Origin of the sequence: Paeniglutamicibacter gangotriensis Lz1y, assembly GCF_000348945.1 — a bacterium.
Classification (GTDB): Bacteria; Actinomycetota; Actinomycetes; order Actinomycetales; family Micrococcaceae; genus Paeniglutamicibacter; species Paeniglutamicibacter gangotriensis.
Genome location: NZ_AOCK01000003.1, coordinates 173015 through 229719, shown reverse-complemented (window position 1 = coordinate 229719; position 56705 = coordinate 173015). Strand labels below are relative to the sequence as shown.

At 64.1% G+C, this 56705-nt stretch carries 55 protein-coding genes, 1 pseudogene and 1 riboswitch (2 of these 57 running past the window's edge); of the genes and pseudogenes, 29 read left to right on the top strand and 27 right to left on the bottom strand.

Annotated elements, in window-relative coordinates; translation table 11 throughout:
- Positions 1-1517 carry the 5' portion of a hydantoinase B/oxoprolinase family protein gene (locus ADIAG_RS06350; RefSeq protein WP_007270509.1) on the bottom strand. 481 nt of this gene lie to the left of the window's left edge, so 1517 of the gene's 1998 nt are visible here — the first part of the coding sequence; its start codon is at positions 1515-1517; the stop codon falls past the left edge of the window.
- Positions 1518-1519: 2 nt separating this feature from the next.
- Positions 1520-3574: a hydantoinase/oxoprolinase family protein gene (locus ADIAG_RS06345; RefSeq protein WP_007270508.1), complete on the bottom strand. Its 2055-nt coding sequence runs from the start codon at positions 3572-3574 to the stop codon at positions 1520-1522.
- Between the two features lie 188 nt (positions 3575-3762).
- On the opposite strand from ADIAG_RS06345, the gene ADIAG_RS06340 reads away from it, so the two are divergent.
- Positions 3763-5325, top strand: a complete 1563-nt coding sequence (locus ADIAG_RS06340) for a PucR family transcriptional regulator (protein WP_007270507.1) — start codon at positions 3763-3765, stop codon at positions 5323-5325.
- A gap of 20 nt (positions 5326-5345) precedes the next feature.
- On the opposite strand, the gene ADIAG_RS06335 is transcribed toward ADIAG_RS06340, so the two are convergent.
- Positions 5346-6008, bottom strand: coding sequence for a GntR family transcriptional regulator (locus ADIAG_RS06335; RefSeq protein ID WP_007270506.1), 663 nt, complete (start codon positions 6006-6008; stop codon positions 5346-5348).
- 168 nt (positions 6009-6176) lie between these two features.
- On the opposite strand from ADIAG_RS06335, the gene ADIAG_RS06330 reads away from it, so the two are divergent.
- The 9 genes from ADIAG_RS06330 (at position 6177) to ADIAG_RS06290 (ending at position 13902) form a co-directional block, all read left to right on the top strand.
- Positions 6177-7217, top strand: coding sequence for an aromatic ring-hydroxylating dioxygenase subunit alpha (locus ADIAG_RS06330; RefSeq protein WP_007270505.1), 1041 nt, complete (start codon positions 6177-6179; stop codon positions 7215-7217).
- Positions 7218-7228: 11 nt separating this feature from the next.
- Entirely contained in the window at positions 7229-7672 is a 444-nt protein-coding gene (locus ADIAG_RS06325) for a hypothetical protein (RefSeq protein ID WP_235045848.1), read from the top strand.
- Positions 7669-8721, top strand: a complete 1053-nt coding sequence (locus ADIAG_RS06320; protein ID WP_235045847.1) for a M14 family metallopeptidase — start codon at positions 7669-7671, stop codon at positions 8719-8721. Before ADIAG_RS06325 ends, ADIAG_RS06320 begins: the two co-directional genes overlap by 4 nt.
- A 67-nt stretch (positions 8722-8788) precedes the next feature.
- The gene (locus ADIAG_RS06315) at positions 8789-9730 is read left to right on the top strand and encodes an ABC transporter substrate-binding protein (protein ID WP_007270502.1); all 942 of its coding nucleotides are present in this window, start codon (positions 8789-8791) and stop codon (positions 9728-9730) included.
- A 16-nt stretch (positions 9731-9746) separates the two neighbouring features.
- A complete protein-coding gene (locus ADIAG_RS06310; protein ID WP_007270501.1) occupies positions 9747-10682 on the top strand; it encodes an amino acid ABC transporter permease in 936 nt (311 codons plus the stop codon).
- On the top strand, positions 10679-11482 hold the full coding sequence (locus tag ADIAG_RS06305; protein ID WP_007270500.1) for an amino acid ABC transporter ATP-binding protein: 804 nt from the start codon (positions 10679-10681) through the stop codon (positions 11480-11482). The genes ADIAG_RS06310 and ADIAG_RS06305 overlap by 4 nt, the downstream gene beginning before the upstream one ends.
- A 37-nt stretch (positions 11483-11519) precedes the next feature.
- Positions 11520-12491, top strand: a complete 972-nt coding sequence (locus ADIAG_RS06300) for a PDR/VanB family oxidoreductase (protein ID WP_007270499.1) — start codon at positions 11520-11522, stop codon at positions 12489-12491.
- A gap of 314 nt (positions 12492-12805) precedes the next feature.
- Complete coding sequence (locus ADIAG_RS06295) at positions 12806-13345, top strand: ferritin (RefSeq protein ID WP_007270498.1); 540 nt, start codon at positions 12806-12808, stop codon at positions 13343-13345.
- 89 nt (positions 13346-13434) lie between these two features.
- Positions 13435-13902, top strand: a complete 468-nt coding sequence (locus ADIAG_RS06290; protein ID WP_043473836.1) for a universal stress protein — start codon at positions 13435-13437, stop codon at positions 13900-13902.
- 71 nt (positions 13903-13973) lie between these two features.
- Here ADIAG_RS06290 and ADIAG_RS06285 read toward each other — a convergent pair whose 3' ends face one another.
- The 11 genes and pseudogenes from ADIAG_RS06285 to ADIAG_RS06255 all read right to left on the bottom strand — a co-directional run bounded on the left by ADIAG_RS06285 (position 13974) and on the right by ADIAG_RS06255 (position 26651).
- Positions 13974-16703, bottom strand: a complete 2730-nt coding sequence (locus tag ADIAG_RS06285; RefSeq protein WP_007270496.1) for an aminotransferase class I/II-fold pyridoxal phosphate-dependent enzyme — start codon at positions 16701-16703, stop codon at positions 13974-13976.
- 148 nt (positions 16704-16851) lie between these two features.
- On the bottom strand, positions 16852-18036 hold the full coding sequence (locus ADIAG_RS06280; RefSeq protein WP_007270495.1) for a serine hydrolase domain-containing protein: 1185 nt from the start codon (positions 18034-18036) through the stop codon (positions 16852-16854).
- A gap of 66 nt (positions 18037-18102) precedes the next feature.
- The gene (locus ADIAG_RS22060) at positions 18103-18687 is read right to left on the bottom strand and encodes a hypothetical protein (RefSeq protein WP_235045846.1); all 585 of its coding nucleotides are present in this window, start codon (positions 18685-18687) and stop codon (positions 18103-18105) included.
- Entirely contained in the window at positions 18648-20018 is a 1371-nt protein-coding gene (locus ADIAG_RS22055; RefSeq protein ID WP_007270493.1) for a hypothetical protein, read from the bottom strand. The genes ADIAG_RS22060 and ADIAG_RS22055 overlap by 40 nt, the downstream gene beginning before the upstream one ends.
- Before the next feature lie 709 nt (positions 20019-20727).
- A pseudogene (locus ADIAG_RS06270) lies at positions 20728-21672 on the bottom strand (serine hydrolase domain-containing protein).
- A 74-nt stretch (positions 21673-21746) separates the two neighbouring features.
- Positions 21747-22004 carry a hypothetical protein gene (locus ADIAG_RS22050; protein ID WP_007270490.1) on the bottom strand — a complete coding sequence of 86 codons (258 nt, stop codon included), beginning with the start codon at positions 22002-22004 and terminating at the stop codon, positions 21747-21749.
- A gap of 74 nt (positions 22005-22078) precedes the next feature.
- The gene (locus ADIAG_RS20010; protein ID WP_007270489.1) at positions 22079-22549 is read right to left on the bottom strand and encodes a hypothetical protein; all 471 of its coding nucleotides are present in this window, start codon (positions 22547-22549) and stop codon (positions 22079-22081) included.
- Positions 22453-22848: a hypothetical protein gene (locus ADIAG_RS21825; protein WP_200859373.1), complete on the bottom strand. Its 396-nt coding sequence runs from the start codon at positions 22846-22848 to the stop codon at positions 22453-22455. The genes ADIAG_RS20010 and ADIAG_RS21825 overlap by 97 nt, the downstream gene beginning before the upstream one ends.
- A 42-nt stretch (positions 22849-22890) precedes the next feature.
- Positions 22891-23034 carry a hypothetical protein gene (locus tag ADIAG_RS21820; RefSeq protein ID WP_200859372.1) on the bottom strand — a complete coding sequence of 48 codons (144 nt, stop codon included), beginning with the start codon at positions 23032-23034 and terminating at the stop codon, positions 22891-22893.
- Positions 23035-23152: 118 nt separating this feature from the next.
- Positions 23153-23536 (bottom strand): hypothetical protein, encoded by a 384-nt coding sequence (locus ADIAG_RS06260; RefSeq protein ID WP_007270487.1) that lies wholly within the window; start codon positions 23534-23536, stop codon positions 23153-23155.
- Between the two features lie 85 nt (positions 23537-23621).
- The gene (locus tag ADIAG_RS06255) at positions 23622-26651 is read right to left on the bottom strand and encodes an alpha-mannosidase (protein WP_007270486.1); all 3030 of its coding nucleotides are present in this window, start codon (positions 26649-26651) and stop codon (positions 23622-23624) included.
- Between the two features lie 363 nt (positions 26652-27014).
- Here ADIAG_RS06255 and ADIAG_RS06250 point away from each other — a divergent pair, with 363 nt between their 5' ends.
- The 4 genes from ADIAG_RS06250 to ADIAG_RS06235 all read left to right on the top strand — a co-directional run bounded on the left by ADIAG_RS06250 (position 27015) and on the right by ADIAG_RS06235 (position 28898).
- A complete protein-coding gene (locus ADIAG_RS06250; protein ID WP_007270485.1) occupies positions 27015-27917 on the top strand; it encodes an N-acetylglucosamine kinase in 903 nt (300 codons plus the stop codon).
- 99 nt (positions 27918-28016) lie between these two features.
- Positions 28017-28280, top strand: coding sequence for a ribbon-helix-helix protein, CopG family (locus tag ADIAG_RS06245; protein ID WP_007270484.1), 264 nt, complete (start codon positions 28017-28019; stop codon positions 28278-28280).
- Entirely contained in the window at positions 28277-28516 is a 240-nt protein-coding gene (locus ADIAG_RS06240) for a hypothetical protein (RefSeq protein WP_043473705.1), read from the top strand. The genes ADIAG_RS06245 and ADIAG_RS06240 overlap by 4 nt, the downstream gene beginning before the upstream one ends.
- 118 nt (positions 28517-28634) lie before the next feature.
- Complete coding sequence (locus tag ADIAG_RS06235; protein ID WP_007270482.1) at positions 28635-28898, top strand: hypothetical protein; 264 nt, start codon at positions 28635-28637, stop codon at positions 28896-28898.
- Positions 28899-28990: 92 nt separating this feature from the next.
- Here ADIAG_RS06235 and ADIAG_RS06230 read toward each other — a convergent pair whose 3' ends face one another.
- The 4 genes from ADIAG_RS06230 to hutH all read right to left on the bottom strand — a co-directional run bounded on the left by ADIAG_RS06230 (position 28991) and on the right by hutH (position 32942).
- Positions 28991-29287, bottom strand: a complete 297-nt coding sequence (locus ADIAG_RS06230; protein ID WP_007270481.1) for a helix-turn-helix domain-containing protein — start codon at positions 29285-29287, stop codon at positions 28991-28993.
- A gap of 712 nt (positions 29288-29999) precedes the next feature.
- Entirely contained in the window at positions 30000-30605 is a 606-nt protein-coding gene (locus tag ADIAG_RS06225) for a HutD/Ves family protein (RefSeq protein ID WP_007270480.1), read from the bottom strand.
- A 20-nt stretch (positions 30606-30625) separates the two neighbouring features.
- The gene (locus ADIAG_RS06220) at positions 30626-31291 is read right to left on the bottom strand and encodes a LysE family translocator (RefSeq protein ID WP_007270479.1); all 666 of its coding nucleotides are present in this window, start codon (positions 31289-31291) and stop codon (positions 30626-30628) included.
- Positions 31292-31379: 88 nt separating this feature from the next.
- The gene (gene hutH, locus ADIAG_RS06215) at positions 31380-32942 is read right to left on the bottom strand and encodes a histidine ammonia-lyase (protein ID WP_007270478.1); all 1563 of its coding nucleotides are present in this window, start codon (positions 32940-32942) and stop codon (positions 31380-31382) included.
- Positions 32943-33159: 217 nt separating this feature from the next.
- Here hutH and ADIAG_RS06210 point away from each other — a divergent pair, with 217 nt between their 5' ends.
- The 7 genes from ADIAG_RS06210 to ADIAG_RS21595 all read left to right on the top strand — a co-directional run bounded on the left by ADIAG_RS06210 (position 33160) and on the right by ADIAG_RS21595 (position 40973).
- Positions 33160-33846: an IclR family transcriptional regulator gene (locus ADIAG_RS06210; RefSeq protein WP_007270477.1), complete on the top strand. Its 687-nt coding sequence runs from the start codon at positions 33160-33162 to the stop codon at positions 33844-33846.
- A gap of 42 nt (positions 33847-33888) precedes the next feature.
- The gene (hutU, locus tag ADIAG_RS06205) at positions 33889-35568 is read left to right on the top strand and encodes a urocanate hydratase (RefSeq protein ID WP_007270476.1); all 1680 of its coding nucleotides are present in this window, start codon (positions 33889-33891) and stop codon (positions 35566-35568) included.
- 8 nt (positions 35569-35576) lie between these two features.
- A complete protein-coding gene (locus ADIAG_RS06200) occupies positions 35577-36926 on the top strand; it encodes a YjiH family protein (RefSeq protein ID WP_007270475.1) in 1350 nt (449 codons plus the stop codon).
- A 5-nt stretch (positions 36927-36931) separates the two neighbouring features.
- Positions 36932-38218: an allantoate amidohydrolase gene (locus ADIAG_RS06195; protein ID WP_007270474.1), complete on the top strand. Its 1287-nt coding sequence runs from the start codon at positions 36932-36934 to the stop codon at positions 38216-38218.
- On the top strand, positions 38215-39462 hold the full coding sequence (locus ADIAG_RS06190) for a formimidoylglutamate deiminase (RefSeq protein ID WP_007270473.1): 1248 nt from the start codon (positions 38215-38217) through the stop codon (positions 39460-39462). The genes ADIAG_RS06195 and ADIAG_RS06190 overlap by 4 nt, the downstream gene beginning before the upstream one ends.
- A complete protein-coding gene (gene hutI, locus ADIAG_RS06185) occupies positions 39459-40658 on the top strand; it encodes an imidazolonepropionase (RefSeq protein ID WP_007270472.1) in 1200 nt (399 codons plus the stop codon). The genes ADIAG_RS06190 and hutI overlap by 4 nt, the downstream gene beginning before the upstream one ends.
- A gap of 147 nt (positions 40659-40805) precedes the next feature.
- Positions 40806-40973 carry a hypothetical protein gene (locus ADIAG_RS21595; protein WP_161623941.1) on the top strand — a complete coding sequence of 56 codons (168 nt, stop codon included), beginning with the start codon at positions 40806-40808 and terminating at the stop codon, positions 40971-40973.
- A gap of 247 nt (positions 40974-41220) precedes the next feature.
- Here the strand turns inward: ADIAG_RS21595 and ADIAG_RS06180 are convergent, their stop codons facing one another.
- The 4 genes from ADIAG_RS06180 to ADIAG_RS06165 form a co-directional block, all read right to left on the bottom strand.
- Positions 41221-42120, bottom strand: coding sequence for a sulfite exporter TauE/SafE family protein (locus ADIAG_RS06180; protein WP_007270471.1), 900 nt, complete (start codon positions 42118-42120; stop codon positions 41221-41223).
- Between the two features lie 69 nt (positions 42121-42189).
- The gene (locus tag ADIAG_RS06175; protein WP_007270470.1) at positions 42190-42486 is read right to left on the bottom strand and encodes a rhodanese-like domain-containing protein; all 297 of its coding nucleotides are present in this window, start codon (positions 42484-42486) and stop codon (positions 42190-42192) included.
- A 101-nt stretch (positions 42487-42587) separates the two neighbouring features.
- On the bottom strand, positions 42588-43172 hold the full coding sequence (locus ADIAG_RS06170) for a rhodanese-like domain-containing protein (RefSeq protein WP_043473702.1): 585 nt from the start codon (positions 43170-43172) through the stop codon (positions 42588-42590).
- Positions 43173-43276: 104 nt separating this feature from the next.
- Positions 43277-44674 (bottom strand): MBL fold metallo-hydrolase, encoded by a 1398-nt coding sequence (locus ADIAG_RS06165; RefSeq protein WP_007270468.1) that lies wholly within the window; start codon positions 44672-44674, stop codon positions 43277-43279.
- 549 nt (positions 44675-45223) lie between these two features.
- Between ADIAG_RS06165 and ADIAG_RS06160 the strand changes: the two genes are divergently transcribed.
- Both ADIAG_RS06160 and tpx read left to right on the top strand, forming a co-directional pair.
- Entirely contained in the window at positions 45224-45460 is a 237-nt protein-coding gene (locus ADIAG_RS06160; protein WP_394366964.1) for a metal-sensitive transcriptional regulator, read from the top strand.
- A 592-nt stretch (positions 45461-46052) separates the two neighbouring features.
- On the top strand, positions 46053-46553 hold the full coding sequence (gene tpx, locus ADIAG_RS06155; protein WP_007270465.1) for a thiol peroxidase: 501 nt from the start codon (positions 46053-46055) through the stop codon (positions 46551-46553).
- Positions 46554-46727: 174 nt separating this feature from the next.
- Here tpx and ADIAG_RS06150 read toward each other — a convergent pair whose 3' ends face one another.
- Positions 46728-47570, bottom strand: a complete 843-nt coding sequence (locus tag ADIAG_RS06150; protein ID WP_007270464.1) for a phosphotransferase family protein — start codon at positions 47568-47570, stop codon at positions 46728-46730.
- A gap of 63 nt (positions 47571-47633) precedes the next feature.
- Between ADIAG_RS06150 and ADIAG_RS06145 the strand changes: the two genes are divergently transcribed.
- Positions 47634-48446, top strand: a complete 813-nt coding sequence (locus tag ADIAG_RS06145) for a CPBP family intramembrane glutamic endopeptidase (RefSeq protein ID WP_007270463.1) — start codon at positions 47634-47636, stop codon at positions 48444-48446.
- 197 nt (positions 48447-48643) lie between these two features.
- Here ADIAG_RS06145 and ADIAG_RS06140 read toward each other — a convergent pair whose 3' ends face one another.
- Complete coding sequence (locus ADIAG_RS06140; RefSeq protein WP_007270462.1) at positions 48644-49288, bottom strand: VOC family protein; 645 nt, start codon at positions 49286-49288, stop codon at positions 48644-48646.
- 170 nt (positions 49289-49458) lie between these two features.
- Positions 49459-49574: riboswitch (SAM riboswitch) on the top strand.
- Positions 49575-49648: 74 nt separating this feature from the next.
- Between ADIAG_RS06140 and ADIAG_RS06135 the strand changes: the two genes are divergently transcribed.
- Together ADIAG_RS06135 and metX are read left to right on the top strand one after the other, a co-directional pair.
- On the top strand, positions 49649-50992 hold the full coding sequence (locus tag ADIAG_RS06135; protein ID WP_007270460.1) for a bifunctional o-acetylhomoserine/o-acetylserine sulfhydrylase: 1344 nt from the start codon (positions 49649-49651) through the stop codon (positions 50990-50992).
- A 2-nt stretch (positions 50993-50994) separates the two neighbouring features.
- Complete coding sequence (gene metX / locus ADIAG_RS06130) at positions 50995-52134, top strand: homoserine O-acetyltransferase MetX (protein WP_235045853.1); 1140 nt, start codon at positions 50995-50997, stop codon at positions 52132-52134.
- An 88-nt stretch (positions 52135-52222) separates the two neighbouring features.
- Here metX and ADIAG_RS06125 read toward each other — a convergent pair whose 3' ends face one another.
- Positions 52223-52600 (bottom strand): SHOCT domain-containing protein, encoded by a 378-nt coding sequence (locus tag ADIAG_RS06125; protein ID WP_007270458.1) that lies wholly within the window; start codon positions 52598-52600, stop codon positions 52223-52225.
- 178 nt (positions 52601-52778) lie between these two features.
- A complete protein-coding gene (locus ADIAG_RS06120) occupies positions 52779-53639 on the bottom strand; it encodes an SGNH/GDSL hydrolase family protein (RefSeq protein ID WP_007270457.1) in 861 nt (286 codons plus the stop codon).
- Between the two features lie 92 nt (positions 53640-53731).
- On the opposite strand from ADIAG_RS06120, the gene ADIAG_RS06115 reads away from it, so the two are divergent.
- Positions 53732-54388 carry an alpha/beta hydrolase gene (locus tag ADIAG_RS06115; RefSeq protein WP_007270456.1) on the top strand — a complete coding sequence of 219 codons (657 nt, stop codon included), beginning with the start codon at positions 53732-53734 and terminating at the stop codon, positions 54386-54388.
- 205 nt (positions 54389-54593) lie between these two features.
- Here the strand turns inward: ADIAG_RS06115 and ADIAG_RS06110 are convergent, their stop codons facing one another.
- Complete coding sequence (locus tag ADIAG_RS06110) at positions 54594-54821, bottom strand: RNA-binding S4 domain-containing protein (RefSeq protein ID WP_043473700.1); 228 nt, start codon at positions 54819-54821, stop codon at positions 54594-54596.
- Between the two features lie 145 nt (positions 54822-54966).
- On the opposite strand from ADIAG_RS06110, the gene ADIAG_RS06105 reads away from it, so the two are divergent.
- The gene (locus ADIAG_RS06105) at positions 54967-55947 is read left to right on the top strand and encodes a DMT family transporter (protein ID WP_007270454.1); all 981 of its coding nucleotides are present in this window, start codon (positions 54967-54969) and stop codon (positions 55945-55947) included.
- Positions 55944-56705: the 5' portion of a DMT family transporter gene (locus tag ADIAG_RS06100; protein WP_007270453.1), read on the top strand. The gene runs 228 nt beyond the window's last position; only the first 762 of its 990 coding nucleotides appear in the window; it begins with the start codon at positions 55944-55946; its stop codon lies off the right edge, out of view. Before ADIAG_RS06105 ends, ADIAG_RS06100 begins: the two co-directional genes overlap by 4 nt.

Sequence of the window (56705 nt, the reverse complement as noted above, 5' to 3'; positions counted from 1 at the left end):
ACCCCGTGCGGGATGGAGGGCAGGCCGCCCTCGATGCCCCAGGTGATGGAGCGGGCCCGGTCGCAGCAGTAGCTCATCACGGTGTCGAAGGCATCGGTGAGCACCCCGCCCTTTTCGATCCCCAGTCCGCCGCGGTAGCGACCCGGACCGGCGGAGTCCATGGCGATCTCGTGCCGGGTGGTCAGCACGGGCGAGAGCCGTTCCTGGCCCTCGACCGGCTGCACGGCCAGGCCCGGGCCGAAGACCGGAGCCGTGGCCGAGGATCCGTCCTTGCTGGCCCGTCCGCCCCAACCGCCGGCCATCCAGTCGTACCACATGAAGTACTCGTTGTTCGGGGTCCGGGCGTCCTTGCCGCCAACCAGCAGGTACTCGAGGTTGAACGCGCACGCCATGGCGCGTTCGGGCATGATCTGGCTCCACAGTTCGAAGATCCCGTTCATGATCTTCTCGTACGGGCCGGAACAGAACCCGGTGACGGCGTAGGGCCATCCGGCGTTGACCACGGTGCCTTCCGGGCCGATCTCGGCGCGGACCGCGGCGTAGAAACCCGAGTTCAGCGGGACCTCCGGGAAGAAGGTCTTGGTGCCGGCGTAGATGGCCGAGTGCGTGGTTCCGTACCCGGAATTCAGGAATGTGGCCACGGCGGGAGCCGACCCGGTCAGGTCGTAGTGGATGCCGTTCCCGTCGAGGGTGAGCTTGATCTTGATCGGCACCAGGCCCTCGCCCTTGCCCGGGTCCACGTCGATGTAGTCGGTGGTTTCCCATTCGCCGCGGGGCAGGGACTCCAGCTGCCGCAACACCGTGCGCTCCACATAGTCCTGGGTTTCCTGCATGGCCGCCAGCACGGTGCCCTTGGTGTATTTGCCGACCAGCCGGTGCACCTCGCGCTCGCAGACCGCGGTGGCCTCGGACTGGGCGTGGAGGTCGCCCATGGCCTGGCGCGGGGCGCGGGTGTTGGACACCAGCAGCTGGGCGACGTCGTGCAGGAAGACGCCCTTGGACCAAATCCGCACCGGGGTGATGCGCAGTCCTTCGCCGAAGTGGTCCTTGGCGTTGACGTCGAAGGATCCCGGGACATTGCCGCCGATGTCTGCCCAGTGGCCCTTGTTCTGGGCGAAGGCGATGACCTCTCCGTCGGCGAAAACCGGCCGGATGAAGGACACGTCGTTGAAGTGCGTCCCGCCGCGGTAGGGGTCGTTGATCGCGAAGACATCGCCGGGGTGGATATCCGTGCCGAACTCCTCGAGCACGGCCTTGCACTGGAAGTGCAGCGTGCCCACGTGCACCGCGATGTCGCCGGAGCCCTGCATCACGGTGTTGCCCTGGGCATCGCACAATGCCGAGGAGAAGTCGCGGGAGTAGATGACGAAGGAGTAGCAGGTGCGCAGGATCTGTTCGCTCATCAGGTCGACCGAGGTCGCGAACGCGTTCTTGAGCACCTCGAAGGTGACGGGGTCCAGTGATGGATGTTTTGCCGTGTTGGCCAGGGTATCTGGGGCAACGAGTGTATCGGTCATGACTAGGACTCCTTGCTTGAGGAAAGGTCGTGGAGGTGGATGCGGATGTTGCCCCAGCCGTCGATTTCGGCGGTCGTGCGCGGTGGCACGACGGTGGTGGAATCGAGCTGGTCGATGATGGCCGGTCCGGGGAACGTGGCACCGGCGGGAAGCCGGCTCCGGTCGTAGACAGGAGTGTCCAGCCATCCGGCATCCCCGAAGTAGACTTCCCGCGTGGAGGCCGGGGGACCCGGGGCTGCGTTGAGCTCGGTGGCCGGAAGAAAGGCCGGCTTCGGGGTCTTGCCGACGGCGCTGAGCAGTAGCTGGTAGATCTCGACCGGTTGGTCGTCTTGGCGGAAGGCGAATTCCCGCTCGTGTTCCTGGTGGAAGGTCTCAATGGCGGTGTCCAGGGAACCGCGTCCGGACCCGATGGGGACCGAGAGCGAGCGCCACTGTCCCGCGTAGCGCATGGAGATCTCGCGTTGCAGGACGGCATTATCGTCGCTGACGCCCTCGTGCCGCAGGCGCGAGGAGGCTTCCCTTTCCAGGGTCGTGAACCGGGCTTCGATTTCGGCCGGATCGGTCTCGGAGGCCAGGCCCGTGAACATGGCCGAGAGATCGTGGCGGATGTCGACCAGCAGGCAGCCCAGTGCGGAGGTGACCCCGGGGTTCGCCGGGACCACGACGGTGGGGATGCTCAGCTCGCGTGCCACCTCGGCGCCATGCAGCGCACCGGCCCCGCCAAAGGCGATGAGCGCGAAATCGCGCGGGTCGTAGCCGCGGCGGATGGAGATTAGGCGGACCGCGTCGGCCATGTTGGCGTTGGCGACCTGCAGGACGGCGTGGGCGGCCTCGGCCTCTTCCATGCCCAGCGGCACGGCGATGACGCGCTTGATGGCCTCCAGGGACAGGGCACGGTCCAGGGACTTGGCGCCGCCAGCCAAGTTGGTTCCCAAGCGGTTCAAGGCCACGTTGGCGTCGCAGTTGGTGGGCTCTTCGCCGCCGGTGTTGTAGCAGGCCGGGCCCGGTGCCGCGCCCGCGGACTGGGGGCCGTTGCGCAGGGACCCGGCGATGTCGATATGTGCCAGGGAACCGCCGCCGGCACCGATGGTCATGACCTCGATGGAGGGGAAGACGATGGGGTGGCCGTATTCGACCTGCCATTCCTTGGTGATGCGCAATTCGCCGCCCGAGACCAGACAGATGTCCGTGGAGGTGCCGCCCATGTCCAACCCGACGGCGTTCTCGAAGCCGCATTGCTGGGCGACATGCTTGGCGGCGATGGCGCCTGCGGCAATGCCGGAGGCGGCGAGTCTCACCGGGTATCGCTTGACCATTCGCGGGGTCATCGATCCGCCGCCGGAGTGAAGCAGCAACAGGTCCCCGGAATATCCGCCGTCTTTGAGTTGTGTGGCCAGACGGTCCACGTATCCGGTCACCAGCGGGGCCAGCACGGCGTTGGAGACCGCGGTGTTGAAACGGTCGTGCTCGAAGATCTCGGGAAGGATCTCGGCGGATGCCGAGACTGTGGCCTCGGGAAGTTCCTCCTGGAGGATCTCGCGCATCCGGATCTCGTTGGCCGGGTTGGCGTAGGAGTTGATGAAGCACACGGCAATCGTGGTGGTTCCGCGCTTGCGCAGCAAGGCGGCGAGCCGCCGGGCCCCGACCTCATCCAAGGCGGTGACGACCTTGCCGGAGAAGTCGATTCGCTCGGTGACCTCGAAGCGGTCGCGTCGTCGGATGTAGGGACCCGAGACGTCGTTGTAGGCATCCCAAAGATCGTCCTTGGTTCCGTCGCGGATTTCGATCACATCGCGGAACCCGCGGGTGGTGATCATGGCCGAAGCCGGGAACTTGCGAGTGATAAGGGCGTTTGTCGCCACGGTCGTTCCATGTGAGAACAATGAGACGTCGGCAAGATTGATGTTGGCCCTTTCTACGCCCCCCATGACGGCCACCATGGGGTCGTGCGGCGTGGAAGGAACCTTGGTGACCCGCATTTCCTGGGTCTCCTCGTCGAAAATGCAGACGTCGGTGAATGTGCCTCCGACGTCCACGGCAACTCGTAAATTCGCCATTGTGTGCTCCTTGGTGGTTCGGATTCTGCTTCAACCAACCATGCAATGTGACGCGTGTCGCTGTCATTAGCGGAATTCAAAGATCGCGGTCCTATGATTGTAATTTCTACAAATTCCGGCCGGGCTCGGGATGATTCTAGGCTTCACGGCCCGGAAAACCGCGAGCGCATCGAGCAAGAGGAACCGCAGTGCTGCACTTGAGCGACGTTCTGAAGGACAAAACCCTGGGCCTGGAGCTCGTAGTGGTCGGTTCGTTCGACCCCCAGGTCAGCGGGGCGCACAGCTCGGAGATACATGATCCGGCCCGGTGGTTTGAACCGGGAAACATCATGCTGACCACGGGCATGCGCTTCCTCAACGAGGGGCAGCCGGGGACTGCGGCTCGGGAGCTGGTGGAGGGACTGCACCGGGCGAAGGTCGCCGCGTTGTTCTTCGGCATCGGCGTGTATTTTGCATCGATACCCGACCAGTTGCGTCAGTGCTGCCTCGAGTTTGGGCTGCCATTGGTGGCGGTTGCCCCGGAGGTGCCCTTCCAGCACATCGAAAGCTACGTCAACCAGAACGCACCCGCTCCGGGTGGCTACGGGCTCAAGCGTATGCTCTGGCTGACCAACGACCTGTTGGACAGCATCTCCTCGGATACACCCATCAAGTCGTTGATCGCCAGGTTGGGAACCGTCTGCCGTGGCACTGCGGTGCTCTACGAGGATTCCGGCGCGATTGTTGAATCGACGGGGGAAGGGCCCACGAACCTTATCTTCGCGGCCATCGGCAACGGGGGCTCGCCCCAGGACAGGATTTCGATCGGTCGCTGGGAGGTCATGTACCGTTCCGTGGTACTGCGCCGCCGCGGCTACCATCTGGCGATTGCCACACGGAACGGGGCCATGCTCGATGAACTAGGCGATGTTCTGCTTGAAACCACGCAGCGCATGCTCGGAGCCATCGAGGGCATCAGCCACTTGGACACCTCACGCCAGCGACATGAGAATGCCCGGCTGCTCACCTCCCTGCAGGACGGGATCGAGGTCTCCCGTGAACTGCGCTACTGGGAGTTGCTCAAGCCCTTGGGGTTCAAGGCCTTCGAACCGATCCGCTCGTTGGTGGCCACCACGTTGGGCGACGAGTTGTTGACCCCGGCCAGGGTCGAGACCTTGATTGATTCCGCCGAGCGCATGGGCGTCCCCCTACTCTTTGCGGAAAATGGCAGGACGCCAGAAGTGCCGCCAGGGTTTCACGCCTTGCTGCCAGACACCAGGGCAAGCGAGCAGTGGTTGGCGGCAGGCGGACAGGGTTTGGCGATCGGATTGAGCGAGACCACCGGATCATTGGCACAAGTCCCCCAACAATTCCTGGATGCCGAACTCGCCGTGAGCATAGCTCGGCGGCGCACCGTCGGTGGGGCGGAGTCAGGCGGTAGCCTGATCCGGATGGATGACGTCGATCCGGCAAGCTGGTTCTTGGCCGGACTCCGGGGCCCCGCGGATCGCAAGCGGCTGACGAAATTCACACAGCCGCTGCGGCTTGAGAAGGAACTGGTGGAAACCATCCAGGGGTACCTGGCCATGGACCAGGACGTCGCCAGAGTGGCGGCCTGGCTCTACGTCCATCCGAACACGGTGCGCTATCGAGTCAAGAGGGTCGGTGAGATTCTGGGCGGGAACTTGAATGAGACAGGCTTGATCGCCAACTTGTACCTCGCCTACCAGGAGGAGATCCTGCGGATCAGAGCGAAATTCACCGGATCATAGCCGTACCCGGTAATCCGGCTTCACTCCCGGGAGGGGAGGTCCTGCGGGTTGATGTCGCCGGCGTCGTGGCAGTGGCCCAGGACCCGGATGATCGTTTCCAGGTCGCCTGCGGGGAGCGCCTCTAGGATATCGCGGTGCGCCTGCGCAATGGATGCCTGGTGTTCCGGACCCAGCTGGTAGACACGGGTGATCCGCCGCTGGATCGGGTGTCCCCAGATGCTTCCCAGGGTCTCGCGTAGGTACTGGTTGGGGCAGGGGTCGATGAGCCTGAGATGGAATTCCTTGCCGAGGCGGAACTGTTCCTCCGCGTCGGTGGGTTCCAGCGTCTCGAATTCGTCGATGAGCGCCCGCAGTCGTACCAGTTGCGCAGGGGAGTGCCTGCCGATGGCCTGTGCCATCGCCAGCTGCTCCAGGTGGTATCGCACCTCGAAGACGTTGTACACGTCCTGAGCCGTGAGGTTGTTGACCACGTACCCGCTCCCGGGCACCAGCGTGGCTAGGCCTTCCATGGCGACCAGAGCCAGCGCGTCGCGCACCGGGGTCCGCGAAACTCCGTATTGCGCAGCAACCTGTTCTTGGACCAGGGCGGTTCCCGGCTTCAGCGCGCCACTGACGATTTCGGAGGCGATTTGTTCGTGGACGCGTACCGCCAGTGGCCTTGCGTCGTGGACTCCCGTAGCCATGCGTCTCCCTGAAAATGTTTCGTCGCGGTTCCCAGCAGTCTAGCGTGCGGCTTTTGTTCCCCGACACGGCGCTGGTGGCGTACGTCACAAAAAAGCCTTGACCTATCTGTATCCACTGTATACGGTGAATACAATTCATAGCGTTCCCTCTCCCGACAAAGGAAAAACATGTATGTCCTGAACACTTGGTATGTGGCGGCCTGGAGCAACGAGGTCGACCGCAAGCCGGTCAAACGCGTGATCTGCGAGCAGCCGATTGTGCTCTTCCGCACCCAGAACGGCACGCCCGTGGCCCTGGCCGATCGCTGCGCCCACCGCGCCTTCCCGCTCTCGAAAGGCCGCACCATCGGAGATTCCATCGAGTGCGGTTACCACGGCTTCACCTACGGCGAAGACGGGATGTGTACCAAGGTCCCCGCGCAGAGCACCATCCCGGAGCGTGCCAAGGTCCGCAAGTACCCGCTGGTGGAAAAGGACGGCTGGATTTGGGCCTGGATGGGCGATGTCGATTTGGCCGACCCCGCGGACGTGCCGGACACGCACTGGATGACCGACCCCGAATGGGCGACGGTCACCCACTCGTTCCACTTCAAGTGCCGCGCCGGGCTGATCCACGACAACCTGCTGGATCTGACCCACGAGTCGTTCCTGCACCAGACCACCGTGGGCGACGACTACATCTACGAGCACGGCATCACCGTGGAAGTCGAGGGCTCGGTGGTCAGCGTCGATAGGCTGATGCCTTCGGTGGCCGCCCCGCCGCTGTACGCCGACACCATGGATGCCCGCGGTTTGTTCGACCGTTTCCACTGCACCGAGTTCTTCGTCCCCAACCTGCACGTGCTGCACTCGGGAATCACCGGGGAAGGCCGTCCCCGCGAGGAGGGCTATCTGATCAAGGTGCTCAACGGCATCACCCCCATCGACGAGCACAACTCCTGGTACTACTACGCCTTCAGCCGCAACTTCGCCCTCGACGATACGCAGGCCACCGAGGACCTGCGCGTGGGCCTGAACACCGTGCTGCAGGAAGATGCCGAGGCCTTGGAAGCCCAGGAAATCGGCATGCAATCCCGCCCGGCCGGCGAGTTCGATGTGCTCATCGCCCAGGACGGCGGCGTGGCCAAGGCCCGACGTATCCTCTCCACGCTGCTCAAGCGCGAGCAGGCAGCCGCCGCGGACCGGCCCGTCGCCGGGGCAAGGGCCTAGCCGCCATGTGGATGCTGGTACGAGCCGATTCGCTGGACGACTACTGGGAAGCCGGGGCCGGACAACGCACCCTGGCCGCCTGCCCGGACACCGACGAACGCGGAGACCCCTGGCGCTGGACGGCGCGGCTGGCCGAGCATGAGTCCGGCTCCGAGGTGCTCATCGACGCGGACCCCGAATACATCGGGGTTCAGACGACCGTCTACGCCGATGGGCACACCGGTGTCGTCGAACGCCCCTCCGGGCAGCAGATGGTGGTGACCTCGCTGCACGGCCAGGTGCTGATCTCGGCGGTCAATGGGCCGTGGGAACGCTGGCTGAACCCCGGGGACGTGTTCATCGTGGAGGGGGAGGAAGACGAATCGCTGCGCGTCTCACTCACCGCCGACGACGCCCGGGTCTCCGTCACACTGCTGGCCCCGCGTCGCGGCGCGGCACTGCGGTGGGTCCCGTGAGCGCCGGGACGGCGGCGATGCGCCCACGCACCAAGGCCGCCGCATCCTTCACCGGGATCGATTTCTCCCTCACCGGGAAACAGCTGGGCTACGGGCACGTCGTGCATTCGGACAACGTGCATGACGGCTCGGTCATACCGGTGCCGCTGGCAGTGATTTCCTCGGGCCCCGGGCCGGTGGCTCTGTTGGTCGCCGGCACCCACGGGGACGAATACGAGGGGCAGGTCCTGGCTCACGAACTGATCCGCGAGCTGGACCCGGAACGGCTCACGGGCACCGTGATCGTCGTCCCGGCAGCCAATTCCCCGGCCGTGCGCGGCGCCGCACGGGTCTCGCCGATCGATGGCGGAAACCTCAACCGCAGCTATCCGGGCAACGCCGGCGGCGGACCCACCGGGCAGGTGGCGGCGATGATTTCCGGGGACCTGCTGCCGCGCGCCGACTTCGTGATCGACATGCATTCGGGCGGATCCAACTCGACCTACCTGCCCTGTGCGTTCATATACCGCGGCCCCGATGAAAAGTTGTGGACGGCGAAGCTGCGCGCGGCAAAGCTGCTGGGCCTGCCCTATGTCATGGTGGTCGCCCCGCTGCTGGAGCCTGGGTCGTTGTCCAGCGCCGGGGACCTGGCCGGGATCCTGACGATTTCCACCGAGCTTTCCGGGTCCGGGACCGTGGACCGGCACGCGCTGGGGGCCATGCGCCAGGGCCTGCCGCGGATTCTGACCGATCTGGGGATCATGCGGGAGGAATCCGACGCGGGGACAACAACGCAGATCGCAGAACCGCAGTTCCTGGAACTGGTGCCCGAGTCCCCGGTGACCTCAACCGCCGCCGGGCTCTTCGAACCGCTCGTCGACCTGGGGGAAACGGTGCGCTCCGGGCAGCCGGTGGCCCGGGTGCACTTCATCGATGAACTGGACCGTGCACCGCGTGAATACCAGGCCCGGATCAACGGGGTGGTCGCGATCATGCGCCGCCCCACGCTGGTGGCCCCCGGCTCACACTTGCTGTACATCGCACCGCTGCTTGATTCCGACTCACTCTAGTTTCTCCGACTTTCCCACCGTGCCCGGTGCCGCTCGCGGCCCGGACACCACTGATAAAGGACAGAACATGATCTCGCACCGCACCGCCCGTTTCCTGGCCGCCGGCATGCTCCTTGCCCTTGCCACGACCGGCTGCACCACCGTCTCGGAAGCCGAGACGGCCCAAGGCTCCGACACCCAAGGCTCCGACACCCCGGCAGCCGAATCGGCGGCCACCTTGGGCATCAACGAGGCCGCCCGCGCACTGCTCCCGGCGGAGGTCCGGGACCGGGGCGTCCTGACGATTGCCTCGGACCCCACCTACCCGCCGTTCGAGTACTACGACACCGACAACAAAACCATCATCGGGTGGGACGCCGACATGGGAGACGCCCTCGGCGCGGTGCTGGGCGTGAAGGTCAAGCACGTCCCGGCAACCTTCGACACCATCCTGCCCGGCCTGCAATCGGGCAAGTACGACCTGGGCATGTCCACCTTCAGCGTCACGCCCGAGCGCCGCAAGGCAGTGGACTTCGTCCCGTATCTGCAAGGCGGCACCGCAGTGGCCGTGGCGCCGGGGAATCCGGAAAAGCTGAGTGTGGCCTCGGAAACCTTGTGCGGCAAGGCGATCGCTGCGCAGAAGGGCTCGATCCAGTCCCTGGACATCCTGCCGGAGTTCTCCAAGGAGTGCACCGAGGCCGGGAGCGCCGCGATCGACATGCAGTTCTTCCCCACGCAGAACGATGCGAACCTTGCCCTGACCTCCGGCCGCGTTCAGGGAGTCATGGCCGATTCGGTGTCCCTGGCCTACCAGGGCGAGCTGGCCGACGGGAAGTTCGAGGTCGCTGACGGCCCGGACTACGAGCCGGAGCTGACCGGCACGGCATTGGGCAAGGGCAGCGAGCTGCTGCCGGCCATCCAGGCCGCGACGGTCGCGGTGATTGAATCCCCTGCCTACCAGGAGATCAACACCAAGTGGGCGCTGCCGGCCAGCACCGAGATCACTCCGGCCGACGTCGTGCTCAAGTAAGCGTGGAGACCAGCTGATGACTATCATGACCGAACCCAAGAAGACCGCGTCTGCGGTCGATGAGTACAGCATCGTCAACGCGCGTCATCCGGGGCGGTGGATTTCCGCGGCGGTGATTGTGTTCCTGGGGTTGTTGCTGCTGCGTTCGGTGGTCACCAACCCGAATTTCGGGTGGTCGACCGTCGGGATGTACATCCGCGACGTGTCGATCGTTCGCGGCATCGGGGTGACCCTGCAGCTGACGGTGATCTGCATGGCCATCGGCATCGTGCTGGGGGTGGTCCTGGCCGTGATGCGGATCGCCGCGAACCCGGTGGTGCGCAGCGCGGCCTATGCCTATGTGAGTTTCTTCCGTGGCACCCCGGTGTTGGTCCAGCTGCTCTTTTGGTACAACCTGGCCGCGCTCTATCCTTCGATCACCTTCGGGATCCCCGGAGTCGACTTGGACGCCAACGCAATCATCACGCCGATGACCGCAGCGATCCTGGGGCTGGGGTTGAACCAGGCCGCGTACATGTCCGAGATCGTGCGCGCCGGGATTCTGTCGGTGGAGAACGGCCAGTCCGAGGCCGCCGGAGCGCTGGGCATCAACCGGCTGCAGACCATGCGGCGGATCGTCCTGCCCCAAGCCATGCGGGTGATCATCCCGCCCACGGGCAACGAGGCCATCGGGATGCTCAAGGCCACCGCCCTGGTCTCGGTGATTTCGGTCCCGGAACTGCTGTATTCGGCGCAGATCATCTACGCACGGACCTTCGAGACGATTCCGCTGCTGATGGTGGCGAGCCTCTGGTACATCGTGGTCACCTCGATCCTGAGCGTCGGGCAGTACTACGTCGAACGCCACTACGCCAAGGGCGGGCAGCGCAGCCTGCCGGCCACCCCGTGGCAACAACTCAAACGGTTCGTGCGGGTGCACGATCCCCTAGCCCTCAAGGGAGCCAAGAAATGAGTGCGACCATCAGGGAAAGCGCTGCCGCCGCCACGGGGCCCGGGCCGATGATCAAGGCAGCTGCCGTCCGCAAAAGCTACGGCCGGCTGGAGGTCCTCAAGGGCATCGACCTGCAGGTGGACCGCGGGGAAGTGGTGTGCCTGATCGGCCCCTCGGGGTCGGGGAAGTCGACGTTGCTGCGCTGCATCAACCACCTGGAAACGATTGAGGGCGGACGGATGTGGGTGGACGGGGCGGTGATGGGCTACGACCTCAAAGGCACCAAGTTGCACGAGCAGCCGCACGCCAAGATCTGCCGCAGCCGGGTGGAGATCGGGATGGTGTTCCAGCACTTCAACCTGTTTCCCCATATGAACGTGCTGGAGAACCTGATCGAGGCCCCGCGCCTGGTGCTGAAGGAGAAGCGCCCGAGCGCGACCGCGCGGGCGCTGGCCCTGCTGGACTCGGTGGGGCTGGCGGACAAGGCCAAGGCCTACCCGCGCCAGCTCTCCGGCGGGCAGCAGCAACGCGTGGCCATCGCCCGGGCGCTGTGCATGCGCCCGAAGGTCATGCTCTTTGACGAGCCCACCAGCGCGCTGGATCCCGAGCTGGTCGGCGAGGTGCTGAAGGTTATGAAGGATCTGGCGGCCTCCGGCATGACCATGGTCGTGGTGACCCACGAGATGAAGTTCGCCCGGGACGTTGCTGACCGGGTGGTGTTCATGGACGACGGATACGTGGTGGAGCAGGGTACGGCCCAGGACGTCATCGGTGATCCGCAGCACGAACGCACCAAGGCCTTCCTGGCCTCGGTGCTCTGATTCATCCACACACGCAATCTTGAAAGGGCGCAGACCGATGTCGAGTCTGGAATTCTTTGAAACCGAAGTCCACCGCATCACCAGCGAGTCCGAGGGAGTGCTTTCCCTGGAATTGCGTCATCCGCTGCGGCAGGATCTGCCCGACTGGAGCGCCGGGGCCCACCTTGACGTGCTGCTGCCCAACGGGTTGATCCGGCAGTACTCGCTCTGCTCGGATCCCGGGGTGCGGAAATCATGGCGCCTGGCGGTGCTGCGCGAACCTGCCGGGCGTGGCGGTTCGGCCTATGTGCATGACGAATTGCGTCCCGGCACCAAGATCCAGGTGCGCGGGCCGAAGAATAACTTCGTCCTGGCACCAGCCGCCGAATACGTGTTCCTGGCCGGCGGGATCGGCATCACCCCGATCATGCCCATGGTGCGCGCCGCCGCCGCGGCGGGCGTGCCGTGGAAACTGATCTATCTGGGCCGCAGCCGGCGGAACATGGCCTTCCTTGAGGAGTTGGCCATCCACGGGGACAAGGTCCACATCCATGCCGACGATGAGAGCGGCTTCTATCCGCTGGCCGAGTTGCTGGCCGATCCGAACGCGGCTTTCCAGCTGTACACCTGCGGTCCAGGTCCGCTGCTGAACGTGATCGAATCCATGACCGAGTCCTGGGACGATCCCTCCCGGCTGCACTTCGAGCGCTTTGCCGCGGATCCCGAGGCTGCGGGCGCGGCCGTCGCTCCGCATGAGGGAGACCACGAGTTCACGGTGCAGGGGACCGATGGCACGGAGATCAATGTCCCCGTGGGGGTGAGCATCCTGCAGGCCCTGGAGGATGCCGGGATGAGCCCGCTGAATTCTTGCCGCGAGGGGATCTGCGGCACCTGCGAGACTTCGGTGGTTTCCGGGGAGATCGATCACCGCGATTCCCTGCTGTCGGACGAGGAACGCGAGGCCGGGGACACCATGATGATTTGCGTGTCGCGGTGCCGAGGCCTGCGCCTGGTGCTCGAGCTGGATTAGTCGGGGTTGCGTTCAGAAAATCAACCCTTATCAGGCGCGATTCGTTGCACGAGTTGAGTGGTCGTGGATTTGAACTTACCTTTCCAGCGATTTCCTGGGGTCGGGTGACGTGGTGGGGGAATGGCCGGCGGGCACGACAGAGCGTCACGCAAGGAATCTGCTGATCTCGTCGGTGACCGCATTGCCGGGGCGCCTGCCCTTGACTCGGGCAGCGGAGGCGGGCAATCTCGAATCAGGCACCCGGTCGGTTTGGGGCCCGGCGGGCCTGTGGCCGGCAGCGCCTCATTCGTGCACATCCAGCCAAGGAGAGCATCATGAGTCCGAAGTTCAACGACATGCTGACCCGCCAGCTCGGCAACGAGTTCACCGCCTCCCAGCAGTACATCGCCGTGGCCGTCTGGTGCGACGGGCAGGATCTTCCGCAGCTAGCCAGACACTTCTACCGTCAATCGCTCGAAGAGCGGAACCACGCCATGATGATGGTCCAGTACATGTTGGACCGCGGCATCAGGACCGAAATCCCCGGGGTGGGTACGGTGCGCAACGATTTTGGTTCCGTGGAGGAAGCACTGGTGATGGGCCTCGAACAAGAAATTGAGGTCACCGAGCGGATCAAGGAGCTCTTTGCCGTGGCTCGGGCCCAGGATGATCCGCTCGGTGAGCAATTCATGTTGTGGTTCCTCAAGGAACAGGTCGAAGAAGTGGCATCGATGTCGACGCTGCTGAACGTTGCGCGCAGAGCCAAGAGCCTCTTTGAGGTCGAGACTTTCCTGGCCCGAGAATCGGTGGGCGATGCGGGACAGGGATCCGGCGGAGGCTCGGGAAACCCGGAAGCCGCCGGCGGCGAACTCTAAAGTCAGGGAACCCGGGCCGCAGAAACCCCTGCGGCAGGATTCAGCAGTAGGAAGGCATGGCGATGGACACCGAAGAATCTTTGGACCGTATGGCTGAAGAATCCGAACCCGCACCCGCAACGCCCGGAAGCATCGTCGTGGGGCACGACGGATCTGCCGATGCACAGGCGGCATTGGAAATGGCCATGGAGATGGCCGGGAAATTAGGGCGGCCGGTGCTGATGGTCAGGGCGTGGTCCATCGTCACGGCACCGCGCCCGGCCGCCTGGAGCGCCGGATACGTTCCGCCGTTTGACGAGTTTGCTGCAGCGGTCAAGGAGGAAATGCTCCGTCATGCGGGCCCGGTTGCCCAAAAGTTTCCCGACGTGGAGATCAGCTACCTCCCGGTTCATGCCGCCCCGCTCAAGGCCCTGGTGGCTATCTCGCGGGACGCATACCTGCTGGTGTTGGGGACCCGCGGGCGCGGGGGACTACAGGGCATGCGGCTGGGCTCGGTCAGCGGACAATGTATGCGCCATGGCCAGTGCCCGGTGCTGGTGGTGCGGCCGCAGACTTGAGGCCGGCATAAAAACAGCGTTGGCCGGGGTGCGGGATGGCTCCTGCACCCCGGCCAACGCCGGCTGATCCTTTAGCCCTTGCGAACGGGCAACTCGTTGATGACCCGGTAGCCTAGATCCGGGTCGTAGCCGTGGATCTCGCGGGTATCGAGGGCCGCCATGAAGGAAAGGATCTCGGCGGTGAAGACCTGCCCCGGCACCAGGATCGGGAATCCCGGCGGGTACGGGGTGACGAAGCCCGCGGAGATCACTTCGTGGCCCGCACGCACCTGTTCGGCCAGCTCGTCGGGCATCAAATACCCGCAGCTGCCGGTCTTGTAGGTGGCGAAGTACGCGGTGCGGATATCCCCGTCGATGGTTTGGTCATCAACCCGGAAGTGGTCGGCGAAGCGACTGAAGTCCGGCAGCGGCGGCGGGGTGCCGACCAGTGACGCCACGGTCTTTTCGAGTGCGGCCAACGCCCACGGGCTCATATCCTGGCGTTCGGTCTCGAAGTGCTCGGCCAGCTTGACCAGCACGTCGATGAGGTAGGCCGCGGCGCTGCGCGAGGTACCGATGTTGGTCATGAACAACAGCGTGTTCCGGCTGGTCTTGTTGACCTGGATCCCGTAGCCGTCCATCAGATACTGGTGCTTGAAGGTGTCCCCGTCGACCCCGGTGTTGCCGATATGTAGTGTCAGCCGGCTGGGATCCACCACAAATTCGTCTCTGCGCCAGGCCTCGTCCATGGCCGCGATCCCGTCACGCAACGGCATCGGCCGGGTGGTCTCACGGAACTCCTCCGGGATCAGATCCAGGGTGGTCAGCACCCGGAAGTACTTCTTGAGCAGCGGATGGCGGGCCACCATCTGGGCCACCGACTGGGCCAGGTAGGCCTGGCGTTGGACCAGCTCGTAGCCTTCGAGCTCGGCCTGGCGCCGGCCGATGTCCAGCGAGGCCAGGATCTGGTAGTTCGGGGAGGTGGAGGTGTGCGTCATGTACGCCTCGCGGAAGGTTTCCTCGTTGAGGTGGTTGAAGTCCTGGTCGAAGACATGGATCATCGATCCCTGCCGCAGCGAGGTCAAGGTCTTGTGCGTGGACTGGGTGGCGTAGACGCGCAAGCGAGCGGTGTCCGGGTCCGGCAGCAACCGGGTGTTCAGCCACGCTTCGTCATCAAGTGGTTCTCCGGTGACCGGATCGAAGAGGGTTTCGCGCTGGGCGGCGTAGCGGGCTGCGTACGCGGGATCCTTGAAGTCCTTCTCGAGCTTGGCGGCGGCAGCCATCGCGGTGCGCCGGCGGTAGACCGGGTGGAAGGAAGCGAACGCGAACCAGGCCTCGTCCCAGAGGAATACCAGATCGGGTTTGATGGCCAGACATTCGGCCATGACCCGCTCGACGTCGTAGACGATGCCGTCGAAGGTGCAGTTGGTCAGCGTGAGCATCGTGACCTCGTCCAACCGTCCGGCCCTGCGGTAGTCAAGCAGCATCGACTTGATGGTCCGCAGCGACACCGCCCCGTAGAAGGAGAAATCGTTCAGTGGGTAGGCGTCCATGTAGGCGACCTGGGCGCCGGCGAGCATCAGCGCATAGTGGTGGGACTTGTGGCAGTTTCGATCCACCAGCACCACGTTGCCCGGGGCCACAATCGATTGGTGCACGATCTTGTTGGCCGTCGAGGTCCCGTTGGTCACGAAGTAGGAGCGTCGGGCCCCGAAGGCACGCGCGGCCAGGTCCTGGGCCTCCTTGATGGAGCCGTGTGGATCCAGCAGCGAGTCCAACCCGCCGGAGGTCGCCGAGGTCTCGGCATGAAGCAGATTCAGCCCGTAGAACTCCTCCATGTCCTTGATCCAGCGGGAGTTCACCACCGAACCACCGCGCGAAATGGGCAGCGCGTGGAAGACCGCTGCGGGTTTGCGGCTGTATTGCTGCACCGCGTCGAAGAACGGGGTGGCAAAACGTTCGGAGACACCCTGGAGCAGCGAGAGGTGAATTTCCATGGACTCCTCGCGGCGGAAGAGCCGGGCGAAGCGCCGGTTCACCGACCCGGCAAGTTCCTCGATGGACACATCGGCCACCAGGTACAGATCCACCTCCGGGCGCAGCTCCTTGAGCTTGTCGGCCAGCCGGAGGATGCGTTCCTTGGGCGGGTAGCTGGCGATGTCAGGGTCCACGAAGCCATCCAAGAACCGGCGCAGGTCCTCGCCCGGGCGGTGCCGGGCCGGGATGGTGAATCCGGGGCGCAGGATGCAGGCCTGGATGGTGGGGTTCAGCAGCATCGCAATGATGGCGTCCTCGAGGCTGGAGACCACATTGATCTCGTAGACGAAGGCGTCGGTGGAGCGGCGTTGGCGGGCCATTTCAGCCAGGAGTTCCTCGCGGTCCGTCTCGGACACGTCGTCAATGACCAGCACCTCGAACCGGGGCCGCGGGTCCGATGCGGTGGCGATGGAGGGATCAAAGGGGGACAGCTGACCGTCGGAATCCTGGCTCCGCTCCTCGGTGTCGTGCCCGAACCTGCTGAAGGCGCGGGTCACCGGTTCGATCTGGTCCAGGGCCTCGGCGTAGTTTCCGGCCTCGATGCTCGCACGCAGGGCCAGCACCCGGGCCTTGCCCGGCACGGCCCAGTAGGTTTCCACGGCTTCGAGCACGCGCAGCTGCCGGGTGACTTCCTTCAGCAGCCCGTCTTCGGATTTGCCTCGTTCGCTGGCACCCGGAAGGGCCTTGGCCGCATAGCCCAGGTACTCCCAAGCGTCGGTGCGTAAGCGCCACACGCTGGAGGGTGTGGCATATTGTTCGGTGTCATGCTGGGTGGTTGGTGCCATCACGGCTGCTCCGTTCCTGGAAGGCGCCTTCGAAGGGGCGTCGGTGGTTGGGTTCTGTGGAAGTCCGCCGGAACGGGTGGCGGTCTCTTAGGGGTGTCGGTGCGCCGGACGCCGCGTAGGGCGCCTGGGGGGTGAAGCCGTAGGTGCATTACAGGGCCGCTGCCATCGCATCGAAGGCGCTCAAGGTGGGGAAGAGCTTGGTGGCGTCCTGCGGGTGCGGCCAACTCGAAAGCTTCACCCCGATGACCTGGGCGGGGCGATTGATGTAGATCAGCTGCCCGTGGATGCCCAGGGAAAGCAAAACCTCATTCCCGGGGTAGGGGAACCACATCTGGTTGCGATACATGCCCCCGGGCATGCGGTTATCGCCCGGGCTGGCGGCAAAAGCCTCGCGGGAATCCGGCGCCCCGGCCAGGGTCTGCGCGATCCACTGCGCCGAGAGCACCCGTTCGCCGGTCAGTGAGAGCCCGTCGCCCAAAAACAGGGCGCCGAAGCGGGCCAGATCACGCAGGGTGGCGTTGATGCCGCCATCGAACATCCCGGTGCCGAACTGGTCCACGCCGATCATCGCGTCGGCCTCGGCCCCGATCTTGGACCACAACAGCTGCGACATCAGCGTGGGCATCGGCGCCCCGGCCGCGGCCTCGCAGATCCAGCCGAGCATGTCGGTCTCGCAGGAACGGTATTCGAAGACTCCGCCGTGGTCCCATTTCTGCCGCAGCGTCATCAGGTACGGGTACATGCCGGTGGGGCCCGCCACCGCCGGTGGCGCCCAGCCGATGGCCTCTTCGAGCAGGCGGACCTCGGCGCGCGGGTCGAGGTAGTCCTCGGAGAAGGCGATGCCCGAGCGCATATCCAGCAGGTTGCGCACCGTGGCCCCGGCATAACCGGTGTCCGCCAGGGTGGGCACATAGGTGGTGAGGGGGGCGTCGATATCTAGCACCCCGGCGTCGGAGAGCGCACCGACCACCGCACCGACCAGGGACTTGCTCACCGACATCAGCAGGTGCTTGGAGCCGCTGGACATTTCGCCGGTGTAGGACTCGGCCAGCACGGTGCCGCGGTGCATCAGCATCCACCCGTCGGTGTCGGTGGAGGCCATGACCGAGCCGACGGTCATCGCCGGTTCCCCGGCCAGCGCCGGCGGCAGCACGATCGATTCTAAATCCGCGGCGGCAAAGGGCAGCTCGGCGATCGGTCCCTGGCCCCGGGAGATCGCCGCGGTGGGGAGGAACTCGGCGAGGTGCTGGAAGGACCAACGCAGGTTTTCGGGCCGCTGCCAGTTCATCATGCCTACTGGCGGCGGGACTTCGCCCAAAAAGGTGTCGTTCACGACTGCTCCTTGTCATTGCCGTGCATACGGTCATTGCCGCGCATACGGCACTGGCTCATCTGGACATTACCACTGGGATTTCACCCCGCGGCCGGGGGTGAAGCCTGCCCGCGCGTCGTCATCCAGCGGTTTCCCGACAAATCCGGCGCGCAGGCAGTCGATGAAGTGCTGGGCTCTGATGTTCAGCTGCGTTTTCCCGTGTCGGTCGACCTGTAGGCGGCCCTTGGTGACCAGGACGCCTAGATCCGCTCCCTTCCAGCGGTAGTCGCCGGGGCCGTAGATGCGCAGGAAGAACGCCTCTGACTCGTTTTGGAGCATGTGCCAGTCCAGCGCCGCACGGTTGAAGACCATGGCCCCGTTGGCATCCAGGTAGTACTGGCCGGTGGCGGGGGCCGAGGTGAGCAGCTCGACGGTCTCGGAAGTCTCCTTGATGATCATCTGGCTCCACACGTCGGCGCCGGAGAGTGCCTCCCAGCGAGCGTTGATCTCATCGATGTCCAGCTCGAAGGCGACATCGAGGTACTCCAGCAGGTGGAAGAGGAACAGTGGCACATCGGCATAGGCGCCGGCTGTCACGTTGGCGATGGCGCTGGCCCCGGAGATCCGGGGGTTCAGTTCGCCCAGGTAGACCTCGTCGGTGTCGGTGTCCACCAGCACGTCGACCTGGAAAAGCCGCGGTAGCCCTCGGTGTCCAGGCGATCGCCCATGCGCTTGACCAGGTCCATGGCCCGGGCACGCTGCGTGGCGGTGAGCACCTCGGGGTGCATCTCGTTTCCGCACCAGCCGCCGGGGTACGGGGTCAGGCTCGGGTGCCCGGCCAGCTCGGTGAAGAACGGGCCGACCACGGTGCCGGAGCGGGTCAGTACCGCCTCGACGGCCACCGGCAGATTGTTGATCCGGCGCATCACCTTGATGTCCTGGCGGATGATGTCTGCGCTGTGGGTGTCCCAGTCGGATTCGTTGTTGATGAAGAAGGTGGTCTTGCCCGAGTCCCCGTAGGGAGTCTGGACCACCAGTTCGTCGCCGAGCCATGCCGCGTCGGCGGCCTCACGCAGGGCCTTGAAGGTGGTGCCGTTGGAGAGCACATTGGGTACCGAGGGCACCCCGGCTTCGTCGCCCATTTTGGTGGTGACGATCTTCGAGTCCAGTCGGTCGCGCAGCTCGGCCGCGGGCAGAATCAGGTCGTAGCCCAATTCGCGGCAGATGCGTTCGGTTTCCTCGTTGAAGAAGACCAGAGCGACCTTGGGCCGGAGACCGGGGCGCAGGTTCTGGGTCATGCGGGCGCGGACCTCGGCGTTGAGCAGCAACCAGTTGTTGATCTCCTCGCCCGATTCGAAGTCCGTGACGGGCTTGTGCGCGGGGGTGAAGATCCTCGGGTGGGCGCCATCCCAGGAGTCGTAGTAGCTGACATAGGAGAAGTTCCGCACCCAACGGTCCAGGCCCAGCAGGTTGAAGGGGGTGGCACCAACAAAGAAGATCGGTACGTCGTTGGTGCGGAAGAAGTGCCGAACCTCGGAGATGTTGCGGACCGTGTGGGGGACCGTCACCGAGGGGGCGTCGGAAGCGAATGCTGCATCGGTGCCGATGGTTGCCTCGGGGATCTCCGGGTCGGTGGGCACAGCCCGGGGCATCGGATCCACCGAAGGTACCGTGTCCGCCAGCGGAGCAGCGGCCCTAACGGCGGCCGAAGACGCGGTGGGAGAAGACGTTGCCGGTGGCTTGGTGACCACTGGCTTGGCGGCCGGCGTCGTGCGGGTGCTTGGCTTGGTGGTCTTCGCAGCAGGCTTGGCTGCAAGTTTTGTGGCTTTGGACGCGGCCGCGGGCGCAGCTGCAGCAGCGGGCTTCTTCACGGTGGTGGCCGTCGCAGGCTTGGCCTTTTTGACGACGGTAGAGGTGCCCGTTGCCGGTTTGGCCACGACCACCTTGGTGGTCGGACGCGGCTGGACGATTTCCTTGCTGGATCGGCTGGTTTCTGCGCTCATGGCCCCACTCCTTTTCGTCGGCATGTATCCAAGAACCGGCGGAGTCAGGATAATTCCGCGTTGCCGGAGGTACCGGGCATTCCGCGCTTTCGTGCGGTGCCCGGAACCTCCGGCAACAAGGTGAGTACCATTCCCCAAGAATGTCTGCGGCGGCTGCCGCGGGCCATCCGATTCGGATTCACCGTTTGAATCTTCAAGTCCAGCCAACTTAGTGCGATTTAGTGATGACTGCCTATCTGGCAGGGATAGATGACGCCCGAGGGTGCTGATGGGCAGGTCGGAACCGGCCTGTCGGAGAGCGTGTAGGTGTTCGTGAGCGAGGATGTACCCGATGGGGGGCAAACCACCGGGTGCCTCTTGCCTCCCGGAGACCGGGTATGCGAGTCCGACAAGCAGTGATGAAGGTCATGAGTGGCTCCGGCGCGGTTGTTTGTGAGCCCGGTAACATGCCGCCGAGCAGGCACCGTGCCCCGGAATTATCAGTGTGGACAGCCACCGGCCGGGCATGCAGTGCGTCGACCTATTGTTACAGCCGTGAGCACCTCAGGTGCCCCGCGACGCTAGGGAAATCAGTTGATGACCACTGGCTGAAGAATCGGCCAGCGGCATCGGATGCTCCGGAATGAAGCAGGGCAGCGGAAGGCCACGGTGCGCACGCCGACCACGACCGGCGTGCGCGACCCCGAGCCCGAGGAGCGGACAGACGGGCTTAGGCCGGTGGCGCGGTGGGGCCCGGAGGGCCCTGGGGTGCCGGGACGTTGAACAGTGGCAGGAACGGCCGGCCCACCCCGCGGTACTGCGTGGGGTGGGTCGCGGAGATTGCGTCGAAGGCCCGCAGCGTGGGGCAGAGCTTGGAGGCGCCCTGCGGGTAGGCCCAGCTGAAAAGCTTCACCCCGACGACCTGGGCGGAGCGGTTGATGTAGATCAGCTGACCGTGGACACCCCGGGCGAGCAGCACGTCGCTGCCCGGGTAGGGGAACCACATCTGGTTGCGGTACATGCCGCCGGGCATACGGTTATCGCCCGGGCTGTTGGTGAAGGCCGCCCGAGAATCCGGGGCCCAGGCCAGCGTCTGGGTGACCCAAGACCGGGAGAACACGCGCTCGCCGGTGGACGAGATGCCGTCGTTGAGGAACAGTGGGCCGAAACGGGCCAGATCGCGCAACGTGGCATTGATGCCGCCGTCGAACATGCCGGTGCCGAACTGGTCAATGCCGATGGTGGCATTGTGTTCGGCGCCGAGATTGCCCCACAACAGGTGGGACAGCAGCATCGGCATCGGTGCCCGGGCCGCTGGCTCGCAGACCCACCCGAGCACGTCGGTCTCGCAGGAACGGTATTCAAAGACCCCGCCGTGGGCCCATTTCTGCCGCAATGTGCGAAGGTATGGGTACATCCCGATGCTGCCCGGTGCCGTGGGATGGGCTCAGCCGATGGCTTCCTCCATCATCCGCACCTCGGCGCGCGGGTCCAGGTAGTCCTCGGAGAACCCGATGCCCGAACGCATATCCAGCAGGTTCCGCACCGTGGCCCCAGCATAGCCGGTTCCGGTGAGCGCCGGCAGGTAATCGGTCAGTGGCGCCGTGGGATCCAGCAGCCCGGAATCGCACAGGGAGCCGGCCACCGCACCGACCAGGGACTTGCTCACCGACATCACCAGGTGCGCGGAGTGCGGGGCCATATCCCCGAAGTAGGCCTCGGAGACCACGTGCCGCGGTGCATCATCATCTAGGCGTCGGTGTCGGTGGAATCGATGACCGAGCCGACACTCATCGGTGCTTCGGTGGGGAAGGCCGCAGGTCGTGAGATGGCCCTGAGATCCAGGGGATTGATGGGCAGCACCGAGGCCGGTCCCTGCCCCCGCGAAATCAACGCGGTGGGCAGGAACTCGGCAAAGTGCTGAAAGGACCAGCTCAGGTTGTGTGGCAGCTGCCAGTTGCCCACGCCCACGGTTGGTGGTCGGTACTCAAGGTTCGTGCCGTCCATGACCGTCCTCTCGGTTGCTGCTTGGGTGCAGCATCAGGGCCTCTTCGCGGCGGCGAATTTGTTGGGTGGTCCTCCTACCACCTGGTCTTGACTCCGATCCCGGCGAAGGCTGGCAGCTCGTGCTGGACACCGCCGTCCACCTGCAGACCGGTGAAGCCGGCGCGGATGGAATCGATGAAGTGCTTGGCCCTGATGCTCAGCTGCGGGGACCCGTTGCGCCGCACCTGCAGCCTGCCCTTGGTGACCAGGATGCCCAGGTCCCCGCCCTTCCAGCGGTAGTCGCCGGGCCCGTAGATGCGCAGGAAGAACGCCTCGGACTCGTTTTGCAGCATGTGCCAGTCCACGGCGGCACGGCCGAAGACCAGGGCGCCGTTGGAATCGAGGTGGTACTGGCCGGTGGCGGGGGTGGCCGTGAGCAGCTCGACGGTCTCACTGGTTTCCTTGATGATCATCTGGCTCCAGGTATCCGCGCCGGAGAGTGCCTCCCAGCGGGCATTGATTTCCTCGATGTCCAGCTCGAACTCGACCTCCATGAACTCGAGCACGGGGTCAGGTCCTGGTGACCGGCGAGTTCGGTGAGGAACGGGCCGACCACGGTGCCGGAGCGGGTCAGTACCGCCTCGACGGCCACCGGCAGGTTGTTGATCCGGCGCATCACCTTGATGTCCTGGCCGATGATGTCTGCGCTGTGGGTGTCCCAGTCGGATTCGTTGTTGATGAAGAAGGTGCTTTTGCCCGAGTCCCCGTAGGGGGTCTGGACCACCAGTTCGTCGCCGAGCCGGGCCGCGTCGGGCTCGCGGCGCAGCGTGCTCCAGTCACTGCCGCGGGTCAGCACGTTTGGCACCGAGGCGACCCCGGCCTCGTTGCCCAGACCGGTGGTGACGATCTACGAATCCAGTCGGGCGCGCAGTTCGGCCGGTGGCAGGATCAGGTCGTAGCCCAGCTCATCGCAGATCATCTCCGTTTCCTCGTCGCAGAAGACCTTGGCGACCTTCGGACGGATGCCGGGACCGCCGGGTACCTGATGCACATCGTGGAGAGCGCCTCGCACCAATTGCCGTTGGCCGTGAACGTGGTCCGCGACGGGGACTCTTGGGTGCCCGACGGGTCGAGACGAGCGTGCTGCACGCCTGAACCCGCTGGGTAGGTCAGGGGTTGGGTAGCTGCTGCGGCACGGATGTTCTTCGTGCCGTGCGCCGGCGCATCCAGCTGGACACCAGAGACGTGGTCACCACGGCGATGAAACCCAGGATCCCGCCGACCCACGAGCCGAGGATCAGCGCCGTGCCGCGCAAATCCAGACCCCGGCCCTCGGAAAGCCCCTGGACGTAGGGCGGCGGGAACATCGCATTGACCAGCACGCCGGCGAAGAGCCCGTAGATGATCGATGCGAGGCAACCCAGGAACAGGTACCGCCCCCGGGCCTTGGCGCCGCAGCGCAGATGCACCAGCACGCCGAGGATGACCATCGGTACCGCCGCGGCGAAAGAGAGCACCCAGAACGCAGCGATCTCGAAATCGTTGTAATCCATGGGTGGTCGTGGTGCTCCCTTTTTGGCGGTGAAACGGCCACTCCACCGACAGGTTTCCGTACGGTGCCGGTGAGGCCGAGGCCGCTCAGTCGCGCAGCCGCAACCGCAGGGTCCGCACCTCGAACGCGCCCAGGGACAGTTCCACATGGCCGGTTTCCATGAACACAGGTTCTCCGTCCGCCAACGGGTCTTCGAGCAGCGAGACGGTTGAAACGGATTCGAGATCGGCATTCACGCGCAGCATGCCGGTACACCGCCGGCCCAGGGATTCGTAGAGCCGCACGATCACCTCTCCGCTGCGGTCCGCGGCGAGCTTCACCGCTGAAAGCAGCAAACCCTCACCGTCCAGTTCCACCAGCGAGTCGAAGGCGTATCCTCCGGTGATGCGGCGTTCGGGGGTGTTCAGCGCGATGCCTGCCGCGGTGGCCGAGGCGATGTCGGCACCGATCAGCAACCCGTAGCGGTGAGTGTGCAAGCCCTGGTCGGTGTGAGGGTCCGGGAAGCGCGGGGCGCGCAGCAGTGAGATGCGCACCGTGGTGCTCACCCGGGCATCGAGTGCCTCGCGGGTGACGTCGTAGCCGTAGCTCGAATCGTTGAGCACCGCCGCGCCGAAGCCCGGCTCCTTGAGCAGCACGAAGCGGTGCATGGAAGTCTCGAACTTGGCCGCCTCCCAACTGGTGTTCACATGCGTGGGTCGCTTGAGATAGCCGAACTGGGTTTCGGCGATCGAATGCTCGGCGCGGATATCCAGTGCGAAGGCGACCTTCAGGAACGTCTCGACTTCCTGCCAGTCGGTGTGCTGGGTGATCTCCAGCATCCGCGCACCCGGGGCCAGCACCAGCTCCTGGGTGATATGTGAGGCGGAGAAGCTGCGCTTTACGGTGATCCGGGCGCTGCCCTCGGCATCGGTACTTAGCTCCACGGAGTCGGCCGCAACCAGGTCGGTGACCCGGTTGCGGTAGAACGCATCTACATCCCAGGCGTCCCACTGGTTGGGGAAGTCTTGGTGTAGCTGAAGTAGGTTGGCACATTGGCCAGGGGCGATCGTCTCGCGGCCCGATGCCAGATCGATGGCTGAGGTGATCAATCCGTCGGGATCCACGTTGATGGACACCAACTCGTTGGTCAGCCTGATGCCGTCGGCATCCTGCACGGCGGTGACTGCGGGCCCTGGTGTCGGAAGCTCGGCCAACGGGCAGGAGCCTCCGGGCGGGATCCCGTTGCGGGTGATGGGTGCCGGGTTCAGCACCAGTTCCACATCCCCGGGGTCGGTGAGTGCTCTCTGTGCCGCGCTGATGAGGGCTTGTGCCGCGGCGGTGATGCGCGCATACTCGGCCACCGCCTCGCGGTGCACCCAGGCGATCGAGGTGCCGGGCAGGATGTCGTGGAACTGGTGCAGCAGCACCGCTTCCCACAGGGCATCAAGCTCCTGATACGGGTAGTTGTACGACGTGCGGGTGGCGGCGGTGGTGGCCCAGAGCTCGGCTTCGACCAAGAGCTGCTCGGTGCGCCGGTTCCCGGCCTTGGTCAGGTGCTGGGAGGTGAGGGTGGCGCGGTGCAGTTCCAGGTAGAGTTCCCCGACCCAAACGGCCGGGTTGAGTAGTTCGGCGGCGGTGCGCGCGTAGAAGGAATCGGGGTGTTCCCAGGAGACCCGCGCGCTGCCCTCCAGATTTTTGAGCCGCTGGGCCTTGGATGCCATCTCTCGGGTGGTTCCGCCTCCGCCGTCTCCCCAGCCGACCGGGGCGATGGAGGAGGATGCCCTGCGGGATTCGCGGAATTGGCGTGCGGCCAGGGCGACCTCGTGGCCGGAGAGCTGCGCGTTGTAGGTGTCCATGGGCGGGAAGTGGGTGGGCACACGTGATCCGTCGATGCCCTCCCAGTAGAAGCTGTGGTGCGGGAAGATGTTGGTTTGGTTCCAGGAGATCTTCTGGGTGAAGAACCATTCGAGCCCGGCCCGGCGCATCAGCTGGGGTAGGGCGGGGGAGTAGCCGAAGGAATCGGGAAGCCAGGCTCCGTGGCAGGAGATCCGGAATTCTTCTTGGAAGAAGCGCTGTCCGTACAGGAATTGGCGCACCAGTGATTCGCCGGATGGCATCACGGTGTCGGATTCGACCCACATGCCGCCCAGCGGCACGAATCGTCCGTCGGCCACCGCCTTTTTGATGCGTGCGTAGAGTCCCGGGTGCTGGTCCTTGAGCCATTTGTATTGCTGGGCGCTGGACATGCCATAGATGAAATCGGGGTCGGAATCGATCAGTTCGAGCATGGAGGAAGTGGTCCGGGCGACCTTGCGGATGGTTTCGCGGATGGGCCACAGCCAGGCGGAGTCAATGTGGGCGTGGCCGATGGCGGCCAACCGGTGGGCGCTGGCTTCGGCCGGTTGCGCCAGGACGCCGGCCAATGCAGCACGTGCCGCCGCGGCGGTGTCGCCGATGCGTGCCAGGTCCAGGACATCCAGAGCATCGTCGAGGGCCTGCAGGATCCGGAAGCGCCGCGGTGCCTCGGGCAGTTCGGCTTGCAGCTCGAGCAGGACCTCCAGGTCGAGGGACAGCTCGTAGACCGCCAGGTCCCTGATGACCAAGTCCATGGTTTTGGTGGTGTAGAGCGGGGTCGGAGAGGAGGATCGGACATCGCCCTGTGCGGTGGGCAGGAACGGGTGGTGTTCGAGCAGCACGGGGTTGGACGCGGCCTCGATGAACAGCTCAATGTCTTCGCCGCCGGCTGCCGAATCGGCCACGGGGACCCATTGGTTGCGTGGGTTGAGGGATTTCACCGCGTGTCCGTCTGCCCGGTAGACCAGTCCCTCGCATTGGAATCCGGTCGTGGAGGTATCGAATCCCAGATCAATGCGCAGCTCGACGTGTTTCCCTGCCCAGTCGGTGGGAACTTGACCGCGGATCCGGAACCAGGTGGTTCCCCAGGCGGGGCCCCACTCGGTGCCGACGGTGTGCGGGCAGTAGTCGAGTGCCAGTCCTACGGCCGGGGCTATGGGTTCGCCGGGCAATGCGTGGGCGGCCACCTCGAGGGGAAGTGACTGTGGATAGATGGCGGGGATGATGCGTTCGGCCAGGACTCGTCTGGCACGTGCGATGGTCAGTGACGTTTCATCGTGCATGGATGCCTTTCGCAAGTTCGTTCAACTTGGTAGTGCCGCCGATGTCGCTGTTGACAACGCTTTTCCGATGGTTCAACGGGGACTAAAGCCCGTCGATTCCCTTGGTGCCCACAATAGCCGAGGCCCGTTTCGGCGGCGGGGGTAGGGACCCGCGAGTCGTTGACTGTCGGTGGTTGCGGTGAGCAATATGTGGATTTCCTTGATGCTGAGCCCAAGCGGTTTACGGATGCCGGTCAGGAGTCGTGCGTCGGGTCGGTGTCTGTATGGGGGTCGGTGATGTAATGGTGAGCGAACGAGGACCATCGAGCCGGGGCTTCCCGGGGTTGTCTGGCCTCACCAAGGCCTTGTGAAGAGAAGGAAGTCATGTCCCCTGCGCGCTCCCAAACTACGACATTGGTCGGCCTGGATATCGGCGGGACCAAGAGCCATGGCGTGCGTTGGCTTGATGGACAAGTGGTTGCGGAGGCCAAGACCGGTAGCGCCAATGTGCAGAACGTGAGCGTCCAGGTCGCCCAAGACAATATTGCGCAGATGTTCGAGGCGCTGGGCCTCGGGCACATCGATAAGGTGGTGGCAGGTGCCGGCGGCATTGATACGGCGGCCGATGCGCAGCGGTTGCGCAGTATGATCGCGGTGCATGCGCCGGAGGCGGACATCGAGGTCGTGCACGATTCACATCTGATTCTGGCTGCGGGACATGCATCAACCGGGATGGCTGTCATCTTGGGTACGGGTTCGGCCGTCTGGGGGATCAATGCCGCTGGGAAGGAAGCACGCGCCGGTGGCTGGGGCTACCTGCTCGGAGACGAAGCCAGCGGGTATTGGATGGGTCGAGAGGCGGTGCGGCACACCCTGCGTAAATTCAACAGGGAGGAACCCATAGGCGAACTGGGACGCCTTGTCCTAGAGGCCAACCACGTCTCCTCGCCGGATGAGTTGATCGGGCTGTTCCATGGCGATACTGACAGGCGTTACTGGGCCCAGCAGTCACCGCTGGTGTTCCAGGCCTACGGGGCCGGCGACGCTGGAGCCACGCGGATCATCGACGAGGCGGTCGCCTATATGGTGACGGCGCTGGGGGATGTCTCTAGCGTCTTGGGGATCGCCGGGCCTGTGGTCATCGGCGGCGGGCTGGGCATGCACCAACCGTTGTACCAGGAGCGACTTCGCGCACCATTGGCCGGCATCGGACTGGAGGGCATCGCCTTTCTCGGGGAGGATCCGGTGTTCGGGGCGCTGTTCCTCGCGGGAAAAGACTGCTTCTGAGCTGTCGAGCCAACCGTCGCCGGTGGCTGCTTCAACCACTGTCCCAGGAAGAGCTGCGGAGGCCTTCTGATAAGCGTTTTTTCGTATTACAATATTGTTATGAGTGAGCGAGAAACAATCAATGGGGTACCGGTCACCGACGATCAAATAAAAGCTTGGGCTGCAGAAGCCGAACGTGGATACGATGCGCAGGCACTGAAGAAGCGTGGGCGCGGACGCCCCGGGCGTGGATCCCAACCGTCGCAAGTGGTCCCTGTGCGGCTGACAGTCGAGGAGCTTCAGGTCATCGACGCGCGAGCGAAGAAGGAAAATAAGACTCGTTCCGAGATCATGCGCGAAGCGCTGGCGGCGTATGCAGCATGAAAGTCCATGAATCTGCTCTCAGACATGGAATCAATGCGAGGGACGTGGTGCAGGCTGCAACGTGGGCAGTATGGATCGAGGATCTCGACGATGATACTCCGGCCAGGCAGCTCCGGATCGGCTTCGATACGCATGGTCGGCTGCTTGAAACAGTGGTCCTTGTGTTTGATAGTGGCAACGAACTTGTGATTCACGCCATGAAGGCCTGGCCTCAAATGCTTGATCTTCTCCCCTGAGTCAGTGCACAGAAGGTTTGTTCAAGCTCGAAAATTGGCTAGCTGGAATGCACTCCGGAAAAAAACAGTGAAACATGGTGAAGAATTGGGGCTGACAGTTCTCGACCGAAGGAACCACATGATCAATCTCAAACAGGACACCGAAGGCTTCGTCCGGATGAACCGGCATTTTCCGCAGAAGCTGGCCCTGTCCATCACGTTCACCGACGGGACGCAGGAAGAAACCACGGGACGTCGGATGAACGAACTCTATGATGCGGCGCTGGCTGAATATCGGCTGCAGAACAACATGGACACCAAGGGGTTTTCGCGCTCGCCGGTAAAAATCCACAGAAAGAACGCGGTCGGATTTGTTCCGGTCCAGCCCGGCCTGAACAAGTAACGTAGGTCGTTGGTACGTCACAGCCAACGGTAGGGATCAAGAAGGAAATTCCGGGGAACCAACGGCCAATGAGCTGTTGGTCCGTTGGCGCCCTAAACGATTTTTAGTTCCTTGCCGAAGGCCTTGGCCAGCTTTGCAACGGTAGCGAGAGTCGGATTTGCCGCGCCGCGTTCGATACGGCTGATCTCGGACTGCTGGATACCTGTCAGGTCTGCCAAGTATGACTGGCTCCAATGTTGCTCGTTGCGCAGGGCGCAGAGGTTTTTACCGAATGCGATTTGGGCTTCTGCTTCTTCCTTGAACGCAGCGGAAGCGCGTTCGTAGATTTCATGGTCGGTTTCGGACCATGAGGCCTGTGCTTGACGTGCCAAATCACGGAAACGTGCCATGCTTCACTCCTTCGATTTATGGCTTTCGGGCCATAATTAGAATTATGGTTTACGGCCCATGGGATGTCAATCAATCTTCATCTTCCAGGCTTCATGGATATTGCGGGCCACGCGTATTTCTTTCGATTGCCGTTTCGGGCCGGGGCTCTTGCCTTTGTTATAGCCGTGATGAATCAGCACGATGCGTTGACCATGGAAAACGCAGAAGAGTCGGACAAGCACCCTGGGATGTTGGCCTCCGAAGCCCAGTTCAAGGCACGATCAGCATCTAGGAGGGCGCGAAGCGTTGCATCAATACGAAATTCGACCAAGCAACCGCCGAGTGGTCTCCCCCACCGGCCAGCACAAATTTCGGGGCCTAGGGTTTCTAAAACTTGCTCGATAGCAGCACGAACAACTGCCTGCTCATAGGTGTTCAGGTTTCGAAAGAAGGAAGAAAAATTCGATTCTTCGTTGTATTCGACGGTCCATCGATTTTTGGCATCCATGGGGTCGATTGTGGAACCCATGAGGCGCCGAAATTGCTGGTGCGCTACCACGTGTGGACAGCCGGAGATGGTTCGCAGTGTCCCCAAAAAAGCCGAGCTGTCGCAACACCTGAATGGCCCGCTGAAAAGCTCTGGTTTGATCCGCACCGTTGACTCCGGGGGAGCAGATTTCTGCTGATTCAGGAAAACCGGATTTTGGTGATCCGTTAAGTTGAGCTGATCTGTTAAGGAAGGTCGAGAGAAACCACGGCCATGAAGCCGCGGCCGCTGATCCGCGGGGAATCTTCTTCCCCTCCGATCATGGTGTCGCGCAGCTCGAACGGGGCTTCGGTTTCCTCCCGCAGCACCGTGGCCTTGCCCTGCAGCAGCACACCCAACTGCCCGCCGAAGAGGTGCTGCTCGCGCTTCTTGGACAGCTCCACGATGCGTACGTTTCCGCGGAGCACGCCGGTGCGGGTGATCAAGTTCAACGCCAGCACCTCGCCGGTGGGCAACGCCGCGGAAACAGTGCTGTTCCCGGAGAACTTCAGTGGTCGAAGCCCCTCCACCGCTTGGACGGTTCCATCGATGGTCAGCTCGAGCAGCTCTCCGACGATCACCGTGAGGGTGCGGTCGAATCCTTCATAAGGGGTGAACTCCCCGGATCGTTCGATGGACGCGATGCTCAAGCGCCAGTCCCAACTGTTGCCCTCGGCCGGCAGCAGGTCGGCATCCGGGCCCAACTTCCCCGCGGCGATCTCGCGCACGTCCCCGTGCGCCCATTTTCTTTTGGTCGAATCGGCCAGGTGCACCATCGTTCCAGCGGTCAGGGCGGGGTTCGAAGTCGTCATGGTTTGAAGTCTAGCCGCCGCTAGAGGAACGCCCCGACGAGCACCACGATGCCCATGATGGCTAGCGCGGCAGAGGACACCCGTTCGAGCCAGATGCCAACTGTGGGGCTTTTGAACCACGCCATGGCCTTGGCCGCGATGGCCGTGAGCACCATCAAATAGGCGAAGCCCATGAGTGCGAAGATGGCACCCAGGAGCAAGGCGGAACCGAGCATATTTGATCCGACCGGGATAAATGGTGGCATCAGGGCCAGGAACAGTAGTCCCAGCTTCGGGTTCAGAGCCGCCGAGAGCATGCCGGCGCGCAGGGATTGGAACAGGGTGTACGCACTGCCGGCGGCGGCGGCGGTTCGGGTGGCGGTGCGTGCCGTCGCCGCCGAGGCTCCGGCCAGGAACCGTGCCTTGATCAGGGAGCCGAGCCCCAGGTACAGCAGGTAGGCGCCACCGACGACGGCGATCACCTGGTGGATCGCCGGATAGGTCTGCAACAGTGCAGCCACCCCGAGGCCGGCCAAGGCAGCCCAGCCCATGATGGAAATCATCATGCCCAAGGCGGCGGCAACCCCGTTGCGCGGGCGGTTCAACGCGTAGCGCAGGGTCAGGAAGGTATCGGGACCGGGGGACAGGACCACGACGAGGGCGACCCCGGCAAAACCCAGGAGAGCGGTAGACGGCAGGGCATCCATTATCTGGGTTGGCCTGCCGAACAACGAAACGAGCAGCGGCAGGCATCCGACGCGACATACGCCGTCATCGGATGCCGCCGGTGGTGGATCAGGCCAGTGGGACCTCGGCCTGGGAATTGGCCGCTGTCAACAGGGTGCCGCTGACGACCAGCTGGAAGAGCGCTTCGATCTCGGGAGCCAGGAACCTGTCGGTGCCCGGTCCCTCGACCTTGGTGCGAATGGCTTCGCGCACCGCGGTGATCACCGGGGAGGACTTGGAAGAGCCCAGGCCGCCGTCGCGCATGTCCAAGGCGCGAGCACTGGTGAGCAGCTCGATGGCCAGTACCCGGGCCAGCCCATCGATGCTCTTGCGCAGTTTCAGTCCCGCGTGCCAGCCCATGGAGACATGGTCTTCCTGCATGGCGGAGGACGGGATCGAGTCGACCGAGGCTGGGACGGCTAGCCGCTTGAGCTCCGAGACAATGCCGGCTGCGGTGTACTGGGCGATCATGTGTCCGGAATCAACGCCCGGGTCATCGGCCAAGAAGGCGTTGAGTCCGTGGTTGCGGGCCTTGTCCAGGAACCTGTCGGTGCGGCGTTCGGAGATGGAGGCCAGATCGGCGACGGCAATGGCCAAGAAATCGAGCACGTAGCCGATCGGAGCGCCATGGAAGTTGCCGTTTGATTCGACCCGGCCATCCAGGGTGACCACCGGGTTGTCGATCGCCGAGGTGAGTTCGATGGCTGCTACGGATTCGGCGTGGGCCAGGGTGGCGCGCACGGCCCCGTGGACCTGCGGTGCGCAGCGCAGCGAATAGGCGTCCTGCACGCGGGTGAACTTGTGGGCGCCGGCCTTTTGCTCCTCGATGAGGGGCGAGCCTGCCAGCACCGTGCGCATGTTGGTCGCGGAATCGCGCTGTCCCGGATGCGGCCGAAGTGCGTGAAGGTCGGCCGCGAAGACCGCATCGGTACCCAACAGTCCCTCGATGCTCATGGCTGCCGAGATGTCGGCGATGGACAACAAGGCATGCAAGTCCGCAGATGCCATCAACAACATGCCGAGCATTCCGTCGGTGCCGTTGACCAGGGCCAGCCCCTCTTTTTCGGCCAGGACAACAGGGGCGATGCCGGCGGCGGCCAGTGCTTCGGAGGCCTCCATGGCCGTGCCGGCGGCGTCTCGGACCGGGCCCTCGCCCATCAGGGTCAGGGCCGCGTGGGAGAGCGGAGCCAGATCCCCGGAACAGCCCAGGGAGCCGTATTCACCGATCACCGGCGTAATGCCGGCGTTGAGTACCGCCGCATAGGTGGTGGCCACGATGGGCCGCACACCGGTGCGGCCGGTGGCCAGAGTGGAGAGACGGTTGAGCATCAGGGCTCGAACCACTTCGCGGGGCACCTCGGCACCGGAGGATGCGGCATGGGACCGGATCAATGAGCGCTGCAGCTGGGCGCGCAGCTCGATCGGGATTTGCTTGGTGGCCAACGCGCCGAATCCGGTGGAGACCCCGTAGTGCGGAACGGTGTCGTTGACCAGTGCGTCGATGACGGCGCGGGAGGAGTCGATGGCGGCCAGGGCATCGGCGCCCAATTCCACCTGGGCATCGTGGCGAGCAACTGCTACGACGTCCGCCGGTTGCAGGGCTCCGGTTGAAATGCTGATGCTGGCCTTCATGGGTTTTTCCTTCTAACGGGTGCGGTTTTCAAGGGTGTCGTGTGAATCAGATCTCGACAACCCCTTGCCAAGGGATGAAATTAGCGTTTCAATAAGTGAAACGCATCACGGGCTCCGAGGCAAGCCCTTAGATCCTTGGATTTTGCACGAAGGGCGCCACTCGGAGCCCCGAGGTCAAGTATTTCAAGGTCCAAAGCACCAAATATGGAGGAATGACGTGGCAGAACCGGCAACCCGAACCGTGGAACGCGCGCTGCAATTGCTCGGTGCGGTCTGTGAGGCCGGGGCGGTATCGCTGGCAGAAGTCTCCCGCGAAACCGAACTTTCGGCATCCACCGCCCTGCGCCTGCTGCGCACCCTGGAAAACAGCGGCTTTGTGCGCAAGGACGAGGAAGGCGAATACCGACCCGGTCTGCGCCTGGTGCAGCTCGGTGCCCAAGCGCTGAGCCACGAATCGCTCATCCATCTGGCGGCACCGGCTCTCCAACGCTTGGTCGAAGCGACAGGAGAGTCGGCATACCTCTCGGTACGCGGCCACCAGGGAACGGGAAACGACCACGCCGTGTACCTGGCCATCGCCGAGGGCACCCATTCGGTACGCCACGCCTCCTGGGTGGGTCGCAGCGTCCCGCTTTCGGGCTCCAGCCTGGGCGTCGTATTCGCAGGAAAGACCCCCGAATCCGGCTATGTGGTCTCCGACAAGGGCGTCGAACTCGACGTCACGGCCATCGCCGCACCGCTGCGGCAGCTCGGGGCAACCGATGCCGCCGTGGACGAAGGGCCCCTGGCCGCGATCTCGGTGGTTGCCCCCAGCTACCGGATGAACCCGGCGGAAATTCAGCGTATCGGCGATCTGGTTGCCGCCGAGGCCCGAGCCTTACTTGGCATCCCCGCCGGCTCTTAGCCACCACCATTTTCAGCATCACTGATCGAGGAGAACACATCAATGAGCTTCACCCAACATGATCCGTCCCGTGTCATCCGTGCCCCGCGTGGCACCACGCTGACCGCCAAGTCCTGGGCCACCGAAGCCCCATTGCGCATGCTGATGAACAACCTGGACCCGGAGGTAGCCGAGCGCCCCGAGGACTTGGTGGTGTACGGCGGCACCGGACGCGCCGCCCGCTCCTGGGAGGCCTATGACGCCATCATCAAAACGCTGACGGACCTGGAAGAAAACGAGACCCTGCTGATCCAGTCGGGCAAGCCGGTCGGGGTCTTCCGCACCAACAAGTGGGCACCGCGCGTGTTGATCGCCAACTCCAACCTGGTGGGGGACTGGGCCACCTGGCCCGAGTTCCGCAAGCTGGAGGCCGAAGGCCTGCTGATGTACGGGCAGATGACCGCCGGTTCCTGGATCTACATCGGCACCCAGGGCATCCTGCAGGGAACCTATGAGACCTTCGCCGCCATCGGTGTCAAGCGCTTCGGCGGCACCATGGCCGGCACCCTGACACTCACCGGTGGGTGCGGCGGCATGGGTGGAGCCCAGCCGCTTGCCGTCACCCTCAACGGCGGGGCGGTGCTGATCGTGGATGTCTCCGAGGAACGCCTGCGCCGCCGGCTGGGCAAACGCTACCTCGACGAGGTGGAACTGGACCTGGATACAGCCCTGGCCAAGGTGAGTGCGGCGAAGAATGAAAAGCGTGCGCTCTCGGTGGGCTATGTCGGCAACGCCGCCGAGGTTTTCCCCGAGCTGCTGCGCCGCCAAAAGGCCGGGACGGTCTCCTTCGACATCGTCACCGACCAGACCAGTGCCCACGATCCGTTGAGCTACCTGCCGGTTGAATACTCCATCGAGCAGTGGGATGCCGAGGCCAAGGCCGACGAAGCAGGCTTTACCAAGAAGGCCCAGCACGCGATGGCCGCACACGTCGAGGCCATGGTTGGTTTCCAGGACATCGGCGCCGAAGTCTTCGACTACGGCAACTCCATCCGCGACGAGGCACGCAAGGGCGGCTTCGAGCGCGCCTTCGAATTCCCCGGCTTCGTCCCGGCCTACATCCGCCCGCTGTTCTGCGAGGGCCTGGGCCCGTTCCGCTGGGTGGCCCTCTCCGGGGACCCGGAAGACATCCGCGTGACCGATGAAGCCTTGAAGGAACTCTTCCCGGACAACGAGCACCTGCACCGCTGGCTCAACGCCGCCGCCGAACACGTCGAATTCGAGGGCCTGCCGGCACGCATCTGCTGGCTGGGCTACGGCGAACGCCAGCAGGCGGGCCTGCTGTTCAACCAGCTGGTGGCCGAGGGCAAGATCTCCGCACCCATTGTGATCGGACGCGACCACCTGGACTCCGGTTCTGTGGCGTCCCCTTACCGCGAGACCGAATCCATGAAGGATGGTTCGGACGCGATCGCGGACTGGCCGCTGCTCAACGCCATGACCGCCACCGCATCCGGGGCCACCTGGGTCTCGATCCACCACGGCGGCGGGGTAGGCATCGGCCGCTCCATCCACGCCGGGCAGGTCTCGGTGGCCGACGGCACCGAGCTGGCAGCGGCCAAGCTCGAGGCGCTGCTGACCAACGACCCGGGCATGGGAGTGATCCGGCACGTGGACGCCGGATACGAACGTGCCATCGAAGTCGCGCAGGCACGCGGCGTGCGCATCCCGATGTCGGAGTAGGAGCTTCCATGGCCAACGACGGCACCATCGGGACGCGCCTGGAACAAGCAGATATCGGCGAGAAGCCTCGGGGGTTGTGGCGGTTCTTCGTCTACAGTCTCATCGGGATCTTCATGTTCTTCATTCCGATCACCATCGGCGGGAAAAACACCATCCCGCTAGACCACCTGGTCAGCTGGATCACCGCCATGCTCGGACCCGCGGTCAAGTACCTGATCCTGGGACTGATCCTGGCCGGAACGATTTACCCCTTCGCCTCCGGGCGCTGGAAGGACTCAGGGGTCAAGACACTTTTTGCGTTCCTGAACATCTTGGGCCTGGCCACCGGCACGATGCTGGTGTTCAACGTGGGCCCTGCATTGCTCTTCGATCCGGACCTTGGACCGTTCCTGTTCAACAAGCTGGTGATACCGGTGGGCATGATCGTTCCCATTGGTGCAGTTTTTCTGGCCCTGCTGGTGGGCTACGGGCTGATGGAATTCGTCGGGGTGCTGGTCCAGCGCGTCATGCGCCCGCTCTGGCGCACCCCGGGCCGCTCGGCCATCGACGCGGTGGCCTCGTTCGTGGGCAGCTACTCGCTGGGCCTGCTGATCACCGATCGGATGTACCAGTCCGGGCGCTACACCGGACGCGAATCGGCGATCATTGCCACCGGATTCTCCACCGTCTCGGTCACCTTCATGCTGATCGTGGCCAAGACGTTGGAGATCATGCACCTGTGGCTGCCCTACTTCTTCCTCACCTTCGCTGTGACGTTCCTGGTCACCGCGATCGTGGTCCGCATCCCACCGCTGAGCAAGATCGAGGACAGCTACTTCTGGTCCGCCACCGCCCAACCCGAGGAAATGGTGAAATCCCGGCGCTTGGCCACCGCATGGCGCGATGCCCTGGGGATGCTCGCCACCGCCCCGAAGCTGGGCGCCAATGTGCGCGACAACTTCAAGGACGGGGTGCTGATGGCCATGGCAATCCTGCCCTCGATCCTGTCGGTCGGGCTGATCGGCTTGCTGCTGGCCCGCTTCACCCCGGTCTTTGACTGGTTGGGCTACATCTTCCTCCCCTTCACCTGGGTCGTTGGATTGCCGGATCCGCTGTTGGCCGCCAAGGCCTCCGCCGTGGGCATCGCCGAGATGTTCCTGCCCGCCACCGTGGTCGCCGGCCACGAATCCGAGCATTTGCGCCTGGTCATCGGCGTGGTCTGCGTTTCGGCGATCATCTTCTTCTCCGCCGTGGTGCCCTGCATCCTGGCAACCCGGATACCGTTGAAGGTCTGGCACCTGGTTGTCATTTGGGCCCAACGCGTGGCCCTGACCATTCTCATTGCCAGCCCGATTGCCTACCTGATGGTCGGCAGATAGGAATCATGAACAACGTGCACAGCCAAAGAGTCAACTCCCTGCTGGGGGCCATCGAAGACATCGGCCGCGATGCCAAGCGCGGCGGCTATTCGCGCCCCGTGTATTCGGCCGCCGAAAACACGCTGCGCGAATGGTTCATCGCCGAGGCCACCGGCCGGTCGCTGGAAGTTTCCACCGATGCCAACGGCATCATCTGGGCCTGGTGGGATCTTCCCGGCTCGGCCAAAAATGCTGCCTCGCGCCGCGGCGCCCTGGTCACCGGCTCCCACCTGGACTCGGTGCCCGGTGGCGGGGCCTTTGACGGACCGTTGGGAGTCGCCAGTGCGCTGGCCGCCTACGATCAGCTCGCCGCGCGCGAAGCCTCCGGAGAGCTGGTGCGCAACCGTGCCATGGCCATCACGGTGTTTCCCGAGGAGGAAGGCTCCCGCTTTGGGGTCGCCTGTTTGGGTTCGCGCCTGCTGACCGGGGCCATCGACCCGGTCAGGGCGCTGAACCTGCGCGATGAGCAGGGCAACACCTTCGCCGAGGTGGCGACGGCGCACGGCCTGGACCCGGCCCGGATGGGCAGGGACGAGACGGCACTGGCCCAGATCGGGGACTTCATCGAGCTCCACGTGGAGCAGGGCAAGGGGCTGAACTCCGAGGAGCACACCGATCATGCGGGGCGCGGCCCGGCCATCGCGGTGGGGGATACCATCCTGGGCCACGGGCGCTGGCGGCTGTCCTTCTCCGGTCAGGGCAACCACGCAGGAACCACGCTGATGGCCGACCGCTCGGATCCGATGATCGCCGCGGCCCAGACCATCGTCGCGGTGCGCAGCATCGGATCGGCGCAGGACAACGCCCGGGCCACCGTGGGCCGGTTGGAGCCGGTTCCCGGGGGCACCAATGTGATTGCCTCCAGGGTGGATCTGTGGCTCGATGTCCGCCACCCGGAGGACGCCGTCACGGCGATGCTGGTGGAAAAGATCCATGGGCAGGCACAGAAGCTCGCGGCATTCGAGGGCTGCACGGTGCACCTCACCGAGGAATCCTTCTCCAACACCGTGCACTTCGATGCGGGGCTCACCCGCTCGCTGGCCCAGTCGGTACGCCGGCTGGTGCCCGGTGCCCCGCTGCTTCCCACCGGTGCAGGCCACGACGCGGGGGTGCTGGCGGCGTTGGTTCCTTCCGGGATGCTCTATGTGCGCAACCCTTCCGGGATCAGCCATTCCCCTCAGGAGTACGTCGAAGACGACGACGCCTCGGCGGGAGTCGTGGCGCTGGCCGATGCCCTAGAGGATCTGCTGTGAGCACCGAGCCAACCACCGTCAGGGTCCCGGCCCCGGTCAACGCGCACTCCCATGCGTTTCACCGGATCCTTCGCGGGCGCACCCACGAGGGTGAGGACGGTGGGGCCGGCACCTTCTGGACCTGGCGCGAACACATGTACAGGTACGCCCATGCGCTGACCCCTGCCGCGTACCAACAACTTGCCACCGCCGTCTTCGCCGAGATGGTGTGCAGCGGATACAGCGCGGTGGGCGAGTTCCACTACCTGCACCACCAGCACGACGGGACACCCTATGGCGCACCGGGCTCGGACACCGAGCCGCACGCCATGGAACTGGCCCTGGGCCAGGCGGCCCTGGATGCAGGCATCCGACTGGTGCTCCTTGATACCTGCTACCTGCAGGGCGGTCTGGGTCCCGACGGAGCGGTGCTGGAGCTAGAAGCGACCCAACGACGCTTCAGCGACGGCACCGTCGCCGGCTGGCTGGAGCGTCACCGCCGGCTGGGCACCGCCCTGGCAGAACTCGACGCCGGGGCGGGATTGCTGAGCCTGGGTGCCGCGATCCACTCGGTGCGAGCCCTCACCGACCAGGACATGGCAGCCATCGCCGCAGACCTGGATCCGGGCGAGCCGCTGCACATCCACCTCTCCGAACAACCAGCAGAAAACCTGGCCTGCGCCGCGGCGTACGGTGTCAGCCCCACCGGGGTGCTGGACGGTGCCGGATTGCTCGATGTCAGACTCTCAGCGGTGCACGCCACGCACCTGAGCGAGGCAGACATCAAGGCCCTGGGCTTGGCACAGGCAAATATCGTCATGTGCCCCACCACCGAGGCGGACCTGGGTGACGGGATCGGCCCGGCGCGGGAACTTGCCGATGCCGGGGCGCACATCGCCCTGGGCAGCGACCAGCACGCGGTGCTGGACCCCTACCTGGAACAGCGCGGACTCGAGTACGGGGAACGGTTGCGCAGCGGGCAGCGCGGACGTTTCTCCCCGGCCGAGCTCTCTGCCGCGGCCCGCGATTCCGGGTTGCGCTCCCTGGGCCTGGAAGCCAACGACGATCACCTCCAGGTGCGCACCGACTCGATGCGGACCGCCGGTTCCCGCACCACCCAGCTACCACTCACCGCCACCGCCGCGGATGTGGCGCAAGTGCACATCAACGGGCAGCTGGTGGCGCTCAACGGGATCCATACGCGGCTGGGCGATCCAGCCAAGCTCTACACCGCCTTCTTGACCCAGAACCCGGAGTTTTCATGACCACCACGCTGATCACCAACCTGACCGAAGTCTTCACCGCCGACGCCGCCCACACGGTCATCAAGGACGCCGCAATCCTCCTCGAGGATGAAAAAATCGCCTGGATCGGCTCGGCGGCGCAGGCACCGGCGGCCGACACCGTCATCGACGCCGGATATCGGGCAGCTTTGCCGGGCTGGGTGGACTCGCATAGCCACCTGGTGTTCGCCGGGGACCGCAGTGCCGAATTCGTGGCCCGCATGGCCGGGCAGGACTATGCCGCCGGCGGCATTGCCGTCACCACCGCCGCCACGCGGGCGACCAGCGACTACGACCTGACTCGCCTGCTGATGGGCAGGGCCGCCGAGGCCCTGGCCGGGGGAACCACCTACCTCGAAACCAAGACCGGCTACGGGCTGGACGTCGAGGAAGAAGCGAGGCATGCGCGCATCGCCTCCACCGTGGTGGACAAGGTGACGTTCCTGGGCGCCCACTTGGTCCCGGCCGGTATGGACGCCCAGGAGTACACGGACCTGGTCTGCGGCGAGATGCTCGAAAGGGTCCGCCCGTACGTCCAGTTCGCCGATGTCTTTTGCGAGCGCGGGGCCTTCAATGAGGCCCAGTCCCGCCAGGTGCTCGCAGCCGCCCATCAGGCCGGGCTGGGTTTGCGGGTACACGGGAACCAGCTGGGCCCCGGTCCCGGAACACAGCTTGCCGTGGAGTTCGGTGCGGCCAGCGTGGACCACGTGAACTACCTCGATGATGCAGATGTGACAGCGTTGGCCGGATCCTGGGAGAGCTGGGACCCAGCAACACGAACGGGTGCCGCGGGGACGGTGGCGACCTGCCTGCCGGCTTGCGACCTCTCGACCCGCCAGCCGCTGGCCCCGGGGCGGGAACTGATCGATGCCGGGGTGCAGATTGCCCTGGCCTCGAATTGCAACCCCGGTACCTCCTACACCTCCTCGATGGCGTTTTGCGTGGCCACCGCGGTCTTGCAGATGCGCTTAACTATTGAGGAAGCCATTACTGCTGCCACGTATGGGGGAGCGCTCGCCCTGGGTGTGCAGGATCTGGTGGGGTCCCTTGAAGTGGGCAAGCGGGCCGATATTCAGTTGCTCAACGCACCAGCGGTGGCGCACCTGGCTTACCGCCCCGGGATGAACCTGTCCGGCCCGGTGTTCCGGGCAGGAGCTTTGGTCGTCGGTAAATTGTAGGCGGGTCGCACCGGGGTTGTTGATCTGCCTGGAAGGTGAATCGCAACGGTAAGTGGCCTGGTTTTCGCAGCGTTCAATGGCCGATGAGCAGACCTGCCACACGATGTCGACAATTTCCGGCGTGAGCCCGGTAAAGCTGTGCACCGTATGCACGCGCTCGATCCGGGTCGGCTGCCGGTCGACGAGGCGGAAGTAGCCGCCGATGATCCAGATGATGGTCGTGATGGCTTTTGCGTGGGCCGGTCCATCATCGGCGGCCTCGTCTTCTGGCGGCAAGCGTATGGCCAGAACGGCGGTGAGTTCCTCCGGGGTTGACTGCCGGTGTTCATGGGCGAATCCGATGCGGTTGTAGAGCTGCGGGTCACGGGCCGGTCGCTGATCGACCCCGGCATGCAGATGAGGGCCGGGCAAGACCTTTGACGATCAGACGATATTTTGGAACAAATCGCTTCCCGGGGCCGCAGCTGCGTCGATGGTCAAGACTGGCGTCGCTCGCAGCTCCCACAAACCTTGAGCTTGGCAATACTCAGGAATGCGGCCTGGAACTCGCCCTCAGGACCTGTTACAGGGTTTCGGCGTGGACATCGGCCGTTTCAAGGGACGCGGATCCCCTGCGGCGCAGTGGGCAGGCGGGGATGAGGAACCAGCACAGCGCGGCACCCGCGGCGATGGCGGCGGAGGTGATGCCAAGGATGAGGTTCGCGGGGGAGTGGAGCTCTTGGAACAGCACGAAGACACCCATGCCGAGCACGAAGAAGCCAAAGCCCTTGCGCAACGAGGATTCAGGGATGCGTCCGGCGAGCCGGGCACCAATGAATGACCCCAGGATTGCGGCCGCTGTGACCCCGCCGACTAGCGCCCAATCCAGGGACACCACGGTGAGGTAGCCACCGAGGCCGGCGAAGGACTTCATGGCGATGACGACCAGCGAGGTGCCGACCGCGACCGGCATCGACAAACCGCCCAGCAGGGCGAGGGCCGGCACTACCAGGAAACCGCCGCCGGCACCGACCAAACCGGTGACCAGACCGACAACCAGGCCCTCGAGGATGACCTTGGGCACGGGCAGATCCCCCGGGAGGGGTGCGCGGGAAGAGTTCCTGCGGCCGCGGATCATGGCCAGGGAGGTGGCGATCATCATCAGCGCGAACGCGATCATGAGGACGGTTCCGGGGAGGTGTCCGCCCAGCAGGCCGCCTCCGAAGGCCCCGGCCATGCCCGCGGCACCGAAGACGAGGCCGGTGCGCCATCGCACGCGTTTGTTGCGGGCGTGGTCCACGGCGCTGACCGCACTGGTCACCCCGACCACGAAGAGGGACGCGGCGATGGCTTCCTTGGGACTCATGCCTGCAACATAGGTGAGGATCGGGACGGTGAGGATGGACCCGCCCCCACCGAGCAGGCCGAGCGAGAGCCCGATCAGCACCGAAAGCAGGAGGGTGAGTGCGAGGGTAAGGGTCATGGAGAAAATCCTTGCAGGGTCGGGCGTCGGGTCTGCGCGCGGAGGATGGTGGTCGTCGTGGAGTTTTCGCTAGCCGACGGGCAGGCCGGCGCGCTGCCATGCGCTCATGCCGCCGGCCATGTTGTCGGCTGCGAACCCTGCAGCCGTCAATGCCGCGGCGACGCGGGAGCTGCGGTTTCCGCTGCGGCAGACCACGATGACTGGACGGAACTGGTCGATCTCCGCCAGTCGGCTGTTCAGCTCCCCCATGGGGATGTGGATGGCGCCGGGGATCATGCCCGCGGCAACTTCGAAATCTTCGCGGACGTCGAGGAGCTGGTCTTCGGCACGACGCTTTTCGGCGTCAATGACGGTGATATCGGGCATGGCTGTTCCTTCGTGAGGTGCCGGGCAGGTGCTTCCCGGCTCGGAAAGGTGAGGTCCGAGCCGGAAACCGGGTGAACGGACGACGGGGTCCCAGGAAGTCGCTAGGACCTGCTGGCCGGAAGCTGGGCGATGACCGATTCCCGGGTTGGCTCGTTGCCGGTTTTGTTCCACGGCATCTTGGACAGGGCCTTGCCCATGGCGCAGGTATTGGTGGCAGCGGAGAAGGTCAGTCCGGCGCCGATGAGGCCGGCGACGGTGCGCAGCTGCGGGGAGAGGAACTTGCCCCCGGCCAGCCCGGCGACCACGAGGGTTCCGGCGGTCATGCGCACCTGGCGCTCCAGGGCCCAGCGCTTGGAACCCTCAACGGTTTCCCCGCCGGCTAGTTGGTAAGAGGGGACACCGCCGGCCAGGACATGTGCGTTGCCGAAGCCGACCGAAGCGAGGTTTGCGTGGGCCTCGGTGGCGCGCACGCCGGACTGGCAGACCAGCACCACCTTGGTGTCGAGTCTTGCGGCGAGTTCCTCGGTGTGCTCGGCAAGCAGCGGGAGGGGAATGTTGTAGGAGCCTCTGATGTGCAGGGTTTCGAATTCGGCTGCGGAACGTACGTCGAGCACGACGACGTCGGCGCCGGAAGTGATCCATTCCTTGAGCTCTGAGGGGCTGGTGGTCTGGGGATTCGTGTTCATGGCTTTGGGGCCCTTTCTGCCGGGCGGGGGCCCGGCCGGTCCCGTATCCGAAAGGACGGACGAGGAACCGAAAACTTGAGGGTGGGTGGTCGGGTTCGGGACGCCTAGGCGTCCTGCGTTTGTTTCCAGGCGTTCCATCCGGCGTAGCTGCCGGTCAGTTCGACGACGTTGTGTCCGGCGCGGCGCAGAGCGGAGGCGGCCACGGAATTGCGGACACCGGACTGGCAGTAGCTCACGATCGCCCCGTCGGCCGGAAGCTGGTCGGTGTGCCAGAGCACCCGTCCGGCGTTGAGCTGTTTGGAGCCGGGGATGTGTCCGGCGGTGTGTTCGGTCTTGTTTCGTACGTCCAGCAGCATGGCGGCATCGAATCCTGCCAGATCGGCAGGGGCCAGGGTTTCCGGGGTGTGGACCGGCAGGCCATCCAGGGAGGTGATATATCCAGCGACGTTGTCGATTCCCACCCGGATGAGGTGGTCCCACATCTCGGTGGCGGTTTCAACGCCAGGTGCAAGGAGCACCAGCGGGCGCTTGTCGGTTTGAGGGTCCACGGCCCAGGCGCCGTAGCTCGCCGCCTTGTTGCCGGCCGGGATGTTCAGGGCACCTGCTACGGTGCCCTCGTGGACCAGCGAGTGGTGACGGGTATCGACAACCCCGATTTCATCGGCGACCAAGGCCGCCGCGACGTCTTCAGCTGCCAGCTCGGCCAGCGGTGCGCGTTTGCCCATGACGACCGGGCCTTGGCGGTTCTCGCGCTTCATGCGACCGAAGTAGGCATGGGCGTCGGGTTGCCCGTCGAGCAGTTCTGCAACGAATCCGGTCTCGTCGTTGGCCGCCAGGTAGGGGCCCCACCAGGCGAAGTTGCGCTCGTACCCGACAGTGGAGGAAGGGATGGCACCCAATGCCTTGCCGCAGGCGCTGCCGGCTCCGTGGCCCGGATAGACCTGCACGTAGTCGGGCAGGGCCAAGAACTTTTCCCGTAGCGAGACGAACAAATCGTGGGCTCCGGCAAAGCGGGTGTCGGTCCCGCCGGCGGCCTCATCGAGCAGATCGGGGCGGCCCAGATCCCCGGAGAATACGAAGTCTCCGGAGAGCAGGAAGCCAGGCTCGTGGCTGAATGCTCCGTCGGTGATCAGAAAGGAGAGATGCTCGGGGGTGTGGCCGGGGGTATGCAAGGCCTTGATGCTGATATTTCCCAGCGTGATGGTGTCCTGGTCGAAAAGGCGTTCTGCATCGAATTCGTACTGCCAGTCCGTTCCGCCCTCGCCCGAGACGTGGATCGTAGCGTCGGTCGCGGCGGCCAACTCGCGGGTTCCGGAGAGGTAGTCGGCATGGATGTGGGTCTCGGTGACGGCCGTGATCTTCATGTCGTTCTTCGCGGCTAGATCCTGGTACACCCGGATGTCGCGGCGGGCGTCCACCACGATGGCTTCGCCCTTGGCCTGGCAGCCGATGAAGTAGCTGGCCTGTGCGAGGTCCTCGTCATAGATGCGTTCGAGCAGCATGGTCTCTCCTAGGTTAAGTTGAAAGCAATACCCCGGGGGGTATCCGGTTCGATTTAAACAATAATACCCCCGGGGGTATGTCGTCAAATCGGATTCCAGCCCTGCTCGGAGATGCCCGCACATGCAAAAGGCGACGATCGGCACCATGGTGAATAGTGTCGATCGCCGCCGGAACTTCGGTCAGGTCGCCTTAGCGGCCCAGGAGGCGGGCGAGGAATCCTCCGCCCTTACGGGCTTTCTTCGGGACGTTCGGGTCGCAAGAGCAGCGCTCGCCATGCGGCACGTTGGCCATGACTTGCTTGACGTGTTGGCCGCATCCGGCCCAGGTGGTTTTACGGCATTTGCGGCAGGTGATCGTGCGGCACATGGGGCGGTTCCTCGGGGTAGGGGGGGTGGGGTTTTGCGGCCCCTTCGATGGTCGAGTATTGCACATACCCCTGGGGGTATTTCAAATCACTGTCAACGGAACGTCTGGAAACCCCCGGGGGTATAGACTGAGTGAAACAACAACGACTGGAGGGAACCGCCTTGGAACTGGACGCGGATACGATGAAACCGGCCATCAACAGGCTTAAGCGAGCCCAGGGCCAGCTTAATGCGGTCATTCGCATGCTGGAGGAAGGCAGTGACTGCCGTGCCGTGGTCACCCAGCTTTCAGCGGCCTCCAAGGCCATTGACCGGGCAGGGTTTTCCATCATCGCCACCGGACTCGAACAGTGCCTCAAGAGCGAAGACTCCACGGCCGACAAGGCCGACATGGAAAAGCTCTTCCTCTCCCTGGCTTAGCCCCACGTCATCCGGCGGCTCCGCAGCGGCCTAAGAAAGACGAATCGTCCTGCCGCCAAGCTGGCCGGAACGATCTCCATCAATCAGGTTTCTGTACCCTCCCCGGCCGCAGCAACGGATGATGTTCGGTTCCGGGGGAGAACGCGCGCGACAAATCACGGCCAATTAGCGCTGGGAAAACCACGCCACTTACCTTTGTGATTCACACTCACGAATCGGGTGCGGGCAATGACGAGAGTCTGGCCGTCGGCGTTGCTGTCCGTACTTGTTGCAGCGACCCGTGTCTCGAGCCTTCGGGCAGGCGGCTGATTTCGACGTTGGAAGAGATCACGGCGCTGGCGGACCCCGGTCTCGGGGACGTCCTCACCTGTTGCCTGCCAGGTCTGTGGCGGTAGCGAATCGGGGACTATCGCATCATCTGTGACCTCATTGATGAAGAATAGGTGAACGTCGCACTGGAGCTGGGGCATCGTTCATCGATTTACGACTGATGTGTTCCGACAGACATGGGTATGACGCGCAGAGAAGATGACGGGACGCCTTGAGCGAACCGCTTCGTGATCAGCGGCACCTTCGTGATAAACAAGAACACATGGCTATTACTGCACTCAAAGGTACCCCTGTCCAGATCATTGGCGAACTGCCCGCCGTTGGCGCAACCGCTCCTGACTTCACGCTCACCGGCGCCGACCTCGGCGACGTGACTAGCACCGAGCTGCGCGGCAAGCGCGTAGTGCTCAACATCTTCCCCTCCATCGACACCGGTGTCTGCGCCTCCTCGGTCCGCCGCTTCAACGAGCTGGCTTCGGGACTCGAGAACACCGCAGTCGTCTGCGCCTCGGCGGACCTGCCGTTTGCCCTGGGCCGCTTCTGCGGAACCGAGGGCATCGAGAACGTCGTGACTGCCTCGTCCTTCCGTTCCGACTTCGGTGCAGACTTCGGCCTCACCTTGGGCGATAGCCCGATGAAGGGCCTGCTGGCCCGCGCCATCGTCGTCCTGGACGAGAAGGGTGCGGTCTTGCACAGCGAGATTGTTCCCGAAATCGCCACGGAGCCGAACTACGACGCAGCCGTTGCAGCACTCTCCAACTAGTCTGTAATCCGAAGGCGGCCGGAGCCGGACCCAAGAAATTCTTGGGTCCGGCTCCGGCCTTTTTTGTTTTCTCTTTGTTTTCTCTTCGCTGGTGAGGGGATCACCGAGGAGCGCGGGGCTAGGGATTGGTCCAGCGGGCCCGCTCAGCGCCGGAGTGCCGTAGGCTGTCGGCCGTTAGCCGCGGGCAACCGCAGCTGCTTTGAGGAGCCGCGGGGCGATTTTGCCGATCAATCCGGAAAGATCCCGCTGCGGATCCAAGGACGCATCAAAGACGCTTTCCAGCCCCATGGCACCCAACCAGATGCGGGCGCGCCAGGCCTCCTGCGCGCTCGGCGCTATGGTCTCGATGAGGTCATGGCCATGCCATAACGCCAGGTAGGCGGTGTCCAGCGCCGGGTCCCAGGCCGCTGCCAGGTCCCAGTCGATTACGCCGAGTAATGTGCCTTCCCTCCAGCGCATGTTGTGCCCGGCCAGGTCACCGTGGACGAGTGAAGCAGGAACCTCAGCGAAGGAATCGACAGCATCCAACACTTGTTGGGCCGCAACAGCCAAGTTCTGGGGCAGGACCTCGAGCGTCGATTCGATCTTGTCCGGGGTCCAGGGGCCGCCGAAGGTAAACGGCGGGGCCAACAGTCCTTCCAGCGGCCCGAGATCGACGGCGGCAAGCTCCGCGAGCACGCCGCGCAGAGCAGTGATATCACCGGCGTGCGGAAGGTGTGCCGCCCCCGGAACATAGCGCTGGATGACGGCGGAGAGGCCAGCGTCGTGCCACACCCGACCCAATGCGGAGGGCAGCAGGAAGCTGAACTGTCCCTCCAGTGCTTGGATGAGGTCCACCCTGCGTTGCATGGCTGCTGCGGCTTCGGGCGTGCGGCTCATCCGCATGACCGCTTCCCCCGGGGCCACCAGCACCTCATGGAACTGTCCGCCGGTATCAACATGAGCTGCGTTCCAGTCCGCTGCGGGGTGCAAGGTGGTGGCCAACTCGATTTCCCGGGTCGTTGCTTCGCGCTGCATGCTTCCATCCTTACAGGCCAGCGACGGATGCGAGCCAAATGTTGCACGCGTAGGATCGAAGGCATGAGTTCACCGGCGCCGGATAAACCCCTGATCACCAAGCAGCTAGGACTGCACGGGACCGATGCGCGTACCCGCCGTGGCCTGAAAATTGAACTGCTCATCGTGCTGGGGCTATCGCTGGGCAAATCGGGCATCTATTCGATCGTGAACCTCGTCGACAAGATGAGCCGCGCTCCGTTGGGTTCCCAGACGACGTCGCTGAACAATTCTTTGAACCAGCGTCAATACTTCGATTTGACCTACCAGTTGCTGGATATCTTCTTCGCCCTGGTACCGGTGATGCTGGTGTTCTACCTGCTCTGGCGGCTGCCGGGTGGCAATCCCTTTGTTCGGCTGGGCTTCGATGCAAAGAGACCGTTCCGGGATCTGGGGTGGGGTGCCGGGTTGTTCCTGATCATGGGTCTGGGCACCCTGGGGGTCTATGCGCTGGGCCGGGCCCTGGGGCTGACCACGATCATTGTTCCGGCAGCGTTGGATGAATATTGGTGGACCATCCCGGTGCTCGTCTTCTCCGCGATCCGCCACAGCATTCTGGAAGAAGTCATCGTCGTGGGGTACTTCTTCGAGCGGCTTGGACGCCTGGGTTGGGGCACGTGGCAGATGATCTGTGCCAGTGCCGTACTGCGTGGCAGCTACCACCTCTACCAAGGCATCGGGCCGTTCATCGGCAACGTTGCCATGGGTGTGGTCTTCGGCTGGGTCTATGCCAAGAAGGGCCGGGTGATGCCGCTGGTCATCGCCCACGCGTTCCTGGACATCGCAGGATTCGTTGGTTATGCGTTGCTGGGCTCGGCCATCGGACTGGGCACCTAGCGTCGGGGCAGCTGCCCTTGGGGCCTGCCGCCCATGGTGCGGGCACCACGGTCTGCCCCACAAAGCCGATGGCAAGGGGGATCGAAGGCCGCAGAATTCGAAAACATCCTGGTCGTTGGGTCAACAGGGTTTAAGCCAGTGAGGGGCCGACCGGTTAATCCGGTCGGCCCCCACAAGCAGTGGTTCCTGCTGCGTTGCTACAGCGTGATGGAACCCTTTGGCGTTTCGAAGGTTACCGAGAGGATGCCCGGTGTCCCATTGGGCGCCTGCCAATCAACGTCAACCTCGCCCAGCGGAAGCTCTTCGGGCTGTCCGAGCCAATCGGCGACGCGTTCGCTGGATCCGGCAATGCTGATCGAGGAGATCGTGCCGGTCGGGTCCAGGGCCTTTGACGGATGCAGGTTCTCCGTTCCTTCATCCCAGCGCAGCAGGTAGGGAACCTGCGGGTCGGCGATCAGGCCGTTGATGCCGATCTGCCGCCAGGTCAGTTCCTGGCCGTCGGGGAACTTCCTGTTGCCCGGAACCGAGCCGCGGCCTAGTCGTTCCTCCGCGGGTGCCAGGTCATCAACAGCGACGCACCAGCCCATCCAGCCGCCGCCGAGTTCGGAACGGGCCCGAACTGCCTGCCCAAACGGCGCCTTGTCCGACGACGGGTGGTTCAGGACTTCAACAACTTCCAGGTACTGGCCATTCTTCAGCGGGAAAATGACATTGCGCGTACCAAAACGTGGGTGTACACCGCCCTTTACTGATTCGATTCCAAGGGCCTCGCCGATCCGAGCGGCAGTTGCCGCGAGACCGTCGGGTCCACAAGCGTAAGAAACATGGTCCAATCTCATCATGAACCAATCATGGCACTTTGTGACCTGGCTCTCGACTTAGGGCAACCTAACTTGAATTGCGGTCCGGGGATCGGGACTCTGCGCGCGCCCGCAACGATGATCGTCAAGGGTTGTCATATTTTGAGACGTGGTTGCGGATCTGCGGGGGACTGAGCCAGACTTGGTATCAAGGTCATGAGTTTCAGCTAAAGGCCCCGGCTTGCTGAACGGCAACCCTCCGCCGCGGTGGGGTGCCCCGGGTGAAGACCAGGCCCTGCGTCAGAAAGACGTGGGACAAGCGCGGGAATGCCCCAGCACATAACGACTCCCCAGCGGAGCCGGCCTTGGGCATACCCCTGAATCCTTAGTGAAGGGGAAATAATGTCTAACGACTGGTCCTTTGAAACACGTCAGATCCACGTCGGGCAGGATCCCGATTCGGCAACTGGGGCACGCGCCCTGCCGATCTACCAGACCACGGCATTCGTGTTCCCGAGCGCCGAGAGCGCTGCGGCACGCTTCGCACTTTCCGAGTTGGAACCGATCTACACGCGCATCGGCAACCCCACCCAGGATGCCGTCGAGCAGCGCATTGCAAGCCTGGAAGGCGGCGTCGGGGCACTGTTGCTGGCGTCGGGCCAAGCAGCGACCACGTTGGCGATCCTCAACATTGCCGAGGCCGGCGACCACATCGTGGCCAGCCCCAGCGTGTACGGCGGAACACAGAACCTGTTCAAGCACACCCTGCGCAAGCTGGGCATCGAGGTCACCTTCGTCTCCGAGCCCGATGACTTTGACGGATGGCGTGCGGCACTGAAGCCGAACACCAAGGCCCTCTTCGGCGAGGTTGTTTCCAACCCGCGCCAGGACGTGCTGGATATCGAGGCCGTAGCGGCCATCGCCCACGAAGCGGGCGTGCCGTTGATCGTGGACAACACTCTGGCGACCCCGTACCTGATCCGTCCCATCGAATGGGGAGCGGACATCGTGGTGCACTCGGCAACCAAGTACCTCGGCGGGCACGGTACGGCCATGGCCGGGGTCATTGTGGACTCGGGCAACTTCGACTTCGCCGCCGACCCTCAGAAGTTCCCTGGTTTCAACACCCCGGACGAGTCATACAACGGACTGGTCTACGCCCGCGATCTCGGTGTCAACGGTGCCCTGGGTGCGAACCTGGCCTACGTGCTCAAGGCCCGCGTGCAATTGCTGCGCGACCTCGGCTCGGCGGTATCGCCGTTCAACGCCTTCCTGATTGCCCAGGGGCTCGAAACCCTGTCGCTGCGCATGGAACGCCACGTCTCCAACGCCGTGGAGGTGGCCAACTGGCTGGAGTCCCAGCCGCAGGTGGAGCGCGTGATCTATGCCGGGCACCCGTCCAGCCCGTGGTACGAGCGTGGACGCAAGTACGGGCCCAAGGGCACCGGCGCGATTGTGTCCTTCGAGATCTCCGGCGGCCGCGAGGCAGGCCAGGGCTTCGTCGACGCGCTGAAGCTGCACTCCCATGTCGCCAACCTCGGCGATGTGCGCTCCTTGGTGGTCCACCCGGCCTCCACCACGCACTCCCAGCTCAACGAGGCGGAGCAAGTCGCCGCGGGAGTTTCCCCGGGCTTGGTCCGGCTCAGCGTGGGCATCGAGAACATTGCCGACATCATCGCCGACCTGCAGAGCGGATTCGCGGCGGTGGCCTCGCTGGCCACCGCCGATCTGCAGGCCACCCGGTGAGTGTGGAGACCGACGTGGTGCTCTACGACTCGGAAACTGCCGCGACGCTGGACTATGCGCCCGACGGGATCCTGCAGCACTTAACCACCGGTCCCTACACCTTTGAGACCGGGGCAACGCTGCCGCAGCTGGTGATCGGGTACGAAACCTGGGGCACGTTGAATGCTGAGGCATCCAACGCGGTCTTCATCGCCCACGCGTTGACCGGTGACAGCCATGTGGCCCGCGGGGCCTCGACCGAACCCGGATGGTGGGACGTCTTGGTGGGACCGGGGAAAACCGTAGACACCGACCGCTACTTTGTGGTTGCAGCCAATATGATCGGCGGTTGCTCCGGGTCCACCGGTCCGGCCAGCCTGGATCCGACGGGGGTGGCCTGGGGATCGCGTTTCCCCTTCACCACCATCAAAGATTCGGTGCGCGTGGAGGCCCGACTCGCCGACGAGCTAGGCATCAAGACCTGGCATGCGGTGTTTGGCGGCTCCCTGGGTGGGGCTCGTGCGCTGGAGTGGGCCATCGAGTTCCCCGAACGGGTCCGACATTGCGTGGTCGTAGCGGCCACTGCCGAAGCCTCGGCCGAACAGATTGCCTTCGCCCAGGTCCAAACCGCGGCGATCCGCTTGGATCCGGACTTCGCCGGCGGCGACTACTACTCCAATGATCGGGTGCCCTCGGCAGGGTTGGGCATTGCCCGGCGTCTGGCCCACATCACCTACCGCACGGCGTCCGAGCTGGATGTCCGTTTCGGCCGTGCAGCACAAGGTGAGGAACGGCCGATATCCAGCCACGGACGGGAACGTGGCCGGTACCAGGTGGAAAGCTACCTGGATCACCAGGCCGACAAACTGGCGGGTCGATTCGACGCCAACAGCTATCTGGTACTCACCGAGGCCTTGATGAGCCATGACGTCGGCCGCGGGCATGCTTCGCTCGAGGCCGCGCTGGAGCGCTCCCTGGGTGTGCAGTTCCTGGTGGCCGCGGTTGATTCGGATCGCTTGTATTGGCCGGAGCAGTCCGAACAATTGGCGAAGATGCTTCCGGGGGACTACAAGGTCGAATACATTTCCACACCCATCGGCCACGATGGTTTCCTGACGGATATCGAGCAGCTCAGCGAGCCGCTGCGCGAGATCTTCAGCTAGCGGTTCAGGCCTTCCACCGCTGGATAGACGAGTAGGCGGGCATGTTCCCGAAGAGCAACTTCTTCGGGAACATACCCGCCTACTTCCTTTAATCCTCGGTCAGGATCTTCATCCGGGCCTGCGCGTATTCCTCGCGAGTGATCACCTGCCGGGCCAAGAGGTCCTCGAGTTCCGCCAAACGCTTCTCACGGCTTTGCCGCGGGGCAAGCATCTGCGAATTGGCCGCACGCACGGCAAGCTCTGTTTGCAGGGTAAAGGGATCCAGGCCCGCTTTCTTGCTTGCCTTGTAGTTCCGGATCGCCACAAAGATGATGAAAATGACTACTGCGACGAAGACCACGACGAAGACGCTCATAAAGATTGACATCGCACCGAAGGCCGAGCTTGGACCTATGAATGGATCGGACTCGACGTAGCCGAAATCCACCATCTCCTGCTCGTCCATGGACATGTCTGAAAAGGTCATGTTTCAGCCGCTCTTCCGGTGTCTGCCCCGGTCCTGCCGGAGACGCATCTACTCGACGCATGAAAATAGTAGACCACAGGCCCCGGGTGATCGGTAGCGGATCCATGAATCGTGTTCCGACCGTGACAAGTCATTTCATGAGTCTGCAGGGTTGTTTCGGCAGCTTCCGCGAGGTGCCCTAGATAGCCGGGCCGTTGCCCAGTGAGGAGTTCGGCGGCTGTTCGGTGAAGGGAACCGCGAGCGGGCGCTTGGCGGTGATGCCGTCGCCGGAAGATTGGTGGCGAATGCGGCGGAGCACCCACGGCGCTAAATGGGTGCGCGCCCAGACGAAGTCATCGCGTCTGGCATCTTGCCAGGTTTTCGGTTCCACATCGTTTGGACCGACATGTTCAAGATTGTGGGGCACATTCAGCGCGTCCAAGGCCATGGCGGCAATGGTGTGGTGGCCCATGGGGGAGAAGTGCAGTCGGTCGGGGGCCCACATGCGGGTCTCATGCAGGTCGCGCAGTGACCACATATCGGCCACGACCGCGTCGTAGCGTGCGGCAATGGTGCGCAGGTTCTCGTTGTAGATGGCAACCTTGCCTCGAATGCCACCGAGCACCGGGGTATCGCGGATGTCGGGACCGGTGAAGAGCAAGATGGTGGCACGCGAGGTGGCCAGCACACGCATCAAGGCATCGAGCTTGTCGGCAATGGCGTCCGGGTCCCCGCCCGGACGGATGACGTCGTTGCCTCCGGCACACAGGCTGATGAGGTCGGGTTTGAGTTCCAGGGCCGGCGCGGCCTGTTCATCAAAAATCTGGGTGATGAGGCGGCCGCGGATCGCCAGATTCGCATAGGCGAAGTCCTCGACCCCGTGACTGAGTTGTTCGGCCAAGCGATCGGCCCACCCGCGGTATCCTCCGGGACTTTTGGCATCGACATCGCCGATGCCTTCCGTGAAGGAATCGCCCAGTGCCACGTAGCGGCGCCAGGGGTGCAGCGTGGTGTTGAGGGCGGTCGAATCCTCGGAAGACGTTTCGTTGATGTTGTTCACAAACTTATTCCTATCAAAGAATACGTTAGTTACCCAAGCGTAGGTTACGAGCACATTCCTCGAAGCGGCCTAAAACCTGCTTGACTGGTCGGGTGAGTGAAACTAGTTGGAACCCCACTGTCATTTGGTCGCGCCCGGAAACCGAGCGCGCCGGCACCCCGCTGTTGGTGCTCCTGCACGGCTACCTCTCCAATGAGGAAGATCTGATGGGGCTGGCCCCCATGCTGCCCGAGGAGTTCACCATCGCCTCGGTCCGGGCGCCGCAGGCCCTGGGCCCGGGATATACTTGGTTCCCGCTGATGCAGGACCTGGATTACTCGTTCGATGCGGTCAAACAGTCCATTGCCGACTTGTGGGAGTGGCTGGAACCAGTTTCCAAGCAGCATTCCTCGGTCAGCCTGTTGGGCTTCTCGATGGGCATGGCCGTGGCAACCTCGCTGCTACGCCACCAGCCAGAAGCCATCACCACGGTGATCGGACTGTCCGGGTTTGCCGTACCGGAGGAGGGCGAAGGCTTCTTCCAAGATGAATCGCTCAAGAAAATGAACAAGCCCGTATTCTGGGGCCGCGACCAGGCCGATCCGGTCATCACCCCGGACAAGATCGAATACACCCATGCGTGGGCGACCAATGATGTTCATGTCACCAAGGTGCTCTACTCGAACATGCTCCATTCGGTCAATGCGCAGGAAATGGCACATGTGCACGAGTTCCTGAGCCATGTTGTCTTGAAGGGCGCGACCGCCTGAGTGTTCCTGCGGTAAGTTATTGACGCATTGAACCCTGCCGTTTGTATTGTTCCAATGGGTGCAAGCGGAAAGTTTTGGGCCTCCCGCTCGGATAGCGGGAGGCCCAAAAATAACGAAGTCGCACGGCTGCCTGTCCTCGTTTAAGCATGGGGATGCGGCGGTCAGCTGGAAAGACCGTTGACCGCTGCCGGTTCGCAGTGGGGAACTATGCCGTCTCGACGATGACTGACTCGCCGTTGACGCGCACGATGTCGCCGTTACGGATCTGGGCGCCACGGCGGGTATCGACTTCGCCGTTGACGGTCACCATGCCGTCTTCAATCATTTGCTTGGCGTGGAATCCGTCTTCGGCGAACGAGGCAAGCTTTAGCAGCTGGCCCAATCGAATCGACTCGTCGCGGATCTGGATATGGAATGATTCGGATTTTGCCATGCCTCCATCATGGTGCATGCCGGTCCGCTGTGTCGCACCCGAACGGCACCAAATGCCCACAATGTGCTGTGAAAGACACAATGCCGGCCCCCCGGGCACTTCGGCGTAAGTTTCAATAGTACGAATCCCGTCCCCGAGGAGAGCCGTGGAAAGCCACGAACCCCGCACACGCGCGTTTTCGTTGGCGATAGCCGGTTCGGCCGGCATGCTGATGCCCCTGCAGGCCATGATCACGTCCCAAGCGGCCGGATATCTGGGCGGATACTTTGCCGCGGCGATGATCAGTAGCGTGGTTTCCCTGGCCTGCCTGCTGGTTGCCAGCTTTGTGCTTCCTGGGGCGCGTGCGGGCTGGAAACGCTTTGGTACCGTCTGGCGCGATCGGACGATTCCTCGTTGGTTCCTGCTGGCAGGATTCGTGGGGGCGTATTACATGGTTGCCCAGGCCATGAGCGTTAGCAACATCGGCCTGGCGCTCTTCGCCGTGGCTGTCGTCGGCGCGCGGACACTCGCCAGTATCGTGATCGACGTGATCGGGTTCAGTCCGGCTGGCAAGCAGCCGGTGACTCGCATCCGGATCCTCGGCGCTGCACTGCTGGTGATTGGTGCTGTCATCGCCGCATGGGGGACCGGGGAACGTACCTCTGAATCGTCTTTGGCCTGGGTCTCCCTGCTGGTGGCCATCGGGGCCGGGCTCTTGGTGAGTTTCCAACAATCCATGAACGGCCGCGCCGGCCAAGGCTACCGTTCCACGACCACTGCCACCGCGCTGAACTATCTGGCTGCCACGGCCGGCCTGCTCGTGGCCATGGTGATCCTCGCGGTGCTGGAGATCGAGAGCTTTGGATTCGCGACGGTGCCGCTGTGGTGGATGTACCTGGCGGGGCCCCTGGGGATCATGTTTGTGGTCACGGGTGTGACCTTGGTACCCAAGCTCGGTGCACTGGTACTGGGCATCGGGTTGGTCACCGGGCAATTAGTGGGCTCGCTGGTCATGGACCTGATCCTGACGCCCGAAAAGGTGGGCGCCAATGAAATTATTGGAACATTGGTAACCCTGCTGGCGGTGTTGGTGGCCTCTTGGCAGCCCAACGGCCGACCGCGGTGGACGGCACGGAAGAGTAAATGAATTCATCACCAGCAACCACGGGAAGGCAGGGACGCTCACTGGCGCCCCTGTACCTGGCGAGCGCGGTTCTAGCCGGGCTGACCATGCCGATCCAAAGCCGTGTCAACGGGGCCCTGGGCATCCGGCTCGGCGACCCGGTCGCTGCCTCGCTTGTCAGTTTCACCACTGGGCTCATCCTGTTGGTCATCGTGTCCTTGGTGTTTCCCCGGGCTCGGGCGGGTGCCATGTCCATTCCGCGGGCCTTGCGGGAGAAACGATTCCCTCGCTGGTACTTGACTGCCGGTTGTGTTGGCTCCTTCGTGGTGATCTCGCAAACGTTGACGGTGCCGTTGCTGGGTGTCGCACTGTTCACCGTCTCGATCGTTACCGGCCAGACCCTGGGCTCGTTGTTGGTTGACACGCTCGGCTTCGGGCCCGGCGGACGCAGGCGCATCAGCGTGATCCGCGGGTTGGGAGCCGGGCTGACCATCGCAGGGGTGGTGTGGGCTGTGAGCCCGCGTATGGGTTCGGCAGCCGAAATCGCCACATTGCTCGTGCCGATGGCCATTCCCTTGGTGGTGGGTTTCCTCATGGGGTTCCAGGCAGCGATGAACGGGGTCCAAGCGCAGGTCTATGGGACACCGGTGGCCGCGACGCTGGTGAACTTCCTGGTCGGCGGAATCCTGCTGAGCATCCTGCTGCTGGTCAGGCTTCCGATCACCGGCCAACCTGAAGCGTTGCCTACGCAATGGTGGTACTACCTCGGTGGTCCACTGGGA

Coding starts and splice junctions, on each gene's coding strand:
- ADIAG_RS06170 (WP_043473702.1), bottom strand. CDS start 43,172: ATGAACACGAATCCCCAGACCACCAGCCCCTCAGAGCTCAAGGAATGG.
- ADIAG_RS06225 (WP_007270480.1), bottom strand. CDS start 30,605: ATGACGACTTCGAACCCCGCCCTGACCGCTGGAACGATGGTGCACCTG.
- hutH (WP_007270478.1), bottom strand. CDS start 32,942: ATGAAGGCCAGCATCAGCATTTCAACCGGAGCCCTGCAACCGGCGGAC.
- ADIAG_RS06335 (WP_007270506.1), bottom strand. CDS start 6,008: ATGGCTACGGGAGTCCACGACGCAAGGCCACTGGCGGTACGCGTCCAC.
- ADIAG_RS06160 (WP_394366964.1), top strand. CDS start 45,224: ATGAAACCGGCCATCAACAGGCTTAAGCGAGCCCAGGGCCAGCTTAAT.
- ADIAG_RS06260 (WP_007270487.1), bottom strand. CDS start 23,536: ATGGATTACAACGATTTCGAGATCGCTGCGTTCTGGGTGCTCTCTTTC.
- ADIAG_RS06330 (WP_007270505.1), top strand. CDS start 6,177: ATGTATGTCCTGAACACTTGGTATGTGGCGGCCTGGAGCAACGAGGTC.
- ADIAG_RS06285 (WP_007270496.1), bottom strand. CDS start 16,703: ATGGCACCAACCACCCAGCATGACACCGAACAATATGCCACACCCTCC.
- ADIAG_RS06255 (WP_007270486.1), bottom strand. CDS start 26,651: ATGCACGATGAAACGTCACTGACCATCGCACGTGCCAGACGAGTCCTG.
- ADIAG_RS06250 (WP_007270485.1), top strand. CDS start 27,015: ATGTCCCCTGCGCGCTCCCAAACTACGACATTGGTCGGCCTGGATATC.
- ADIAG_RS22050 (WP_007270490.1), bottom strand. CDS start 22,004: ATGGACGGCACGAACCTTGAGTACCGACCACCAACCGTGGGCGTGGGC.
- ADIAG_RS06145 (WP_007270463.1), top strand. CDS start 47,634: ATGAGTTCACCGGCGCCGGATAAACCCCTGATCACCAAGCAGCTAGGA.
- ADIAG_RS06290 (WP_043473836.1), top strand. CDS start 13,435: ATGGCTGAAGAATCCGAACCCGCACCCGCAACGCCCGGAAGCATCGTC.
- ADIAG_RS06180 (WP_007270471.1), bottom strand. CDS start 42,120: ATGACCCTTACCCTCGCACTCACCCTCCTGCTTTCGGTGCTGATCGGG.
- ADIAG_RS06315 (WP_007270502.1), top strand. CDS start 8,789: ATGATCTCGCACCGCACCGCCCGTTTCCTGGCCGCCGGCATGCTCCTT.
- ADIAG_RS06125 (WP_007270458.1), bottom strand. CDS start 52,600: ATGACCTTTTCAGACATGTCCATGGACGAGCAGGAGATGGTGGATTTC.
- ADIAG_RS06175 (WP_007270470.1), bottom strand. CDS start 42,486: ATGCCCGATATCACCGTCATTGACGCCGAAAAGCGTCGTGCCGAAGAC.
- ADIAG_RS06135 (WP_007270460.1), top strand. CDS start 49,649: ATGTCTAACGACTGGTCCTTTGAAACACGTCAGATCCACGTCGGGCAG.
- ADIAG_RS06150 (WP_007270464.1), bottom strand. CDS start 47,570: ATGCAGCGCGAAGCAACGACCCGGGAAATCGAGTTGGCCACCACCTTG.
- ADIAG_RS06300 (WP_007270499.1), top strand. CDS start 11,520: ATGTCGAGTCTGGAATTCTTTGAAACCGAAGTCCACCGCATCACCAGC.
- ADIAG_RS21595 (WP_161623941.1), top strand. CDS start 40,806: ATGCACGCGCTCGATCCGGGTCGGCTGCCGGTCGACGAGGCGGAAGTA.
- ADIAG_RS06345 (WP_007270508.1), bottom strand. CDS start 3,574: ATGGCGAATTTACGAGTTGCCGTGGACGTCGGAGGCACATTCACCGAC.
- ADIAG_RS06295 (WP_007270498.1), top strand. CDS start 12,806: ATGAGTCCGAAGTTCAACGACATGCTGACCCGCCAGCTCGGCAACGAG.
- ADIAG_RS06325 (WP_235045848.1), top strand. CDS start 7,229: ATGCTGGTACGAGCCGATTCGCTGGACGACTACTGGGAAGCCGGGGCC.
- hutI (WP_007270472.1), top strand. CDS start 39,459: ATGACCACCACGCTGATCACCAACCTGACCGAAGTCTTCACCGCCGAC.
- ADIAG_RS06165 (WP_007270468.1), bottom strand. CDS start 44,674: ATGCTGCTCGAACGCATCTATGACGAGGACCTCGCACAGGCCAGCTAC.
- hutU (WP_007270476.1), top strand. CDS start 33,889: ATGAGCTTCACCCAACATGATCCGTCCCGTGTCATCCGTGCCCCGCGT.
- ADIAG_RS06240 (WP_043473705.1), top strand. CDS start 28,277: ATGAAAGTCCATGAATCTGCTCTCAGACATGGAATCAATGCGAGGGAC.
- ADIAG_RS06235 (WP_007270482.1), top strand. CDS start 28,635: ATGATCAATCTCAAACAGGACACCGAAGGCTTCGTCCGGATGAACCGG.
- ADIAG_RS06195 (WP_007270474.1), top strand. CDS start 36,932: ATGAACAACGTGCACAGCCAAAGAGTCAACTCCCTGCTGGGGGCCATC.
- ADIAG_RS06110 (WP_043473700.1), bottom strand. CDS start 54,821: ATGGCAAAATCCGAATCATTCCATATCCAGATCCGCGACGAGTCGATT.
- tpx (WP_007270465.1), top strand. CDS start 46,053: ATGGCTATTACTGCACTCAAAGGTACCCCTGTCCAGATCATTGGCGAA.
- ADIAG_RS06230 (WP_007270481.1), bottom strand. CDS start 29,287: ATGGCACGTTTCCGTGATTTGGCACGTCAAGCACAGGCCTCATGGTCC.
- ADIAG_RS06140 (WP_007270462.1), bottom strand. CDS start 49,288: ATGATGAGATTGGACCATGTTTCTTACGCTTGTGGACCCGACGGTCTC.
- ADIAG_RS06305 (WP_007270500.1), top strand. CDS start 10,679: ATGAGTGCGACCATCAGGGAAAGCGCTGCCGCCGCCACGGGGCCCGGG.
- ADIAG_RS22055 (WP_007270493.1), bottom strand. CDS start 20,018: ATGAGCGCAGAAACCAGCCGATCCAGCAAGGAAATCGTCCAGCCGCGT.
- ADIAG_RS06245 (WP_007270484.1), top strand. CDS start 28,017: ATGAGTGAGCGAGAAACAATCAATGGGGTACCGGTCACCGACGATCAA.
- ADIAG_RS06200 (WP_007270475.1), top strand. CDS start 35,577: ATGGCCAACGACGGCACCATCGGGACGCGCCTGGAACAAGCAGATATC.
- ADIAG_RS06310 (WP_007270501.1), top strand. CDS start 9,747: ATGACTATCATGACCGAACCCAAGAAGACCGCGTCTGCGGTCGATGAG.
- ADIAG_RS06220 (WP_007270479.1), bottom strand. CDS start 31,291: ATGGATGCCCTGCCGTCTACCGCTCTCCTGGGTTTTGCCGGGGTCGCC.